The organism is Pseudomonas sp. GW821-FHT09H03 (assembly GCF_059415945.1).
Map to the genome: position 1 here is coordinate 247,950 of NZ_JBWKOF010000008.1, position 57,671 is coordinate 305,620.

Annotated in this window: 38 protein-coding genes (1 of these 38 only partly in view); 23 read left to right on the top strand and 15 right to left on the bottom strand. The window is 58.8% G+C overall.

The window, feature by feature from the left end; genetic code table 11:
- The first annotated feature begins 420 nt into the window (after positions 1 to 420).
- The 5 genes from AC07OG_RS14020 to guaA all read left to right on the top strand — a co-directional run bounded on the left by AC07OG_RS14020 (position 421) and on the right by guaA (position 6,289).
- On the top strand, positions 421 to 888 hold the full coding sequence (locus AC07OG_RS14020) for a VUT family protein (protein ID WP_060543145.1): 468 nt from the start codon (positions 421 to 423) through the stop codon (positions 886 to 888).
- A 99-nt stretch (positions 889 to 987) separates the two neighbouring features.
- Positions 988 to 2,169 carry a formate-dependent phosphoribosylglycinamide formyltransferase gene (purT, locus tag AC07OG_RS14025; protein ID WP_060543146.1) on the top strand — a complete coding sequence of 394 codons (1,182 nt, stop codon included), beginning with the start codon at positions 988 to 990 and terminating at the stop codon, positions 2,167 to 2,169.
- A gap of 194 nt (positions 2,170 to 2,363) precedes the next feature.
- On the top strand, positions 2,364 to 2,912 hold the full coding sequence (locus tag AC07OG_RS14030; RefSeq protein WP_060543147.1) for a hypothetical protein: 549 nt from the start codon (positions 2,364 to 2,366) through the stop codon (positions 2,910 to 2,912).
- 230 nt (positions 2,913 to 3,142) lie between these two features.
- Complete coding sequence (gene guaB / locus AC07OG_RS14035; protein WP_459733611.1) at positions 3,143 to 4,612, top strand: IMP dehydrogenase; 1,470 nt, start codon at positions 3,143 to 3,145, stop codon at positions 4,610 to 4,612.
- A gap of 99 nt (positions 4,613 to 4,711) precedes the next feature.
- Positions 4,712 to 6,289, top strand: coding sequence for a glutamine-hydrolyzing GMP synthase (gene guaA, locus AC07OG_RS14040; RefSeq protein WP_218424893.1), 1,578 nt, complete (start codon positions 4,712 to 4,714; stop codon positions 6,287 to 6,289).
- A gap of 260 nt (positions 6,290 to 6,549) precedes the next feature.
- On the opposite strand, the gene AC07OG_RS14045 is transcribed toward guaA, so the two are convergent.
- Positions 6,550 to 10,896 carry a membrane-targeted effector domain-containing toxin gene (locus tag AC07OG_RS14045; RefSeq protein ID WP_495067292.1) on the bottom strand — a complete coding sequence of 1,449 codons (4,347 nt, stop codon included), beginning with the start codon at positions 10,894 to 10,896 and terminating at the stop codon, positions 6,550 to 6,552.
- Positions 10,897 to 10,928: 32 nt separating this feature from the next.
- On the bottom strand, positions 10,929 to 13,943 hold the full coding sequence (locus AC07OG_RS14050) for a membrane-targeted effector domain-containing toxin (protein ID WP_495067293.1): 3,015 nt from the start codon (positions 13,941 to 13,943) through the stop codon (positions 10,929 to 10,931).
- Between the two features lie 209 nt (positions 13,944 to 14,152).
- Between AC07OG_RS14050 and AC07OG_RS14055 the strand changes: the two genes are divergently transcribed.
- Both AC07OG_RS14055 and tadA read left to right on the top strand, forming a co-directional pair.
- The gene (locus AC07OG_RS14055) at positions 14,153 to 15,529 is read left to right on the top strand and encodes a multicopper oxidase family protein (RefSeq protein ID WP_495067294.1); all 1,377 of its coding nucleotides are present in this window, start codon (positions 14,153 to 14,155) and stop codon (positions 15,527 to 15,529) included.
- On the top strand, positions 15,529 to 16,026 hold the full coding sequence (gene tadA / locus AC07OG_RS14060) for a tRNA adenosine(34) deaminase TadA (RefSeq protein WP_060543153.1): 498 nt from the start codon (positions 15,529 to 15,531) through the stop codon (positions 16,024 to 16,026). The genes AC07OG_RS14055 and tadA overlap by 1 nt, the downstream gene beginning before the upstream one ends.
- 131 nt (positions 16,027 to 16,157) lie before the next feature.
- Here the strand turns inward: tadA and cmoB are convergent, their stop codons facing one another.
- The 9 genes from cmoB to AC07OG_RS14105 form a co-directional block, all read right to left on the bottom strand.
- A complete protein-coding gene (cmoB, locus tag AC07OG_RS14065) occupies positions 16,158 to 17,114 on the bottom strand; it encodes a tRNA 5-methoxyuridine(34)/uridine 5-oxyacetic acid(34) synthase CmoB (protein ID WP_495067295.1) in 957 nt (318 codons plus the stop codon).
- Positions 17,111 to 17,890 carry a carboxy-S-adenosyl-L-methionine synthase CmoA gene (cmoA, locus tag AC07OG_RS14070; RefSeq protein ID WP_495067296.1) on the bottom strand — a complete coding sequence of 260 codons (780 nt, stop codon included), beginning with the start codon at positions 17,888 to 17,890 and terminating at the stop codon, positions 17,111 to 17,113. The genes cmoB and cmoA overlap by 4 nt, the downstream gene beginning before the upstream one ends.
- Before the next feature lie 113 nt (positions 17,891 to 18,003).
- Entirely contained in the window at positions 18,004 to 18,639 is a 636-nt protein-coding gene (locus tag AC07OG_RS14075) for a lysoplasmalogenase (RefSeq protein ID WP_218424884.1), read from the bottom strand.
- 2 nt (positions 18,640 to 18,641) lie between these two features.
- Positions 18,642 to 19,034 (bottom strand): protease inhibitor I42 family protein, encoded by a 393-nt coding sequence (locus tag AC07OG_RS14080; protein ID WP_218424883.1) that lies wholly within the window; start codon positions 19,032 to 19,034, stop codon positions 18,642 to 18,644.
- Between the two features lie 165 nt (positions 19,035 to 19,199).
- Positions 19,200 to 19,658: a hypothetical protein gene (locus tag AC07OG_RS14085; RefSeq protein ID WP_495067297.1), complete on the bottom strand. Its 459-nt coding sequence runs from the start codon at positions 19,656 to 19,658 to the stop codon at positions 19,200 to 19,202.
- Between the two features lie 337 nt (positions 19,659 to 19,995).
- Positions 19,996 to 20,463 carry a hypothetical protein gene (locus AC07OG_RS14090; protein ID WP_495067298.1) on the bottom strand — a complete coding sequence of 156 codons (468 nt, stop codon included), beginning with the start codon at positions 20,461 to 20,463 and terminating at the stop codon, positions 19,996 to 19,998.
- A gap of 383 nt (positions 20,464 to 20,846) precedes the next feature.
- Positions 20,847 to 23,264 carry an endopeptidase La gene (lon, locus tag AC07OG_RS14095; protein WP_495067299.1) on the bottom strand — a complete coding sequence of 806 codons (2,418 nt, stop codon included), beginning with the start codon at positions 23,262 to 23,264 and terminating at the stop codon, positions 20,847 to 20,849.
- 316 nt (positions 23,265 to 23,580) lie between these two features.
- Entirely contained in the window at positions 23,581 to 25,989 is a 2,409-nt protein-coding gene (locus AC07OG_RS14100) for a glucose/quinate/shikimate family membrane-bound PQQ-dependent dehydrogenase (protein ID WP_495067300.1), read from the bottom strand.
- 300 nt (positions 25,990 to 26,289) lie between these two features.
- Positions 26,290 to 27,672 carry a carbohydrate porin gene (locus tag AC07OG_RS14105; RefSeq protein ID WP_495067301.1) on the bottom strand — a complete coding sequence of 461 codons (1,383 nt, stop codon included), beginning with the start codon at positions 27,670 to 27,672 and terminating at the stop codon, positions 26,290 to 26,292.
- 286 nt (positions 27,673 to 27,958) lie between these two features.
- Here AC07OG_RS14105 and AC07OG_RS14110 point away from each other — a divergent pair, with 286 nt between their 5' ends.
- Complete coding sequence (locus tag AC07OG_RS14110) at positions 27,959 to 28,189, top strand: VF530 family protein (RefSeq protein ID WP_007903672.1); 231 nt, start codon at positions 27,959 to 27,961, stop codon at positions 28,187 to 28,189.
- A 2-nt stretch (positions 28,190 to 28,191) separates the two neighbouring features.
- On the top strand, positions 28,192 to 28,833 hold the full coding sequence (locus AC07OG_RS14115; RefSeq protein ID WP_495067302.1) for a Pr6Pr family membrane protein: 642 nt from the start codon (positions 28,192 to 28,194) through the stop codon (positions 28,831 to 28,833).
- A gap of 274 nt (positions 28,834 to 29,107) precedes the next feature.
- Here AC07OG_RS14115 and AC07OG_RS14120 read toward each other — a convergent pair whose 3' ends face one another.
- Positions 29,108 to 29,893 carry a siderophore-interacting protein gene (locus AC07OG_RS14120; protein ID WP_495067303.1) on the bottom strand — a complete coding sequence of 262 codons (786 nt, stop codon included), beginning with the start codon at positions 29,891 to 29,893 and terminating at the stop codon, positions 29,108 to 29,110.
- A complete protein-coding gene (locus AC07OG_RS14125; RefSeq protein WP_495067304.1) occupies positions 29,890 to 30,471 on the bottom strand; it encodes a PadR family transcriptional regulator in 582 nt (193 codons plus the stop codon). Before AC07OG_RS14125 ends, AC07OG_RS14120 begins: the two co-directional genes overlap by 4 nt.
- Before the next feature lie 519 nt (positions 30,472 to 30,990).
- On the opposite strand from AC07OG_RS14125, the gene AC07OG_RS14130 reads away from it, so the two are divergent.
- The 7 genes from AC07OG_RS14130 (at position 30,991) to AC07OG_RS14160 (ending at position 39,450) form a co-directional block, all read left to right on the top strand.
- Positions 30,991 to 31,476, top strand: coding sequence for a CS1 type fimbrial major subunit (locus tag AC07OG_RS14130; RefSeq protein WP_495067305.1), 486 nt, complete (start codon positions 30,991 to 30,993; stop codon positions 31,474 to 31,476).
- 107 nt (positions 31,477 to 31,583) lie between these two features.
- Positions 31,584 to 34,106 carry a TcfC E-set like domain-containing protein gene (locus AC07OG_RS14135; RefSeq protein ID WP_495067306.1) on the top strand — a complete coding sequence of 841 codons (2,523 nt, stop codon included), beginning with the start codon at positions 31,584 to 31,586 and terminating at the stop codon, positions 34,104 to 34,106.
- The gene (locus tag AC07OG_RS14140) at positions 34,106 to 35,362 is read left to right on the top strand and encodes a hypothetical protein (RefSeq protein ID WP_495067307.1); all 1,257 of its coding nucleotides are present in this window, start codon (positions 34,106 to 34,108) and stop codon (positions 35,360 to 35,362) included. The genes AC07OG_RS14135 and AC07OG_RS14140 overlap by 1 nt, the downstream gene beginning before the upstream one ends.
- A gap of 51 nt (positions 35,363 to 35,413) precedes the next feature.
- On the top strand, positions 35,414 to 36,154 hold the full coding sequence (locus tag AC07OG_RS14145) for a hypothetical protein (protein WP_060543168.1): 741 nt from the start codon (positions 35,414 to 35,416) through the stop codon (positions 36,152 to 36,154).
- 45 nt (positions 36,155 to 36,199) lie between these two features.
- Complete coding sequence (locus AC07OG_RS14150; RefSeq protein ID WP_495067308.1) at positions 36,200 to 36,685, top strand: CS1 type fimbrial major subunit; 486 nt, start codon at positions 36,200 to 36,202, stop codon at positions 36,683 to 36,685.
- Between the two features lie 27 nt (positions 36,686 to 36,712).
- Positions 36,713 to 37,975, top strand: coding sequence for a hypothetical protein (locus tag AC07OG_RS14155; RefSeq protein ID WP_495067309.1), 1,263 nt, complete (start codon positions 36,713 to 36,715; stop codon positions 37,973 to 37,975).
- Positions 37,976 to 38,145: 170 nt separating this feature from the next.
- Positions 38,146 to 39,450 (top strand): hypothetical protein, encoded by a 1,305-nt coding sequence (locus AC07OG_RS14160; RefSeq protein ID WP_495067310.1) that lies wholly within the window; start codon positions 38,146 to 38,148, stop codon positions 39,448 to 39,450.
- A gap of 58 nt (positions 39,451 to 39,508) precedes the next feature.
- Here AC07OG_RS14160 and AC07OG_RS14165 read toward each other — a convergent pair whose 3' ends face one another.
- Together AC07OG_RS14165 and AC07OG_RS14170 are read right to left on the bottom strand one after the other, a co-directional pair.
- Positions 39,509 to 44,557: an NEL-type E3 ubiquitin ligase domain-containing protein gene (locus AC07OG_RS14165; protein WP_495067311.1), complete on the bottom strand. Its 5,049-nt coding sequence runs from the start codon at positions 44,555 to 44,557 to the stop codon at positions 39,509 to 39,511.
- A 150-nt stretch (positions 44,558 to 44,707) separates the two neighbouring features.
- Positions 44,708 to 47,818, bottom strand: coding sequence for a transglycosylase domain-containing protein (locus AC07OG_RS14170; RefSeq protein ID WP_495067312.1), 3,111 nt, complete (start codon positions 47,816 to 47,818; stop codon positions 44,708 to 44,710).
- A gap of 894 nt (positions 47,819 to 48,712) precedes the next feature.
- Here AC07OG_RS14170 and AC07OG_RS14175 point away from each other — a divergent pair.
- The 7 genes from AC07OG_RS14175 to AC07OG_RS14205 all read left to right on the top strand — a co-directional run.
- Positions 48,713 to 50,128, top strand: a complete 1,416-nt coding sequence (locus tag AC07OG_RS14175) for an amino acid permease (protein ID WP_060543173.1) — start codon at positions 48,713 to 48,715, stop codon at positions 50,126 to 50,128.
- Positions 50,129 to 50,509: 381 nt separating this feature from the next.
- A complete protein-coding gene (locus AC07OG_RS14180; RefSeq protein ID WP_495067330.1) occupies positions 50,510 to 51,193 on the top strand; it encodes an HpcH/HpaI aldolase family protein in 684 nt (227 codons plus the stop codon).
- 21 nt (positions 51,194 to 51,214) lie between these two features.
- Positions 51,215 to 53,308 carry a TonB-dependent receptor family protein gene (locus tag AC07OG_RS14185; RefSeq protein ID WP_495067313.1) on the top strand — a complete coding sequence of 698 codons (2,094 nt, stop codon included), beginning with the start codon at positions 51,215 to 51,217 and terminating at the stop codon, positions 53,306 to 53,308.
- A 74-nt stretch (positions 53,309 to 53,382) separates the two neighbouring features.
- A complete protein-coding gene (locus AC07OG_RS14190; RefSeq protein WP_495067314.1) occupies positions 53,383 to 54,582 on the top strand; it encodes an ATP-grasp domain-containing protein in 1,200 nt (399 codons plus the stop codon).
- On the top strand, positions 54,579 to 56,360 hold the full coding sequence (locus tag AC07OG_RS14195) for an IucA/IucC family protein (protein ID WP_495067315.1): 1,782 nt from the start codon (positions 54,579 to 54,581) through the stop codon (positions 56,358 to 56,360). The genes AC07OG_RS14190 and AC07OG_RS14195 overlap by 4 nt, the downstream gene beginning before the upstream one ends.
- On the top strand, positions 56,345 to 57,487 hold the full coding sequence (locus AC07OG_RS14200; RefSeq protein ID WP_495067316.1) for an MFS transporter: 1,143 nt from the start codon (positions 56,345 to 56,347) through the stop codon (positions 57,485 to 57,487). The genes AC07OG_RS14195 and AC07OG_RS14200 overlap by 16 nt, the downstream gene beginning before the upstream one ends.
- Positions 57,484 to 57,671, top strand: partial view of an IucA/IucC family protein gene (locus AC07OG_RS14205; protein WP_495067317.1) — the 5' end (the start) only. It continues 1,585 nt past the right edge of the window; 188 of the gene's 1,773 nt are visible here — the first part of the coding sequence; the start codon lies at positions 57,484 to 57,486; its stop codon lies off the right edge, out of view. Before AC07OG_RS14200 ends, AC07OG_RS14205 begins: the two co-directional genes overlap by 4 nt.

The window sequence follows — 57,671 nt, forward strand, 5'->3', positions numbered from 1 at the left end:
GGGTTACGCCGACCTGAGATATTGAGTCGATCTCAGGTTTGAGAAGCACAAAAAGCCCCTCACCCTAACCCTCTCCCGGGGGGAGAGGGAACTGATCGAGTTGGATGCTGGGGTTACTCCGGCCTGAGATATTGAGTCGATCTCAGGTTGAGAAGCACAAAAAGCCCCTCACCCTAACCCTCTCCCGGGGGGAGAGGGAACTGATTAAGTTGGATGCTGGGGTTACGCCGACCTGAGATATCAAGCCAAACTCAGGTTGGAACAGCACGAAGATCGGCTCCCTTTCCCCCTCTCCCCCTTGGGGGAGAGGGCTGGGGTGAGGGGGTGGCTCTTGATCTTTGCAATGCATCGCACCACACCGGGTATTGGTCCACCCCCACCCCCTGAAGTACCCTGTGCGCCAAATTGACAGGTACCCCCATGCTCTTCCTGATCGCTTACATCGGCAGCGTCGTGCTGATCAACTATGCCTTTTCCACCGCCCCGCACCTGGACATCATCTGGTCGGCCTGGGGCGGCCTGGTATTCATCTTGCGCGACATGGTGCAAACCCGCTTCGGCCATGGCGCCCTGGTGGCGATGCTGGCGGCGCTGGTGCTGTCCTATATCACCTCCGATCCTTCTATCGCCCTGGCCAGCGCCACGGCGTTCGCGGTGTCCGAGTGCATCGACTGGCTGGTATTCAGCATCACCAAACGCCCACTGCACGACCGCCTGTGGATAAGTTCGGCCCTGAGCATCCCCATCGACACCTTCATTTTCTTCGGCATGATCGACGCGCTGACCCCCGGAGTGATCCTCACTGCCCTGGGGTCGAAGTTCGCCGGGGTCACGGCGGTGTGGCTGATCATGGCCTGGCGCCTGCGCAAACAGGCCATCGTCAGCTGAAGCCAAACCCCGCGGTTCATGTAAAATGCCGCGCTTTCTCCCATGGGAAGTGTGCCAGGCGCCGCGTCCCTCGATGATCCGCTTCTTGAGGACCTTCAGATGACCCGTATCGGAACTCCATTGTCGCCCACCGCGACCCGCGTATTGATGTGTGGCTGTGGCGAGTTGGGCAAGGAAGTGGTGATCGAGCTGCAACGCCTGGGCGTTGAAGTGATTGCCGTGGACCGTTACGCCAACGCGCCGGCCATGCAGGTTGCCCATCGCAGCCATGTGATCAACATGCTCGACGGCGCCGCCCTGCGTGCGGTCATCGAAGCCGAGAAGCCGCACTTCATCGTGCCGGAAATCGAAGCCATCGCCACCGCAACCCTGGTGGAGCTGGAGTCCGAAGGCTTCACCGTGATTCCGACCGCGCGTGCTGCGCAGTTGACCATGAACCGTGAAGGCATCCGTCGCCTGGCCGCCGAAGAGCTGGACCTGCCAACCTCGCCGTACCATTTTGCCGACACCTTCGAGGACTACAGCAAGGCCGTCGAAGACCTTGGTTTCCCGTGTGTGGTCAAACCGGTCATGAGCTCATCGGGCAAAGGCCAGAGCCTGTTGCGCAGCATTGATGACGTCAAGCAGGCCTGGGATTACGCCCAGGAAGGCGGTCGCGCCGGCAAAGGCCGGGTGATCGTTGAAGGTTTCATTGATTTCGACTACGAAATCACCCTGCTGACCGTGCGTCACGTCGGCGGCACCACATTCTGCGCGCCGGTCGGCCATCGTCAGGAGAAGGGCGATTACCAGGAGTCCTGGCAGCCGCAGGCCATGAGCCCGATTGCCCTGGCCGAATCCGAGCGCGTGGCCAAAGCGGTCACCGAGGCCCTGGGTGGTCGCGGTCTGTTTGGCGTCGAGTTGTTCATCAAAGGTGATCAGGTGTGGTTCAGTGAAGTCTCGCCGCGTCCACATGACACTGGTCTGGTCACCCTGATCTCCCAGGACCTGTCGCAGTTTGCCCTGCACGCACGGGCGATTCTGGGCTTGCCGATTCCCTTGATCCGTCAGTTCGCGCCATCGGCTTCGGCAGTGATCCTGGTGGAAGGGCAGTCGACCCAGACCGCATTCGCCAACCTGGGCGCCGCGTTGAGCGAGCCGGATACCGCGCTGCGACTGTTCGGCAAGCCTGAGGTCAATGGTCAGCGCCGCATGGGCGTTGCCCTGGCCCGCGACGAGTCGATCGAAGCCGCGCGCGCCAAGGCGACCCGTGCTGCGCAGGCGGTGGTTGTAGAGTTGTAAAAACCACTCTGGCGGGCCTATAACTTCTATGGGGTCGCCACAATTTACTGTAGGAGCGAGCCGGCTCGCGATGGACTCAAGAGCACCGCGGGGAACCAGCCCCCCGCGTTATCGTTAACGACCATCGCGAGCCTGCTCGCTCCTACAGGGGTTGTTGATCGACTACCCTTTATGAAAGCCCCAGGCCTGTACCCATGAATTCCCAAAGCATCATCGTCCCGAAAATCTCCACCCTGCCGGTGCACGAACCCCGGGCTCGGGCTGTGGTGCGCTGGCTGGTGCGCAAGAACATCATCGAGGAAGAACTGAGCACCTGTGGCCGCACCGGCAATCGCATGGCCCACGCCATCGGCGACGGTGCCCGCGCGGTGGTCCTGCGCCCGGAGGCGTTGCCGTTCGGCGAGCCGGTCAACGGCCTGGAGATCGTCACCAAGCGCTGCATTTATACGCCGGCCAAAGGTTTTCTTGAGGAAGCGGGCTGCGCCGAGTGCCGCAAGGAAATCGGCGAGGCACTGTTCGAAAGCCTGGAAGACTGGATGCCGGGCCGCACGGACAACTTCACCTGCCCCGAATGCGGGCATGAAGATGACATCAACGGCTTTCTGTTTTTGCAGGAATGCGGGTTCTCCAACCTCGGGTTCATTTTCAATAACTGGGCCGAGGCCGGGTTCAAACAGAGCTTTATCGACGAGTTTGCCGATTGGCTCGATCAGCCCGTCAGTTGGGTCAAAGTCGAACTCTGATGATCTTGTGGGAGCGAGCCTGCTCGCGATAGACGTGAACGATAACGCGTGTTGTCTGGAAACAAACGCCGCCTTCAGGTTCATCGCGAGCAGGCTCGCTCCTGCATGTTATTTGGCGTCAGATACCCCGTCGATCACTGCATCGATAATAGATAGAGTTTTACATTGAACCCGAGAGGGTGTCTGACTATAATGGCGCGCTTCCATTTTCCCGCTCGGGAGCCCCCGCGATGCTGCGTATCAGCCAAGAAGCTCTGACATTCGACGACATTCTCCTAGTGCCCGGTTATTCCGAGGTGCTTCCTAACGAAGTCAGTCTCAAGACCCGCCTTACCCGTGGCATCGAGCTGAATATCCCCCTGGTTTCCGCTGCCATGGACACCGTCACTGAAGCCCGTCTGGCAATTGCCATGGCTCAGGAAGGTGGTATCGGCATCATCCACAAGAACATGACCATCGAGCAGCAAGCTGCCGAAGTTCGCAAGGTCAAGCGTTACGAAGCCGGTGTAGTCAAGGATCCGATCACCATCGAGGCCGATGCCACGGTGCGTGAACTGTTCGAACTGACCCGCATGCACAACATCTCCGGCGTTCCGGTACTGCACAATGGCGACCTGGTCGGCATCGTCACTTCCCGTGACGTGCGTTTCGAGAACCGTCTGGAAGCCACCGTCCGTGAAGTGATGACGCCTAAAGAGCGTCTGGTCACGGTCAAGGAAGGCGCCGACAAGAACGACGTTCGTGAGCTGTTGCACAAGCACCGCATCGAACGCGTGCTGATCGTCGACGACAAATTCGCCCTCAAAGGCATGATGACCGTCAACGACATCGAAAAAGCCAAGGCTTACCCGCTGGCCAGCAAGGACGATCAAGGTCGTCTGCGCGTTGGCGCTGCCGTCGGCACCGGTAAAGACACCGGCGACCGCGTTGCCGCCCTGGTCGCTGCCGGCGTTGACGTGGTGGTGGTCGACACCGCTCACGGTCACTCCAAAGGCGTGATCGACCGCGTTCGCTGGGTCAAACAGAATTTCCCTGAAGTGCAGGTGATCGGCGGCAACATCGCCACCGGCGCTGCCGCCAAGGCCCTGGCCGAAGCTGGCGCCGACGCAGTCAAGGTCGGTATCGGCCCTGGCTCAATCTGCACCACCCGTATCGTCGCCGGTGTCGGCGTGCCGCAAATCAGTGCCATCGCCAACGTTGCCGCTGCCCTTGAAGGCACCGGCGTACCGTTGATCGCCGACGGCGGCATCCGTTTCTCCGGTGACCTGTCCAAGGCCATCGTCGCCGGTGCCTCCTGCGTGATGATGGGCTCGATGTTCGCCGGTACTGAAGAAGCACCGGGCGAGATCGAACTGTTCCAGGGTCGTTCGTACAAGGCTTATCGCGGCATGGGTTCGCTGGGCGCCATGTCCCAGGCTCAAGGCTCCTCCGACCGTTACTTCCAGGACTCCTCGGCCGGTGCCGAGAAGCTGGTTCCGGAAGGCATCGAAGGGCGTGTTCCGTACAAGGGCACCCTGAGCGCCATCATTCACCAACTGATGGGCGGCCTGCGTTCCTCGATGGGTTACACCGGCAGTGCCGACATCGAAGAAATGCGCACCAAGCCTGAGTTCGTGCGGATCACCGGCGCTGGCATGGCCGAGTCCCACGTTCACGACGTACAGATCACCAAAGAAGCGCCAAACTACCGCGTAGGTTGAGCCTTCAAGCAACAAGCTAAGCAACCGGGGCTGTTTTATTCAGCCCCGAGTTGTTTCTGAATCACGACTGTTTCTGAATGACTTAGACGAGACTGAATCATGGCCCTCGATATTCACGCTCACCGCATCCTGATCCTCGACTTCGGTTCCCAGTACACCCAACTGATCGCCCGCCGCGTGCGCGAAATCGGCGTGTACTGCGAACTGCATCCGTTCGACATGGATGAAGATGCGATCCGCGAATTCGCGCCTAAAGGCGTCATCCTCGCCGGCGGCCCGGAGTCGGTCCACGAAGCCGACAGCCCTCGCTGCCCGCAGGCCGTGTTCGACCTGGGCGTACCGGTCTTCGGTATCTGCTACGGCATGCAGACCATGGCCGAGCAACTGGGCGGCAAGGTTGAAGGTTCCGAGCTGCGTGAGTTCGGTTATGCCCGCGTAGACGTGGTCGGCAAGAGCCGCCTGCTCGACGGCATCGAAGACCACATCGACGCCGACGGCCTGTTCGGCCTCGACGTATGGATGAGCCACGGTGACAAGGTCACCAAGATGCCGGAAGACTTCCACATCCTGGCCAGCACCCCGAGCTGCCCGATTGCCGGCATGTTCAGTGACGAGCGTCGCTACTACGGCGTGCAGTTCCACCCGGAAGTGACCCACACCAAGCAGGGCGGTCGCATCCTGTCGCGCTTCATCCTCGACATCTGCGAGTGCGAAGCCCTGTGGACTCCGTCGAAGATCGCTGAAGACGCCATCGCCCAGGTTCGCGCCCAGGTCGGCACCGACAACGTCCTGCTCGGCCTGTCCGGCGGTGTGGACTCGTCCGTGGTTGCCGCGCTGCTGCACAAGGCCATTGGCGACCAGCTGACTTGCGTATTCGTCGACAACGGCCTGCTGCGCCTGCACGAAGGCGAGCAGGTTATGGCCATGTTCGCCGAGAACATGGGCGTCAAGGTGATCCGCGCCAACGCTGAGGACCAGTTCCTCAACAACCTGGCCGGCGAAGCCGACCCGGAGAAGAAGCGCAAGATCATCGGCCGCACCTTCATCGACGTATTCGATGCCCAGTCCAACAAACTGGACAACATCAAGTACCTGGCGCAAGGCACCATCTACCCGGACGTGATCGAGTCGGCTGGCGCGAAAAGCGGCAAGGCCCACGTGATCAAGTCGCACCACAACGTGGGCGGCCTGCCGGAAGAAATGAACCTCAAGCTGGTTGAACCCCTGCGCGAGCTGTTCAAGGACGAAGTCCGTCGTCTGGGCCTGGAACTGGGTCTGCCGTATGACATGGTCTACCGTCACCCGTTCCCGGGCCCGGGCCTGGGTGTGCGCATCCTCGGTGAAGTGAAGAAGGAATACGCCGACCTGCTGCGTCGCGCCGACCACATCTTCATCGAAGAACTGCGCAAGGCCGACTGGTACCACAAGGTCAGCCAGGCATTCGTAGTGTTCCAGCCGGTGAAATCGGTGGGCGTGGTTGGCGATGGCCGTCGTTACGCCTGGGTCGTGGCCCTGCGTGCCGTGGAAACCATCGACTTCATGACCGCGCGTTGGGCTCACCTGCCTTACGAACTGCTGGAAACCGTCAGCGGCCGAATCATCAATGAAATCGAAGGCATCTCCCGCGTGACTTATGACGTGTCGAGCAAGCCGCCGGCGACCATTGAGTGGGAGTGATCCTGCACCCATTCGGGTGACTTGAGCGCTGACACAAACAAGCCGTGTGAAATCTGATTTCACACGGCTTTTTTTTATGTTTTTGATGGCGTTTCGGAGCATACAGAAGTACGTCGGTATACGCGTTTCCCTGTAGGAGCGAGCCTGCTCGCGATGGTCGTTAACGATCACGCGGGGAGTCGGATTCCCCGTGGTGCTCTTGAGTCCATCGCGAGCCTGCTCGCTCCTACAGTTGTCGACCGCATTCTCCTGTTCCGCAATCAAAGCGGTTTTGACCAGCCGGCCAAGGTCAGCTTCATCTCTTTGAGTGCCTGCAGAAGTGCGGCCACGCTTTCAAAGCGTTTGCCATCGACCGAGGGCCACGAGGGGCGCTCAATGTAGTAACGGCCGGACTCTTTGATGATCGGTGTGGACGTAACGATGTTGTTGCGGCCGCGATGAACAATCTGGATGCCAGTGTTACCGGGTTCACGTTTCAGGGTGAACATGCCCGGACGAGACAGCAATGTGTCGATCTGCGCTTCAGTCTTCGGTAACCATGGAGTCTCGATCTGCAGACGTAGATCGCCTTTTACGAAACCTTCGGATTTACCCGGTTGATTGCGCAAGCTTCTACCCGGGTCGGGTTCAATACCGGTGGACAAACCTTCGGCCACATCTTCGATGCGCACCCCCAGGACACCTTCCAGTTCGCTGACCCCCGCGACGCCCTTAAAGGTATTGGAGTGAGCGTTGCCCATCAAAGCCACCCACTTGTGGGCGCCGCGCGCTGATTGATCGGCGCGGATGATGATTCGGGCATGGAAATTCATCATTTTAAGCCGTGCTGTCACATCACTCACCCCCATACCCGACACCCGATAGCTGGCCGCGCTATCGATGGCCTGGATGCGAATGCCATGTTTGTTGGCTTCGCGGACCACGGCGAGAAAGGTGTATCGCTCAAGAGGATCCGTCAGTTGGCCGGCGTCCAGTTCTGTCAGGTAAGTTTCCACGTCCCTGGGCATGACCGACGTTTCGGCGAAGGCATCCAGTCCTGTTTGATGGAAATCCGTAAGCAGATGTTCCATGTACAGGGTCTTCACATCCTGCTCGGCCAAAGCCTGCATGTTGTCGATCAGAAACTGCTTGCTGCCGATGTCGGCGTGACTTTCGCCGATGACCAGTCCCTCGCTTTCTTCGAAAACGGTGCGAATAAAATCACCTTGGGCGATGTGCGGATCCAGTGACGGGATATCAGGTCGCGGCGCAAGTTGAGGGTCTGCATAGAAGCGCGCAGCCTCTTCATACAGGCGCTTTCTGACGGCCTTGAAATGCTCGAAGGCCTCGGTTCGGGTCCTGGTCCCTATGCTGTCGATCAGCAGGTCGTCTTCGAGCCCGGCCGCTACATTTTTCAAATCGGCCCGCCATTGCAGAGCGACATCATAGGGGGAGGTCACCAGCGGTGTTTTTGCCGCAGGCAAGGCGGGATCCAGGGTCACGGGTACGTCGGGTGATGCGACAGTCTCACCGTCACCCAGCGCCTCGCCCGGTTTGGCCTGAGGATCGATGCGCACCCGGATTCGGGTCATGCCTTGCTCTTCCAGGGCATCGCTCAGTAGCTCGATATTGTCGAAGTGACGGCCACTCAACGACCATCGCGGATGGACGATGAACAGTCCGCCCCTGTCCTTTTGAATGTCGGTTGTCACCAGGGCGCCACTTTTGCTGCGGTGAGTCAGTTGGGGTTTACCGTCGACGTCCTGGACGGTGAACATGCCCGTATCGGGAAGGGCCTGCTCCATTGTGCGGGCGGTAGTGACGGGTGGCTGGCCGTGCAGGCGCAGACGCCAATCGCTTTTGACTTTGCCCAATGGACGATCAAACTCATCCAGCAGGCTTTTGCCGGGATCCTGTTCAAGGCTAATGGTTTTGCCGACGGGTACGTCTTCGATACGCAGCCCCGGTGTGCCTGTCAGCTCGCTGAGGCCGGCCACCTCATCGAACGTATTGACTCGCGTCTCGTCCACCAGCGCCACCCATTTGTGCGCACCTCTGGCTGTCTGATCAATGCTGATGATGGTGTCCGAAAAGTAGTTCTTCATTTTGTGGCTGCTGGTGAAGGTCGTGTGCTCCATTCGGGGAAATCTGGAGCTCGCCACGCAATCGATCGCCTGAACGCGGATATGGTTTTTCTGCGCGGTCCTGACCAATTGCTGGTAGCCGTAACGCCCTGCCAGATCGGTGCCCTTGTTCACATCGAGTTTGCCAAGGTAGCGTTCGAGCGGCTCTGGCATTTTGCCCGTGTCATGGAAGACGTCCAGATCGGCCTGATGGATGTCGGTCAGCAGCCGGTCGAGGTAAAGCGTCTTGACCTTCTGTTTGCCCAATATCTGCATGTTGTCGATCAGCAGTTGCTGGCCGCCAATGCTGCCGCTTTCCTGTCCGAGCACCAGGCCCGGTGCGTCCGCCAGCAGGCGCTTGACGATGTCTTTGCTCGCTGTGGAGGGTTTGATGGTTGCAATGGCAGGCCGGGGCGGTAAGGACGGGTCGGCATAGAAGGTGATGGCGTCATCGTACAGACCGCGACGCAAGTCCCTGAAAGCCTGAAACGATCGCTCGCTGGCGTCTGTGGCGTCCAGCGGGAAGGTTTCGCTTCGGCCCTCGGCTAGCGCTGTCATTGCCGCTTTTGATTGTTCCGGCAGTTCATAGGAGGTCGGCGCTATTTCGACCTTGGGCAGGGGTGAAGGGCTTTGTCCCCAAGGCTTGAGCCCGAAAATTTTGCCTCCGCCACTGAGTCCCGTCCCCGCCTCCGAGCGGGGAACAGGTTCCCATTGCAACGCTTCGTTCTGTCGCACTGGAACATTGCGATAAAACGAGTACGGATTGGCCGGATCGATAATCACCCAACGCTTCATTTGCCCGACATAACGCACCTGATAGAAGCCATCCTGGCCGGCGCGACGCATATAGATGTAGGTTTTGCCAGAGGGGGTCAGAATGATGTTGCGCATTTTCTGATCAACGAAGTCCTGGCGGGTCGCTTCGCTAATCTCTGTCTTGAAGGCATCGAGATAGTCTTGGGGTTCAGGCGGCAATATCCGTTGCGGGACGATCTCTTCAAGTTTGGGGATCGCGGCGCGGGCGATGGCGCTTTCGCTCAACTGTTCCTCGGGGGCGAAGAACGCATCAGCCTCGGCAATTTCCGGTAACCGCCCGCTGCCTTTGATGAACGTGGCGTTGAACAAGGTATCGATGGCCGCAAAAATGGCGCCGGTTACGCCGGCCTTACGCTCGCCGGGCGTTTTGCCGTTGATGGCCTGGTCGATGTTCAAGCCGACGTTGGCGATGCCCGCGCCGACCACTGCCAGGGCCACTGGCCAGCCGACGGCCGCCAGAGGGCCGAACATACGGCCAAAGGCATTGAGGTAGCCCACCCAGAGTTTTTTGCGCAGGTCACCGTTGGAATGCAGCATGTAGTTGCAGTCGCTGATCATGCGGGCATGCACCGCATCGCTCAGGAAAGTGAAGGCATCCTGGTTCACCGAGTCGCTGGCATGGTCGATCAGATGATGGTCATTGGAGTGCCAGGCGTTGAACAACAAGTCCAGTACATGGGTGAGTCCGACATTTTCGCTGTGGGGTTCGCGAAACAACCACACAACCAGGCTGGAAACCGGCTTGATCACGGGGTTTACGCTGGCTAGCCAGTCCAGCTTCGACAGCTGGCGCGTCGGCGCGTCTTGCGTGATGTCGTGGTCAGCCACTTGAAAGTGCGCCATGAAGCGCTGGCGATCAGAGGAGTCCTTGATCGCGGACAAGATCCACCAGTGCAGATCGCGCGGTGTTTGCAGGGCATGAAAGCCCCAGATCTCACCCGGGACGTACAGAATCTGGCGGCCGCTCTGATCAATGATGCAAAGGATGTCGGTGGCGACAAAGTCACCGACTTTCAACAGGGTCACGCGTAGTTCGTTGCTGACGGGTGCCTCTGACTCCAGCATCTGAAGGGTCACCGGCCAGCTCACATTACTGGCGACGGCCTTGATCACGGTTTTGAAGTTCTCGTCGGACAACCGGCCGCCTTCGCGGTCTTCCATGGCCTTGGCAAGAAATGTGCACTTGGCCAATGCCCGATAAGTCTTGCCGTATTTTTTCCAGAACGAGGCGATTTTGTTTTTATAGCGGTCGGCGAAATTGATCGCCCAAAAGTCCTTCAATACCTCGTTGCCATGCAGGCGCACTTCGTTGGTTTCGTTGTAATTGCCTGCATCTGCCCCGGCGCTGTAGAAGCCGCCATAAAGGTCCAGCAGATCGGCGTTGTCCTGGTCCTGGACATTGAAACGCTGGATGACCAACTGGGGCAGGGTCATGCTTTGCCAGGGCTTCTCGTAGAGGTGTTCCCAGCCGGTAATGGTTTTCGAACTGCTTTGGGCAAGGTGGAAACGATGGTAATAAACCTGCTCCGGCTCAAGGTGGGTGATGCCATGCTTGAGCAGAATGTCACTGGCGATGCCCCGGGCCATTTCGTACATATCGGGGCAGGCTTCAACCAGTGCGGGAACCAGCGATTTGATAGCCCGCAGGTCGCTTGCATCGGGCAGTACAGCGTTTTCAGTGGAGTTCACAGTGTCGTCCTTGAGCATTGTTGGAAACCCTTTCAAACGGGAACGCGGCTTTGCAGGCTCATGCCCATCTGGCTCAGTTGCTCTGCCAGTCGCGGCACGCTGGCGAACGCAATGTCGCTGACCATGGGCCATGCCGGCCGGTGAATGAAAAAACGCCCGTCAACCCGTTGTTGCACCGGCGTGCGAACGAGCATGCCCGCGTGACTGCGATGCACCAGCTGGTAATTTCCTGCCGTTTTTTCGAACAGGTACATGCCCCGACGATGCAACAGGTTTTCCAGCTCATGCGGGTGCCAGGTCAGCGGCGGGGCGTCCACTTTCAGGCACAGGTCAGCGAAGAGAGTGTCTTGGTCGCCGCGCATTTGACCACCATTGGGAAGCGGGCCTCGATTCACGTCGATACCCGAATCAATAGCGACGCCTGTCGCTTCACCGGGATTGACTTCCTCTATGCGCAAGCCAATGCCGCCCCTTAGTTCGCTGACGCCTGCGACGCCTCTGAAGGTGTTGGTGTTTTCGGCGCCGGTCAACACAATCCATTTACCGGGAATGTTGATGAGTTCGTCCGCGGTCATGATGGTTTGCGCCAGGTGATTGGCGATCATCTGCTCCTCAATCGGTGTCAAAGGAGTGTTCATTTTGTAGCTCGTCACACAATCCAGAGCCTGTACGCGCACGCCGTGCTGTCTGGCCACCTGAACCAGTTCCAACTCATTGAATCGACCGGTCGGGTCGGTGCCAAGGTTGGTCAGGTAGCGCCTCAGATCATTGGGCATTTCTCCGGTCTGGAAGTAACTATCGAGCTCGACCTGAGCGAAATCATTGAGCAGGCGACGCATGTAAATAGTCTTGGCGTGCCTGGCCAGTGCCGGCATGTTTTCAATCATCAAGCGCATGCTGGTGATGCGATCCAGGCTTTCACCCACGACCAGACCGGGGGATGCTTCAAAAATGCCATCGATCAGCTCGGTCATTGGCATGTCGGCCGTGACGGCGGGTATTGCCGGGCGTGGAGGCAAGTTGGCCCAGGGCAGATCGCTGAAAAATTTCCGCGCGGCAGTGAACAGAGTGGTGCGTTTACCGAGGAAATACTGTGCGTACGGATCCTGTATAGCGCCGCCGGGTGCTATCCGTACATGGGTCTCGCGCAGATTCAGCGCCCACTTTTTCAGCGATAGCTGCTGTGCTGGTTCGGCATCGTACACAGTGGTCACGTGACGCCAGGAACGCGATGTCGAGGGTTGTGGCTCGGGCAAGGGCGGCAGTGGCTCGCGCGCTTCCATCTCAATGTCGACCGCGCACTCTTTGCCGACGCACTGGCCACCGCCATTGAGCCTGAGTGAGCGCATCCGCTCCCACTGTCCTTCGGCATTCAGGCGAACCGGCAACGAGTGAACGAACTGGTTGGGTCTTTGCGGGTCAACGATCGCCCAGTAGCCACCGCCCCTGGAGTCTGCGAAGTAGCGTACGTAATAGGGATTGTCATTCAAGAGGATGGCGTAGGAGGGGTCAGTGTCGAGCCGGTAGATCCCGCGGAATTTTCCTGGTGTGCTCTCCGGAGTCAGGTCTTCGAGCAATTCATTGCATTGATATTTGGCGGGCACCTCAGGCGCGACAGCCGTTTCAGGCGGCACCGGCAAGGATGTTTCAATAGGCGGCGGCGCTGCTGTATCGATTGGCGCTGCCGACTGCTTCAGCTCGGCCATTTCAGCGGCCTCGGCTGCTTCAACCTCGGTACCCACCTCCAGCAGTGATCCGCTGCCTTTGAGGAATGGCACATTGAACAAAGCATCGATAGCACTGAGGATTGCGCCGATAATGCCTTCTTTGCGCTCGGCAGAGGTCTTGCCGTGAATGGCCTGGTCAATGTTCAGGCCTGTGTTGGCAATGCTGGCACCAATCACTGGCAGCGCCATCGGCCAACCGACAGCGGCCAACGGACCAAATACCCGTAGTCCGGCGCTCAGGTAGCCGATCCACAATTTCTTGCGTACATCGCTGTTGGAGGTCAGTGACAGGCTGGCTTCGGCGAACATGGCGTTCCTGGCCGAATCCTGCAGCCAGGTAAACGCATCACCACTGACCAGCTGGTTTTTCTGGTTGATCAGGTGATGCTCTGATTTGCCCCAGGTGTCCACCAATTGGGTCATGAGGTCGGTAATGTTTTCGGTTATCTCGTGACGATCGGCCAAGGCAAAGTGGCTCATGAACGCCTGGCGCGGTCCATCCTCGTTCATTTGCTCCAGCACCCACCAATGCATGGCCGCTTCGTTCTCCATCACCTCAAACACCTTCGCGCTACCGGGTAGATAAAGGATTTGCCGACCCTTGGCATCGACGATTCGCAACGCGTCGGTGGCCACATGACCGTCGACATCCAGGGCGCGCACATCGTGGTTCACCGGATGTGCCGATTGCAGCGCCTTCAGGCTGACGGGCCAGGTGACAGGGCCTATGACGGCGTCGACGACGCACTGGAAGTCATCGCCGGCCAGATGCTTTTGGGCGAGGGCCTGAATCGCGTTACTGAGAAAGTTGCACTTGGCCAGCGTGCGGAAATCGTCGCAGTGCCCGTCCCAGAAGGCGGTCAGTTTTTCGTGGTAAAGCGTGCTGAAGTCGATCTTCCAGAACGCCTTCAGCACCTCGTTGCCGTGCAGGCGCACTTCGTTGCTCTGGGTGAAATCCTTGGCGTTCGGCCCGGCCGTATAGAAACCACCGTAGAGGTCCAGCAGATCGGCATTGTCCTGGTCGGTGACGCGAAAGCGCTGGATCACCAACTGAGTCAGGGTCAGGGACTCGTAGGGCTTTTCATCGGTGTGCTCCCAGCCGGTGAACGACGTAGCGCTGCTCTGGGCAAGCTTGAATCGATGGAAGTAAACGAGGTCCGGATCGACATCCGCCAAGCCCTGGCTTTTCAGCAGGTTTTTGGCAATTTCATGGGCCGTGTCCTGCAGGCTCGGGCAGGAGAGTACGACGGTTGCGGCGATGGATTTGAGTGCCGCCTTGTCTGCGGCATTTGGCAGCGGGCGAGTTTCGGGGGAATTCATGCTCTGTTCATCCTTGAGAAACGGCCGTTGAAGATGGCTCATTCGCTCAAGGGAAATGCACTACATATGTATCGCGGATGAGCGGGTGGTTTCGAACAACCCTGCGGCCATCCGCCGCCCCGCCCTTACTGTTTCGCAATTGCAGGTGTATCGTATTCGCCTTTTATGGCCCCTTGGGCCTGCAGTCGATATGAGAGGTAGTTGAGTTAATGTCCTTTACCCGTCGCCAAATCCTCGGTGGCCTGGCCGGTCTTGTTGTCGTTGGCGTCGGTGCGGGGGGCGCGTCGCGGTACTGGCTGGGCAAGATGGCCGACGCCAACGCGGGTCACGACTATGAGCTGATCGCGGCACCGCTGGATGTCGAACTGGTGGCCGGGCACAAGACTCAGGCCTGGGCGTTCGGGCCGTCGGCGCCGGGCACCGAGTTGCGGGCGCGTCAGGGTGACTGGCTGCGGGTGCGTTTCATCAACCATCTGCCGGTAGCCACGACTATCCACTGGCATGGCATCCGCCTGCCGCTGGAGATGGATGGCGTGCCTTACGTCTCACAGCTTCCGGTATTGCCGGGTGAGTACTTCGACTACAAATTCCGTGTGCCGGACGCCGGCAGCTTCTGGTATCACCCGCACGTGAACAGCAGTGAAGAACTGGGGCGCGGGCTGGTCGGTCCGCTGATCGTCGAAGAGCGCGAGCCTACCGGTTTCAAGTACGAGAAAACGTTAAGCCTGAAGAGCTGGCACGTCGATGAAGAAGGCGCTTTTGTCGCGTTCAGCATTCCCCGCGAAGCGGCCCGTGGCGGTACGGCGGGGCGTCTATCGAGTATCAACGGCGTCCCGCAAGCGGTGATCGAGCTGCCAGCCGGGCAGATCACCCGGGTGCGGCTGCTCAACCTCGACAACACCCTGACTTATCGCCTGAACATCCCCGGTGTCGAAGCGCAGATCTACGCCCTGGATGGCAACCCCATCGAGCCGCGGCCACTGGGCAAGGAATACTGGCTCGGCCCGGGCATGCGTATTTGTCTGGCGATCAAGGCGCCGCCGGCCGGTGAAGAGCTGGCGTTGCGCAACGGGCCGGTGCGCCTGGGCACCTTCCGTTCGGTAGCCAATACTGATGCGCCAACCGAATGGCCGCCGGCGCTGCCGGCCAACCCGGTCGCCGAGCCGGACCTGGCCAATGCAGTGAAACTCAACTTCAATTTCGAGTGGGTCGGCTCGGTGTCGTTAAACGTCGACAACGGCAAGCCGCCAAGCCTGTGGCAGATCAACGGCAAGGCTTGGGACATCACCGACAAGACCTGCGCCGACCGCCCGATTGCCAAGCTGGAAAAGGGGAAAAGCTACATTTTCGAATTGAAGAACATGACTCAGTATCAGCATCCGATTCACCTGCACGGCATGAGCTTCAAGGTGCTTGCCTCGAACCGGCACAAGGTCATTCCGTACTTCACCGACACTTATCTGCTGGGCAAGAACGAACGTGCCCAGGTGGCGCTGGTGGCGGATAACCCGGGAGTGTGGATGTTCCACTGCCACGTGATCGACCACATGGAAACCGGCCTGATGGCCGCTATCGAGGTGGCGTGATGCGTCAGATTCGGCCCGCCGCCATCATCGACCGCAGCCGTGATCGCGACTTCATGCGTGAGGCCCTGGAACTGGCTGCCCAAGGCGCCGCCCTCGGTGAAGTGCCAGTGGGCGCGGTACTGGTGCAGGACGGTGAAGTCATTGGTCGAGGCTTCAATTGCCCGATCAGTGGCAGCGACCCGAGTGCACACGCCGAGATGGTCGCCATTCGCGCTGCCGCCCAGGCTGTGAGCAACTATCGCCTGCCAGGCAGCACGCTGTACGTGACCCTGGAGCCGTGCAGCATGTGCGCCGGGCTGATCGTGCATTCGCGGATTGCGCGGGTGGTGTACGGCGCGCTGGAGCCCAAGGCTGGGATTGTGCAGAGCCAGGGGCAGTTTTTTACCCAGGGTTTTTTGAATCACCGGGTGTTGTATGAAGGCGGGGTGTTGGCGGAGGAGTGTGGGGCGGTTTTGAGCGAGTTCTTCAAGGCCCGCAGAGCCAAATCTTCAGACTGAACACTGAACTGATGTGGGAGCGGGCTTGCTCGCGAAGAGGGTGTGTCAGTCGACATGGTTGTTGTCTGACACACCGCTTTCGCGAGCAAGCCCGCTCCCACATTTTGATCTCCATTGATCTGGAGAATGGGTTACTTGCGGGCCACGATGACCGCCCGCATCGGTGCCGGCAGCCCTTCAATGGTCTTGCTGTGATCTTCCGGATCAAGAAAGTCGCTCAGCGACTGGTACTTCATCCATTCTGTCCCGCGCTGTTCCTCGACCGTGGTCACGCTGACATCCACGCACTTCACATCGGTGAACCCGGCACGACGCAACCACAACTCCAGCGCCGGCACTGACGGCAGGAACCAAACGTTGCGCATCTGCGCGTAACGGTCTTCCGGCACCAGCACCTGATGTTTATCGCCTTCGACCACCAGCGTCTCCAGGACCAGCTCGCCACCCTTGACCAGGCAATCCTTCAGCGCCAGTAAGTGCTCGATCGGCGAGCGACGGTGGTAGAACACACCCATGGAAAACACCGTGTCGAAACCCTCAAGGTTCGGCGGCAGGTCTTCGAACGGGAAGGGCAGGTGCCAGGCATTCGGCTCGGACAGGTAACGCTGCACCGCCTGGAACTGGCAGAAGAACAGCCAGTTCGGATCGACGCCGATCACGCTGTCGGCGCCGGCGCCGAGCATGCGCCACATGTAATAGCCGTTGCCGCAGCCGACATCGAGAATGCGCTTGCCCTTCAAGTCGAGGTGCGGGGCGACCCTCGACCATTTCCAGTCCGAGCGCCATTCGGTGTCGACGTGCACGCCGAACAGGTCGAACGGCCCTTTGCGCCATGGCGACAGGCCCATCAGCGCGGTACGCATTTGCGCTCGGGTCTCGTCGCTGCAATCGGTGTCCAGCGTCAAGCCATTGAGCAGGTCGACTTCGCTCGGCTGAATCTTCGGCAGGGCGTCCAGCGCGCTCTGCCAGCGCTCCAGGTCGCCATGACCTTTTTCCATTTTCTTGTCGAGTTGTGCTTGCAGGGTGTTGGCCCATTCGGCCAGCGGCGTGCCTGCCAGACGGCGGGCGAGGGGGGACAGATCAATCATGGCAAGGCAATCAACGAGGCAAAGTTAAGACACTGGAACCACGGCACGACTTTCGAGAACCCGGCGGCCAGCAGGCGTTCGCGGTGTTCTTCGAGGCTGTCGGGCTTCATGACGTTTTCGATGGCGCTGCGCTTCTGGGCAATTTCCAGTTCGCTGTAGCCGTTGGCGCGTTTGAAGGCAATGTGCAGGTCAGTCAGCAGCGCGTGTTCCTGCTCGTCTTCGAAGCGCAGTTTTTCCGAGAGGATCAGCGCGCCGCCGGGCAACAGCGACTGGCGGATGCGCGACAGCAATGCAGTGCGCTGGTCGGGGGCGATGAATTGCAGGGTGAAGTTCAGCGCCACCACGGATGCCGGTTGAAACGCCAGGGCCAGAATGTCACCTTCGATGACCTCGACCGGCAGCAACTCCTGGAACATCGAGTCCTGGCCGTTGAGGTACTCGCGGCAGCGCTCGACCATGGCCACGGAGTTATCCACAGCGATGACGCGGCAACCGTCGGTGCGCACATGTCGGCGCAAGGCCTGGGTCACAGCGCCAAGGGACGAGCCGAGGTCATAGAGCACGCTATCCCGCTGGGCGAACTGCGCGGCGAGCACGCCGAGGTTTTCCACAATGGTCGGATAACCCGGCACCGAGCGCTTGATCATGTCCGGGAACACCCGCACCACGTCCTCGTTAAAGGCGAAGTCAGGCACCTGGGCCAAAGGCTGGGCGAAAAGGCGATCGGGTTCTTTGCTCACGGCGGTTCCAGCGGCGTAGGTGGAAAAGGCCGGCATTTTAGCCAACTTGGCGCGCGGATGCGCGGGTTGTCTGATAAACCGCCTGACTTACGCGCATGCAATGCCAAGAGGGCAATTGTGGCGATCCGACAAGCCCCTCACCACAGGGGTCAACGCGGTTTCTGAGAGAACGCCGAAGCAGTAATCCCCCATTGCCCCAGCCAGTAGCTGAGGATGATCACATAGGGCGCCGCATCAAACGGCACCACAAACCGGCTGATGCCAATCACGCTGTCCGAGAACACAAACGCCACCGCACCACCAGCCGCCAGCAACGCCGAGCGCTTGGGCACATCAGTGCCCAAGCGAGCCAACGCGCGCCAGAGCATCGCGCTGATGGCGAGGCCGTAGACGATCACCGGAATCAACAACGGCCCCAATCCATGGTTGATCAGAATCCCCAGCAGCACGGCACCCACACCGAGGGCGACAATCAGCGGCAGCACCGCCAGACGCCGGCAATCGCTCAAGTACGCTTTCAGATAAGCCAGGTGAGCGACCAGAAACGCCCCCAGACCGAACACGAACAAATCCCCCGGCCACGCCAGCAACACATCGCCGAGCAGGGAGAAGATCAGGCCGAGGCTGATCCAGCGTCGATAATCGCCGGGAGGTGCATCGTGCAGCCAGCCGAGCAAGGCCAGCACCGGCAAGGGTTTGACCAGCAGGCAGAGCAAATCGGCATGCACACTCAAGCCATAGAGAAAAGTCACCGCGCCCATCAGCGCCAGAATCAGCCAGCCCATGGTCAGTTCACCGAAATCGCGCAGTCGAAAACCTCTACCGGCAGCACTTCCGGTGCCCAGGGTTGCTGCGAGGTCAGGCGCAAGCGCCCGGTCCCGCTGGCGAACGCCTGGAAGCGCCAGGTCGATACACCGGCAGCACCGACGATGCCGGCATCTTCCGGATTGCGGTAAACCTCTGGCCCCAATGTGTGTAAGACGCCACCGGCGGAGTCCTGGATTGCCCAGCGGTAACCCGTGCTCGGGTTGCTTGGCAGGGTAAGGATCAGGGTCTGCCCGCTGGTGAGTTTCACCGGGCACCCGCTTTGTTTTTCGACCGTCACGTTTTGTTTCGGTTGAGAGGCACAAGCGGTCAGCAGGGCGAGACCTATGGGCAGCAGCAGACGGCGTGGGGACATCAAATCAGGCGCTCCGGAATTGGCGACGAACGGCGAGCATAACCGAAGATGAGACAAAGTGTGACAATCAACCAACATGGTTGCGAGCGAACTCACCCAGCGGGATGGCGATATTCCCATTGAAGTGGGTCTGCTCGCGAGGAAGAGAAGTGGACGTTAATGAACTTAATCTGCAAGAGAAAAACAGAATTCGCTTTCGCAGGTAAATTCTTGGCCCTGCCGGTCCTTGAACAGCGTAACGATTGTACCGGAGTACCGTTGTTTTTCAGTGTTCACCAACAATTCGATGTCGCCCTGCAAAGCCCAATGGCTGTTGTAGCTCGGGTAGTTCTCGGTATAAACGACCTCTATCAACTGGCCCGGAGTATTGATTGGGTGGGTGCCCGACTTAATGTCCTTCGGCATATAGATATCAAAGGCCCGGTCGAGCGGGGTACCTTCCTCACCTGCCTTGAAAATGGCGACGATTTCCCCGCCTCCGATGCTGGCGAAAAACTCTTCTGATTCGAAGTTTTCACGATTCTGCAGGGTGGCATTCAAGTGATTATTCAGGCAGCAACGGTGAAACTTGATGTCGTCGTTAATGTACTCATTAACAAGGCTTCGTCGGTATTTGATATCCATGGTTGGCTCTCCGGATTGTGTCACGTAAAAATGATTGAGCCGGGACTATATCGAGCGTGAGTGGCTGGAGGTACTGTCTGAATTGGCAGGGTTTCAAGTGACTTGCTAATCGGTGTGTCAGCGTCTCTGCCAGGACTGAGATATCGCGGCCGTCGAGCGGTGTAAATAACTAGCGAAATAAAAATATTTGAATGCGCAAAAGTAATAGCCTGCCAGACTTGACCGCTTGTATGGGGTATTTCAGTTGTATTTTTGGCTCTGAATAAGAAGGCCGTCGTACTGATGCGCCGACAGCCTGTCAGTGTGTGTTGGTTCCGCGCCTCTTGTGGCGCTTCTCTCACGAAGAAGTGCGCCAGCCACGATCAACATAACGGACAAAAGCGTAACCCCTGCCCGTAATTTCTCGAGTTTCTCCAGAACGGGTTTCCTTCGCCAGAACCTTGAAGGCCGTTATCGCGAATTCGTGCTTACCCGGTGATGTTTCCGTGTGGTCAAAAGAAACTGAACTCTCAAGGGTGGTGTACGAAAAGGTAAACTCGTTGCCTTCTTCGGTGACGTAGCGTTCCGAATAGCCGTCAAAACTCAAGTCGTTGTTTTCATATTTAAAATATAGACTCCTTGAGTTGGTGAGGCCGTTGTTGTCAGCTATCGCCATAAAGAAGTTGGGGAATACGCTCGGTGGGAAATTGATCTTGGTTGTGGTGATGGTTGGAAGGTTTTTTGAGATACCGTTGGTGGTGTCCTTAGTTTCAATTGTCATTACAGCATTCGCCAGTCTTACCGTAAGTCCGTTCGGGGTTGTCATGTGTATCTCCGTTTTGGTTTAAATCTGGTTTGGAGTATGGAGACTTAATAGGTGAGGCGACTACTGGTATATTTGACAGTTTTTTATATTGATATGGAATAGTTACTGGGTGCTCTTCTGTGAATGCTTATAAAGTTAGGAAGTGAGCAGTCGAGAATTCAGATGTGCAGAAGGAAGGCTGCTGGGCAGGGTGCAACTGCTATCGATAGTTAAAGAAGATGTGTAGGAGCGCACCCGCTCCGGGCGTCGTTGCGACGACGGATCTTTAGGCGGCATGCCAATCTGAAAAGAGCGCGTTATCGTTAACGCCTATTGCGAGCAGCTAGCTCCTGCACGTTCAGGAGCATGCTCCCCCTTTGCGAGGGAGCAATCAGATGGCGAAGTCAGAACAATATCTTCGCCACATCCGCAAAGCGCTTGGCGAAATGCACGGTTATCCCTTCTTTCAAATACTCGGGCAGTTCCTCAAAGTTACCTCGGTTCGCCTCCGGCAGAATCAACTCGAAAATCTTCTGTCGCCGCGCCGCAATCACCTTCTCGCGCACCCCGCCGATCGGCAGCACATGCCCGGTCAGTGTCAGTTCGCCGGTCATCGCCACGCCTTTTTTCGGCGGCTGGTTACGCGCCAGCGAGAGCAGGGCGCTGGCCATGGTTACGCCGGCGCTCGGGCCGTCTTTCGGGGTGGCGCCTTCCGGTACGTGCAGGTGCACGAAGGCTTCGTCGAAGAACTTCGGATCGCCGCCGAATGAGTTCAGGTTCGAACTGACGTAGCTGTAGGCGATTTCCGCCGACTCTTTCATCACATCACCCAATTGCCCGGTGAGCTTGAAGCCGCGGTTGAGGGTGTGGATGCGCGTGGCTTCGATCGGCAGGGTCGCGCCGCCCATGCTGGTCCAGGCAAGGCCTGTGATTACGCCGACACCCGACAGGACCTGCTCGTTGCGGAATACTGGTTTGCCGAGCGATGTTTCGAGGTCTTTGGGGCCGAGTTTGATCACCGCTTTCGGTTCGTCGAGCAGTTTCATCACCGCCTTGCGCACCAGTTTGCCGAGGTTTTTTTCCAGCTGGCGCACCCCGGCTTCACGGGCATAGCCGTCGATCAGGGCCTTGAGGGCGCTGTCGCTGATGCTCAGGCTGCCTTTGGACACGCCGGCTTTTTCCAGCTGCTTGGGCCACAGGTGACGCTTGGCGATGGCGACTTTTTCTTCGGTGATGTAACCGGACAGACGAATCACTTCCATACGGTCGAGCAGCGGGCCGGGGATCGAGTCCAGGGTGTTGGCGGTGCAGATGAACAAGACCTTCGACAGGTCCATCCGCAGGTCCAGATAGTGGTCGAGGAATTCGACGTTCTGTTCCGGGTCGAGGGTTTCGAGCAGTGCAGAGGCGGGGTCGCCCTGGTAGCTCTGGCCCATCTTGTCGATCTCGTCGAGCATGATCACCGGGTTCATCACTTCGACGTCTTTCAACGCCTGTACCAGCTTGCCCGGTTGCGCGCCGATGTAGGTACGACGGTGGCCCTTGATCTCGGCTTCGTCGCGCATGCCGCCGAGGCTGAAGCGATAGAACGGCCGGCCGAGGGATTCGGCGATGGATCTGCCGACGCTGGTTTTGCCCACGCCCGGCGGGCCTACCAGCAATACGATGGAGCCGCTGATTTCGCCTTTGTAAGCACCCACGGCGAGGAACTCGAGGATGCGGTCCTTGATGTCATCAAGGCCGGCGTGATGTTTGTCCAACACCTTGCGCGCGTGTTTGAGGTCGAGTTTGTCCTTGCCGTAAACACCCCATGGCACCGAAGTCGCCCAGTCAAGGTAGTTGCGGGTGACCGCATACTCGGGCGAACCGGTTTCGAGCACCGAAAGCTTGTTCATTTCTTCTTCGACGCGCTTCTGCGCCTGGGCGGGCAGGACCTTGCCGGTCAGCCGTTGTTCGAACTGTTCGAGGTCGGCGCTACGGTCGTCCTTGGTCAGCCCCAGCTCCTGCTGGATGACCTTGAGCTGTTCCTTGAGGAAAAACTCACGCTGATGTTCGCCGATCTTGCGGTTAACTTCGGCGGAGATTTCCTTTTGCAGGCGCGCGACTTCGACTTCCTTGCGCAGCATCGGCAGGACTTTTTCCATGCGCTTGAGCATCGGCACGCAGTCGAGCACTTCCTGCAGGTCGCTGCCGGTTGCAGACGTCAGGGCGGCGGCGAAGTCGGTCAGCGGCGATGGATCGTTGGGGCTGAAGCGGTTGAGGTAGTTCTTCAGCTCTTCGCTGTACAGCGGGTTGAGCGGCAGCAGTTCCTTGATCGCGTTGATCAGCGCCATGCCGTAGGCCTTGACCTCGTCGGTAGGCTCGGTGGGCTGGTGAGGGTATTCGACTTCCACCAGGTAGGGCGGGCGATGGTGCTTGAGCCAGGATTTCAGGCGCACACGGGTCAGGCCCTGGGCGACGAACTGCAACTTGCCGTTTTCGCGGCTGGCATGGTGCACCTTGACCAGGGTGCCGTAGAGCGGCAGGGCCGAGGTGTCGAAATGGCGCGGGTCTTCCAAGGGCGTGTCGACGTAGAACAGGGCCACGCAATGATGTTCGGACTTGGCCACCAGATCGAGGGTTTCAGCCCAGGGATCTTCGTTGACGATGACCGGCAGCACCTGGGCCGGAAAGAACGGCCGGTTGTGGATCGGGATGATGTAGACCTTGTCCGGCAGATTCTGGCCTGGCAGCGCGAGGCCTTTGCCGGTGGCGTGGTGCGTGGCGTTTTCCGGATCGGCGTACTCGGTAGGAGCTTCGGGGAATTCTTGCTGGTCGCTCATTTGGGCACCTGCGCAATGGGTATGAGTCTTAGATGGGGCAGGTTGGCGGTGGTTTCAACGGTCATTTTCTGCAAGCGGATGTTTCGACGGTGTGTTCAGCAAGGGGACAGGTTAGTTGAACCATAGGCGGTACAGGATCAAATGAGGGAACGAGCCTGCTCGCGATGATGGTATGACAGGTAGCCTTGTAGTGACTGGCGGACCGCCATCGCGAGCAGGCTCGCTCCCACAGGGTCCCGTGGTGTATCGAAATTTGCGGCCGCAAAAAAAGGCGACGCCTGTGGGGGCGTCGCCTTTGTTTTACTGCCGTTGAAACTTACTCGGACAGTTTGTAAGCAATCACATAATCACCCTGTTTGGTGCCCAGCGATCCGTGACCGCCGGCGACAACGAGCACGTACTGCTTGCCGTCCTTGCCGGTGTAGGTCATCGGTGTGGTTTGCGCGCCAGCTGGCAGGCGGCCTTCCCACAGTTGCTTGCCGTTTTTTACGTCGTAGGCACGCAGGTACTGGTCAAGGGTGCCGCTGAGGAACGCCACGCCACTGGCTGTGGTGAAGGTGCCGCCCAGGCTTGGTACGCCCATGCTCAGGGGAATCGGAACCGGCGAGCTGTCGCGTACGGTGCCGTTCTTGTGCTTCCACAGAACTTGCTGGGTAGTCAGGTCGACGGCGGCCACATAACCCCACGCCGGCGCTTGGCACGGCAGGCCCATAGGCGACAGCAGTGCTTCGAGAACTACACCGTATGGCGCGCCTTTGTTTGGCTGCACGCCTTCGGTCTCGCTTTTGCGCGGGCCCTGGGCGGCGATTTCGGCGGCCGGGATCATTTTCGATTTGAACGCCATGTAGCTTGGGTTCATGAAAGCAATCTGACGCACCGGGTCAACCGAGATGCCGCCCCAGTCGAACACACCGAAGTTGCCCGGATACACGATCGAACCCTGCAGCGACGGCGGGGTGAACGGGCCGTCGTAGCGCATGGATTTGAAATCGATTCGGCAGATCAACTGGTCGAACGGCGTGACGCCCCACATGTCGCGTTCCTGCAACGGTGGTGGCATCAGGTTGAGGTCGGATTTCGGTTGGGTCGGCGAGGTGCGATCACCTTCGACAGCGCCTTGCGGTACTGGCACTTCGTTGATCGGCACAATCGCCTTGCCGGTGCTGCGGTCCAGCACGTAGATGCTGCCTTGCTTGGTCGACGCCAGCACGGCCGGTTTCACGCCGTCGGCGGTTTTCAGGTCCATCAGGGTCGGCTGGCCGCCGACGTCCATGTCCCACAGGTCGTGGTGAGTAAACTGGAAGTGCCAGCGCACCTGGCCGGTGGCGATGTCGAGGGCGGTCAGGCCGGCGGCGTGCAATTCCGATTCAGGCGTACGATCGCCACCGAACTGGTCCGGGGTCTGGTTGCCCATCGGCAGGTAGAGCATGCCGAGTTTTTCGTCGACGGCGAACATGGACCACATGTTCGGCGAGTTGCGGGTGTAGATCTCGCCTTCGGCAATCGGCGTAGTGTCGTCCGGGTTGCCGCTGTCCCAGTTCCACACCAGTTTGCCGGTGTGTACGTCGAAGGCGCGGATCACGCCGCTCGGCTCGTCGGTGGAGACGTTATCGGTGACGTGGCCGCCAATCACTACCAGGTCTTTGGTGACCGCAGGTGGCGAGGTGGAATAGTAGCCGCCGGCGGTGAAGCCGCCGATGTTGGCGCGCAGGTCGACCTGGCCTTTGTCGCCGAAGTCTTCGCACATCTTGCCGGTGTCGGCGTTGAGGGCGATCAGGCGGGTGTCGGCGGTCGGCAGGAAAATACGCCGTGGGCAGGCGTTGGCCGGTGCCGCGCTGGCGCTGCCGGTCGGGCTCTGTTCGGAGGCGTAGACGGCGTCATCGTGGTACGTCACGCCACGGCAGGTCATGTGTGCCCAGCCCTTGAAGTTCGCCGCGTTCTGCGTCGAGAGCTTCGGATCGAAGCGCCAGATTTCCTTGCCGGTATCCGGGTCCAGGGCGATCACCTGGCTGTGTGGCGTGCACACATAGAGCATGCCGTTGACTTTCAGCGGGGTGTTTTCGGCGGTGGTTTCACCCGGGTCGTTCGGCCCCGGCAAGTCGCCGGTGCGGTAGGACCAGGCCTCTACCAGTTTGTGCGCGTTCTGCGGGGTGATCTGTGCCAGTGGCGAGTAGCGGTCGCCGTGGGCGCTGCGGCCGTAGGAGTTCCAGTCACCGTCGGGCATGGCCGGGGCGGTGTTGGTCATGCCCGGTACGCTGTCGCGGTCCAGTTGGCCTTTGATTTCGCCAGGATGGGTGAACTGGCTGGCCAGTGCGGCGGCACCGGCAATCACCACGGCCACGCTCAGGGCGCCAGTGCCGATCGGGGCCGCGCCTGCAACGAGCAGCGGACGACGCAACCATGGCAGCAGCATGACGATGCCGAGGGCAAACAGCAGGGCCAGACGAGGCACCAGTTGCCACCAGTCGAGGCCGACTTCCCACAGGGCCCAGACGGTGCTGGCGAACAGCACCAGTGCGTAGAGGCCCAGCGCAGCGCGGCGCGCGGCGATCAGCAGAACGCCGGTCAGGGCCAGGCCGATACCGGCCAGCAGGTAGTACAGCGAGCCGCCGAGCATGCTCAGCTTGATCCCCCCGGCCAGCATGGCCAGGCCCATTAGCAGAAGCAGTATGCCGAGCAGCGTCGGCAACAGACGGCTTCGACTCAAGGCACCATCAGTGCTCATAGTGTGATTCTCCGTGATGTTTCAAGTAGTCCCGTACAAGTTCACTGTAGATGACGATCTTGTGCGGGCATGGTTCAGACAAAACCCGTTTGGGTGATACCACCCTTGCAGGCGCTGCCTCTGTGGCGAGGGACTCTGTGGCGAGGGGGCTTGCCCCCGCTGGGTGGCGAAGCCGCCCCAAATCCATTCACTGCGGGTTGCCAAACAGTCCGCGATGTCTGATTTACGACTGCTTCGCAGTCGAACGGGGCGGTGCGGCGATCCGACGAGCCCCCTCGCCACAAAAGTCTTATGTGAGTTTTAGAACGACGACTGGACCTTGATCCCGCCAATCAGCGCGTCATCGACCTGGTCCACGCCACCGGGATGGCGGATGTATTGCAGGTTCGGGCGCACGGTCAGCCAGTTGGTGACGTGTACGCCGTAATAGAGTTCGGCGCTGTATTCGGTGTCCTGTGGTGGCAGGTAGGACGGGTCGTCGTAGTCGAAAACAACGCGGGCCTGGTTGCTCGCCTCGGCGTTCTTGCGGTAGGCCGGGTTGACGTGGACCCGGGCCATGGCGAAGCCAATGTCGTCCCTGGCGCGGGCATCCAACAGACCTTTGTAGACCACGCCCGCCTGAACGTAGTTGTCGATGGCGTTGGTCTTCTTGTCGTGCATCGTGCCGTTGGCGAACACGCTGAGGCCGCGCGAATGGTCGCTGGCAACGCTGGTCAGTTGCTGCTGCACGCCGAGCCACATGCCGTGCTTGCTCGACGCGCTGCGGTAGGCCTCGCCAGTCAGGGCGGCGGGCTGGCCATTGCTGTCCTTGTAGACATCCTTCGCGTCAGCGTTGCTGTAGTAGTAACCGGCGCGGTACTCGCCCGGCAGGCCATTGAGCTTGGGCGTCCACACCAGTTCCACCGGCAGGACCGCGCCCTGGGTGCCGCTGCCACTGAGCTTGAAGCCGTTGTCGCGATCGAGGTTCGAGGGGTTTTGCTCATACACGCCAACCTGCGCGTACAGCTCGGGTGTCAGGTGATATTTGACCCGCATCGCCCACTGGCTCACCGGCCAGTTGTACCAGATGTCGCCTGCCCAGTTGCCGACCTGAGAGCCGCAAAAAGCAAGGTTCTGGAAGTCGCAGGGGAAGTTGTTGAAGTCTTCACCTTCACCGAAACGACCGACCTTGATGTCCAGTTGCTCATCGAAAAATTTCTGCTGATACCACATCTGCGTCAGGCGCCAGGTCTGGCCACGGCCCCAGACTTCCTGGGCGGAGGTGAAGCCGCCAACCCGCGGATCGTTGATGCGGTCGTTGCTGATGTTGTTGCCGCTGCGCTCGGTGATGGTCAGCTGGAATTCGGCGTCGTTCCAGCCGAGGATTTTCTGCAGGTCCAGGTGTGTACCAAGGCCAAACTGGTCGCTGTAGCGGGCAGTGCGATCGTCGTCGTAGCCGCCGTGCAGATTGCTGCCCATTTCACCGGTGTAATCGACTTTGAAGTCGTAGCCTTTTTCCGCAAGCGCGGTGCGCGTGCCGTTCCAGTCACCGAGCATCCACGACGAATCGCTATCGAAAGCCGGGGTCGCCTGAACGCAGGTGACCAAGCCCAGTGCGGTGAATCCGCCGACGAGGTTCAGGGCTTTTCGGCTGGCAATAGTCGTAGAGACAGCGCTGTCTCGTGAGGTTTGAAAATAACGCATAGGGAAGAAATTCTTGATCTTTTTCTGGGGATGAACTGAAAACAACAGGAACGAAGCGGCTGGCGGAAGCGTTTCAGCAATGACGGCCGCAAGGATAATGTTCTGTTACAAATAGCGAAAGAGCTTTTACCGATATGCATTCTTTCGGGATTGGTAACAGTGAGCAGAAAAAGATCGCCCGGGTCACCTACATTTAAACGCAGAACACACAGAGCCCTTCCACCGGACCACCCCCTCGGCTAAGGTGCGCGGCTTCCAATTCCTACTTCGCTTGAAGGCCCCCGGCATGACCGAACAGAACAACAACCCGCTACACGGCGTGACGCTGGAGCAGATCCTCAACGCCCTGGTTGAACACTACGAATGGTCGGGGCTGGCCGAGCGCATCGATATCCGCTGCTTCAAGAGTGACCCGAGCATCAAGTCGAGCCTGACCTTCCTGCGCAAAACCCCGTGGGCGCGGGAGAAGGTCGAACGCTTGTACGTGAAGTTGATGCGCACCAAGCGTCCGCTCTGAACATGCTCAACCAGTCTGTGGCGCGGCGTCGCTTTGTTGCCGTGGCCAGCCTCCTCGGCTGGGCGGGATTGAGCATTCAGATGTACCTGATTTTCTATGCGCGCTGGAGTATCGAAGCCAGCCTGATCGGCGGCCTGGTGAGTTTTCTCAGCTACTTCACCGTGCTGAGCAATACCCTGGTGGCGACGGTACTGACCTGTGAACTGACGTCCCGTGAGTCGGCCGCGCGTCGCTGGTTTCTCCAGCCGTGGGTCAGTAGCGGCGTTACCGTGAGCATTGCCGTGGTCGCCCTCGGGTACAACCTGCTATTGCGCCATTTATGGCACCCCGAAGGCTGGCAATGGCTGGCCGATGAGCTCCTGCACGTGGTCATGCCGCTGCTGTTTCTGGGCTATTGGTGGTGCTGTGTCGGCAAAGGCACGTTGCGCTTGCGACACATCGGGTTGTGGGTGATTTATCCGCTGGTGTACTTCGGCTACTCGTTGTTGCGCGGGCATGTGCTGGCGGTGTACCCATATCCGTTCATCGATGTCGAGAAGCTGGGTTATCCACAGGTGTTCATCAATGCCGGCGGGTTGTTGGCGGGGTTCGTGGTGATTGCTTTGCTGGTGATTGGCCTGGATCGGTGGCAGCGTAATCCTTGAATCAACTGGCCTCCTGTGGGAGCCGATACGCCGAGGAACCTTGAGCGAGCATGCTCGCGATGGACGTGAACGATATCGCGGGCATCCTGAACGCCCGCGGCGCCCTCGGGTTTTTCGCGAGCATGCTCGCTCCTACAGGGTGGCGGCCAGACACTCATCACCCAAAGCCTACAAATCCTTGTAGGAGCAGGCTTGCAGGCGATGGCGTCCGAATGGGCGGTGCAAAATCAAGACCGTCATCGCTGGCAAGCGAGCACCTACAAAGGTTTTGTGTTTATTCGTCGCTGGTGTCGTCCAGGCGCCAGTAGCCAGCCGCTTTGACGAACTGCTCATCCAGCCCATGCTCATCCAGGAGCACGCGGCGGATCTGGCGTGAAACCTTGCTCTCGGTCGCGACCCAGGCGTACAGCTTGCCGCCGGGGACCTGAACCTGGCGCACCGTCCTCAGCAAATGGTCCTTGCCACCTTCGCGCAGCACCCAGATCACATTGACCTCGGCGGCGCTGTGCAGCTCTTGCTGCTCCTTGCCGTTTTCAACTTCAACAATCACCAGGGCACGCCGGTTGGCCGCCAGGCTTTCGAGGCGTCGGGCGATGGCGGGCAGGGCGGTTTCATCGCCGATCAGCAGATAGCTGTCGAACATGTCCGGCACGACCATCGACCCCCGTGGCCCACCGATGTGCAGGAACTGGCCGGGTTGGGCCTGTTCGGCCCAAGTGGAGGCGGGGCCGTCACCGTGCAGCACGAAGTCGATATCCAGTTCCAGCGTGTCGAGGTCATAACATCGCGGGGTGTAGTCGCGCATGGCCGGCATGGGGCCGTTGTCTTTGCCGGCACCCAGTACCAGGGTGTCGAGTGCCGCCTGTTGTGCTGCGTCCTGGGGGAACAGCAGCTTGACGTGGTCGTCCGTGCCGAGGCTGACGAAGCCCGCGAGCTCCGGTCCGCCGAGGGTGATCCTGCGCATCCGTGGGGTCAGGTCGACCACGCGCAGCACCTCCAGGCGCCGGCGTTTGATTTCGTGCATGACCCGGTGAATGGCTTGCGTATCGGCAACAGTCATTCGGCTTTCTCCTGGCTGGCTTGAACGGCAGGGCCGTCGACTATCGCTTTGGCGGTGTCGTTGAGCAGGTCGCGCACTCGCAGGATTTCTTCCGGGCTCCAGCGCCCATGGTGCATCTGCAAGGCGTGGCGCAGGTTGTGCACCGCCTCGTGAATTTCCGCCGGGCGATCGTGGCCGCGCAATGAGCGCTTGCTGACTTCGATGCGCATGCGCACGCCATCCAGGGCAATCGCCTGGTCGCTTAATGAGCGACTTCCGGCGTCGGTGATGGCATAGCGTTTTTTCCCGCCGTCGGCATCGCCCTGAATCATTTCGCTTTCTTCCAGAAAGGTCAGGGTCGGGTAGATCACCCCGGGGCTGGGGCTGTAGGCGCCGTCGAACATGCTTTCGATCTGGCGGATCAGGTCATAGCCGTGGCAGGGCTGTTCGGCGATCAGTGCTAGCAGCAGCAGTTTCAGGTCGCCGGGGGCAAACACCCGGGGGCCCCGTCCACCGCGTTCGCGGCCGGGCCCGGGGCGCTTTTCGAAGCCGTCGCGGCCATCGCCGTGTTCGCGGTGTTGAAAATGATGGTCTCTCATTTTGTGCCTTCTCTCGTCGTGTTTAGATACAACTTAAGATATATCTTAAGAGCTGATCAAGACATTTTTGACGACAGGTTCGCGTATCCCGATGAATGGTGGCTCGATGAAACGATCTATTGCACCAAGGAAATTTCATGCAACCCGGCGGATTTTTCGCACGAGGATCATTTTTGGAAGAATTAAAGCTATTACTCTAATAATAATTGAGTATATATTCTAAAAATAGATGTCGACCCAGCGTTAACTGGATCAAATGGCTGTAAGGTTTTATTCGAAAAACTGTCTGTAGGTCGTAACTTACAGTCACTGTTTTCTATTTTGATTTTTTGTATCTTTTTCTCTCAGGGCGTGAGGTTGTTTAACTACGCGTCCGTGGGAAGTTGCCTGCTTACTTTCAGGAAGAGGAAGTTGATGATGCCCCGGCGTTGAACGTTCAGTTGAAAGCGGCTTCCGACAGGGGCGCATCGTTCGAACGTTCAATGAACCGAAACCATCCAAGAAAACAGGTATTCAATGATGTTCAAGAAAATCGCAATCGCCGTCCCGATGACAGTCCTGGCTCTGAGCGCTTCCATGGCTTTCGCTGCCGAGCCGATTAATCAGGTCATTAACATCAAGGCGTTCGTTCCGACTTCAGTGTTCAATGTTGCACCGCAAAACGATGACTTCGGTCGCGACGAAACCATGAAGCTGCAAGGCAATGGTGATCTGACCAGTGTGCGCGGTATCTTCAACTTCAAACACACAGACCCTAAAGGTGCAATCAATGCTCTGATTGATGGCGATGCGGCGCTGTATAACGGCCGTGACAGCATTCCATTGAAAGTCAAGATTGGCACCGTTGAGTTGGGCACCACCAGTGCTGAAGTCGTCAACGAAACGGAGTCGGTAGCGGGCATTCAGCGGGAAATGGTCATCACGGCTGCCACGCCAACCGCCACTCAGACAGGTGACTACAGCACCAATTTTGCCGTTGTATTCGAACCTGTACTGAAGCCGTAATTGCACGCTGTTCTTGAATAAAGCTTTTTATTCAACGGTCTTGCCTGCTTGTCATCGATAGATGACAGGCAGGCGCCGACTTCTCATGTAAAACGAGTATTCAGATCATGTTCCCGATGACTCCCATCGCGGCAGCGCTTGCACTTTTTTTATGTGCCGGTGCCATCGCTGCACCCACTAACAACGCCAATACGCCACGCAGCTTACTTGCTCAGGCCAAAGGCTTGCCGGCGGAATTCGAAGAGCACTTCTTTGATGTGCCATTAGCGGTTCGGGTGGAGCGTGATCAACAGTTTGTCGGTGAGGCGATGATCGTTTTGACCAAGGATGATCGTGTCACTTTGCTGGAGTTCACCGACGTTGGTGACAGCCAGATTCCCGCCAGTGAGCGTGAAGTCTGGGCCACGTACCTGAAACAAGGCGTTGCCTTGGGCGCCTGTCAGGGCCGTTGCCCGGAGCAGATGCTGGCGGTGCATTACAACCTGCAGAATTCGCTGGTGTCGATCGCCACCGAAAATGCCGAGCGCGATGTCGAGGCCCCGCGCTACTACGAACTGCCCGAAGACGGTAGCACCGGCCTGATCGTGCGTAACCAGTTGAACCTCAACGGTGGCCAGGACCAGGACCTGGGCGGGCGTTACGGCCTGGAAGCCAGCGGCAGCCTGGACAACTGGACCCAGCGCGCGAACCTGCAACTGGCCCGGCTCGGGGGGCCTGACGACAAGCTCTACCACGCGGTTCATGAGCTTTATAGCCAGCGTGAGCTGCAGGGCAGTTTTTTGCGTCTGGGTTATTTCACACCCAACTCTGAAGGGCTGAGCCGTCAATTGCGTTCATTCGGTGCCAACCCCGACACAGCGGTGGGCCTGATGTACGGCAGTTCCGACAGCCTGGCCATCAATACGCCCAAACCCAGCGTTTACCCGATCTACGTTACCGCCAACCGCCAGGCGTCGGTGGAAATCTATCGCAATGGCGTGCTGGTCAACACCCAGGCCGTCAATGCCGGCCTGCAAACCCTTGATACGCGCAAGCTGCCGGGGGGTATCTACGAAGTCGAAGTGCGGCTGATCGAAGACGGCCAGATTACCTCGACCACCCAGGAACTGGTGTACAAGCCCAGCAACTGGCGCAACTCCGATGAGCGCTGGCGTTACAACCTGTTCGCCGGTCAGGAAAGCAAACTGCTGAGCAACTGGGATGAGCAATCCTATGGCGACATGACGGCGGGCGCAGCCATCAATTACCTGCTGCATCCACGGGTGATTGTGGGGCTGTCGGGGCGACAGTTGCAGGGAAAACAGCAATACGGATCGTCGATTGACTGGACCCTGGCCAACAACACCAGCCTGTACGGCAATGTTTATCAGACCCAGGACCACGGCACGGGAATGGATCTGCAGGCCAATTACAGCTATGGCTCCGGTAACCTGTTTGCCACGCACAATCGCAGTTGGCTGGACACCACCAACACCTATGAGACCTTGCCGGATGGCACTCGGGTGCGTCAGCGCAACGTATTTGTCGGGCAGACCAGTAACACCTCGCTGGCGATCAATCATCGGCTCAGCAGCAAGAATTCACTCAACGGGCGGGTGTCCTACAGCGAGGGCAATACCGAAGGGGTCGCTCTCGATCTGGGCTGGACACAACGCACCGTGCTGTTGGGCAGCGATGCCAACTGGCGCTTCTCAGTGTTCGACCGGCCGGGCAGTTACAGCAGCGGTGACGAACGCAATCGCGGGGTCGACCTGAGTATCAGCATTGCGCTGGGCGGGCCAGGTGAACAATGGTCGGGCAGCATCGGCACCCGCACGGCCCGGGAGGGCGGGCGCGACAACAATGGCTCGCTGTCCTACCGCAAGTCCCTGGAAAACCACGTGCTGCAAAGTGTCTCGGTGACGGCGCTGGCCGACACCTATGGCGTCGGGTTGTCCGGCCTCAGCAGTTTTCAGGCCGATGCTTTCAATGGTGATGCCTTCCTTCAGCGTTCTTCCTACAACGGCAACTACACCGGTGGCTTGAACCTCGACAGCACGGTGGCCGTGGGTGGCCAGCACATGGTCATGACCAGCCAGCAACACGCCGGTGGCGCCGGGATGATCATTGATGTGGAAACTGACATCGATGAAATCGCCCTGCGTGCCGACGACCTTAGTGGCGGCAGCGCGACCTTGCGCCCGGGTCGCAACTACGTGCCGTTGACGGCCTACAAAAACAGTTCGGTCAGCTTCGACTTCGAAGGCAATCACGTGCCGTCGGCGAGTATTCAACCGCCGCGTACCCGCTATCACCTGAACAAGGGCGGGGTGGACTACCGCAAGATCATCGTGAGCAAAACCCTGACCGTGCTCGGTCGTCTGCTCGACCCGCAAGGCAAGCCGCTCAAGGGTCACCACGTCATCAACCACGCCAGTCGCGGGGTGACGGAAGTGGACGGGTTTTTCTCCATGGAAATGAACGCTGGTTCACCGACCCTGGAAGTGCGTCGTGGTGATCAGTTGTTATGCCAGTTCCGGCTCGATACCGCCAATGCGCGCAGTGAAAGCAATGTGTTGATGATCGGGGATTTGCGTTGTTCTCCGGACACATTGGCCGATACAGCGAACAAGTCTGAGGCCGCCGGCTAATGGATGGCTGGAAGCAGATGATTAAATTTCAATTGATAGCCTTAATGGGGCTGTTGTCGGCGGCGTCGGCGATGGCGGAAGTTGTGCACATAACAGCGAAGTTTGCGCCGGATCCATCAAGGCCTCATGTTAATGTTTTCGAAAATACAACGCCGAATAGTGGTTACTGTGGGATTTATCCACAGACGTGTAATTCTCCGCATTATAAAATATTCAGCGTCGGAACAAATATTGAGTTTAATTCAGTCAGGTCTATCCCGGCAAAGCATACTAATCCGCGTGCCGGAGCCACATTCAAAGTTCCTGCCAGCTGGAAAATTGTTCCTGTTAAAGATGAGTTGGGTCGCGATGCCAGCGCAGTTGAATTAAGAGTTGCGGGTTTTGGTGGTACCTACAAACTGAGTAAACGAGTGCAGGAACTGATCGGGGAGGAAATCCCTCTATATCCAGCACTTAATAAGTTGTGGGAATTTGGTGACTGGGGTATTGCTCCAACCGGATGTAATGAAACTGCAGGTGGTGCTCACGTCACTGACACAGAGCATGATTTTTTTTGGCTTAGCCCGGTTGAAAGGTATTGCTCCAATCAAGCCAGGTTTGAAGTGCCGCAATTCGCCTATCGGGATTTTAGTTTTGCCTACCAGATTAAAACTCCTAACCCTTTGAAAATGGCACCCGGAATATACACCGGAAGTGCTGTTTACACGGTCGGCCCCCATCTTGATTTTGACTTTGGCGACAACATGCAGCCAACGGATAGCATTATCCAGATTGATTTCACTCTCACGGTCGATCATGTATTCAACATCGAGATTCCCCCGGGAGGAAATAAAGTGGTTTTGCTGCCGGAGGGGGGATGGCAGGCCTGGTTGAATCATGGTCGAAAACCCACACGTTTGTTTCGTGATCAAACCTTCAATGTCTGGACCTCCACACCCTTCAAAATGAAATTGGAATGCAGCGAGCCTTTGGGTGATACCTGTGCATTGCAAGATGGAAAGGGCGATACCGTTCCGCTGAATATAAACGTCAGCCTTCCCAATGGTCTTGTTGACGCAAGTGGCAGTTCAGTCACTCGCCGCCCGTTATTGTTAAGTGGCAGCGGTACAGAACGTTTCGAACCGAATATTTACGTCGATCGAAAACCTGGAACGCTGCACTTTGAAGTCACCAAAGAGGGCGTGGCCCAAATGTTGAAGTTTCCCGGTCACAGCTACTCCGGTGAAGTCACTGTTATTTGGGATTCGGAAGTCTGATCAGCGCACTGATCAGGTCTGTTCACCGTTTATTACCATGAGGTCAGGAAAATGAAAGCTCGATGGGCATTGTTGTTTGCAGGTTGGTTGCCGTTGCTGGCAAATGCCGCCCCCCAAATTAACGTCGGCACGGTTTACGACTACCTCGACGGCGACAAAAGTACCTACTTGAAACGGGTATTCAACGGCGGTGATGCCACCGCTTTCGTCAAGGTCAACATCCTGGAAATCATCTACGACGCCGATGGCACCATGCGGGAAATGCCGCTCGTCAATCAGGCCGAAATGAATGCCCGCGAGGGGCTGATGGCCAGTCCCGCGCGGTTGATCGTTCCGGCCAATGGCATGCAGGGCACGCGTCTGGTGTTCATGGGCGAGCGTGAGAAAGAGCGTTATTTCCGAGTGCGCTTCGTGCCCGTAGTGCCGGAACAGGAAGACGAGTTCGCCGTGTCCGCCGAGGAGCGCGATGAATACAAAAAGGGCTTGTCCGCCGGCGTCAACGTGCTGGCCGGGTACGGCACGGTGTTTTTCGTGCGCCCCACCGAGACTCGCTTCGACAGCGCAGTCAATGACGGCCCCGGCCAGTACCGCATCCACAACCAAGGCAACTCTGTGGTGGTGATCGATGAGTTCAGGGACTGCTCGGCCAAGAACGAAAACGAATGCCAGCCCACCACCAAACATCACATTTTGCCGGGCCGCACCTTCGAGTTCGACAAACAGAGCGGTCGTGAGTATCGCTTCACAATGATCGAAGGCAAGGCCACGAAAGTGGTGGAGCTCAAGGGCTGACACTCGCTGCGCAAGTGCCCTTATTGACTGTGTCAGGTGACAAAAATGTTCAAGGCAACTCTCGTAACCCTATCGCTGGCGCTGCTGTCGCTCAGCGGCACCGTGAATGCAATAACCGAACGGGAAACCTTCGAGGTGTCGGTGACCATCCCCACGGCGGAGTTCTACGTAATCCCGTCGGAACCTGACTGGATTCATCAGGAGCAGGTACTGCCCTTCAATTCGGTGTCGGGCCGCTTGACCCCGTTGCGCAAGAACTTCGACGTGAAAAATACCAACGGCGGTATTGCCGCCCGGCTCAGTGACGAGCCGTATCTGAGCAACGGCCGGGACAGCGACAACATTCCCCTGGTCGTGACGTTCAACAGCAAGCGCCTCACCGTGGATGCCGATGAAGTGGTGTCCGAACTCGATGGTCGACTCGGCAAGCGTGTGGGCCTGGAAGTGGCAGCAGCTGAAGTGCCGGAGGGTTACAAACCGGGCAGTTACTACGGCAGCGTGCACATGATTTTCGAAGCGCTGGCGCCTTGAGGCTGTAATCCAGATGGAATCAATAGCATGAGTATTTGGTACTCGATCGCAAAACCCCTGACCGGGTTGTCACTCGCCGCGTTAGGGTTGTGCGGTTCTTTGTCGGCGGGAGCGGCTTCGACTGAGATTACCGCAGTTTTCAAGCCCGACCCTGCCAACCCGATGCAAAACCGCTTCGTCAACACGACGCCCAACAGTCAGTTTTGCCATCATTTTGTGGTGCTGTGCAAGCCGAGAAACATGTTCAGCCTGATTGTTCAGGGCGTGCCTTATGAGCAGACGACTGGCGGGCCGGTAGAAGCCAATCATACGAATCCGCGCCTCGGTGCCTATCTAAAAGTACCGTCTGAGTGGCGGCAGATTTCGGTTGTGTCTGACACCCCCGGCAGTAAACCCGAAATTGTCGAAGTACGTATTGCCGGTATTGGCGGTCGACATGATCTGTATGCCAACGCGACGGATTTGACAGGCGGCATCGGTGATAGCGCCTTGTGGAGTATCGGTCGTTGGAGTAATGCGCCTTCACCCTGTATAGGCTCCGGTTTTATTACCGGGACGGATTACTTCGTCAACTTTATGTGGCTTGTTCCGGAAAATGCCGGCGCTTGCTTCACTCAGGCCAAGTTCGCTATTCCGAAGTTTCTCTATCGCTACATTGAGTTCGCTTATGAGCTGCGTACCCCGAATCCTCTGGGAATGAGTACAGGCACTTATCGAGGAAGCATTCCGTACACGATGGGGCCGAGCGGAGACTTCGACTTTGGCGATCTGGTACTGCCCAAGGACAATCTCTTGATGCTGAATTTCACCCTGGAAGTTCAGCATGAACTCAAGGTTGAAGTTCCGCCGGGTGGCAATCGCGTTGAGTTGGTTCCCCCGGGTGGCTGGCAAGCCTGGGTGAACAAGGGCCGTAAACCTGAGCGATTATTCCGTGATCAGACATTCAATATCTCGGCCAGCTCGCGCTTCAAGATGAGGCTGGAATGTGATTACAACCATGGCAACAACTGCGCGTTAGGTGGGGCCTCGGGTGTCGAGAGAGTCCAACTGAATGTCAGCGTCAGCCTGCCACGCGGTTTAATCGACGCGAGTGGCGGCCCTGTCGAACGCCGCCCATTGTTGCGCGATGGCAGCGGTACCGAGTTATTCCAGCCGTCTTTTTACGTGGAGCGAAAACCGGGAACGCTGCATTTCGAAGTTGATCCCCGCGACGTGGAGTGGATGCTCGATCCCTGGCAATCAAAAAAATATTCCGGAAATGTGACGGTGATTTGGGATTCGGAAGTTTAACCAGGCGCACGTTATTGCCTGTCGTTCAACGAGCTTCAGGACAATGAAAACCTTCAGTCGACGCCCATGCGCGCAGTGCTGATAATTGGGGGTTTGTGTTGCAGCCCGTCAATCCTGGCCCAATTCACCGATGCCGTGCAGAGAACCGGTTAATAAATGCCACACAATTTATGAGCGCCAAAAAAATGATGAATTTATTAACGGTCCATTTATTAACGGTCCATTTTTTAATGGTCCCATGGCGGCGCACGGCAAGAACGATTTTCATCGGTGTCTGCCTTAGCATTTCGTCGTTGCAGGCCGGGGCGGCGGTCAAACAGATCACTGCCACTTTCAGCCCTGATCCAAGCAACCCGCTGAGGAACGAATTCAGGAACACGACGCGCAATCAAGGGTTTTGCAATAACTATCCAGCCATCTGTGAGACGCACGGTATTTTCAGCCTGAGAATGTTCAATAGTTCTACTTTGAATGGCCCCATCGAGCCGAACCATTCAGATGTGCGAAAGGGCGCGATGTTAAAGACGCCAGCGGCTTGGCGCGTCCTGACCGTGAGGGAACGTAACACCGGCGAAGAGGTCGCGCTGGAAGTTCGCATTGCCGGGATGGGCGGTGTTTATGACGTAAGCGACGATGTGAGGGCCCTCACGGGCAGTGCGACTGTTACAGCAGGTCATTCGCTGTTGTGGGGAAGTCGTTGGAGTAGCGTGTCGCCTCCTTGTAGAAGCATAGGCAGGGAAAGCTACTACGGTGCTAGAGGCTTTGAATTTTTTTGGCTGACGCCTGAAGAAGCGGTGTGTGCCAAGCAAGCCAGGTTTCAGATCCCTGGTCTTGGCTACCGGTATCTGGACTTCACCTACGAACTACGCACGCCAAATCCACTGCAAATGTCCACGGGGATATACGAAGGAACGCAGGTATATTCGGTAGGCCCTGGTGGCGACTTCGATCTGGGGGACATCGTTGTACCCTCGGACGGAGTTCTTCAACTCGATTTCACCCTGAGCGTTGAACACACCCTCAAAGTCGATATTCCACCAGGAGGTAATCGGGTAGAACTGGTACCACAGGGCGGTTGGCAAGCGTGGTTGAATAACAGTCGCCAGCCGACCCGGCTGTTTCGCGACCAGACCTTCAACATCTCGGCCTCGTCACGTTTCAAGATGAAGCTGGAGTGCGGACTGGAAATGGGCGACACCTGCGGTCTGCGTAATGCCGACAATCATCAGGTGCCCATGCAGATCAGCGTGAGTTTACCCAACGGCTTGACCCGCGCTGACGGCTCACCCGTCAACCGCCAGCCATTGGTGCTGAGCGGTTCGGGCACCGAGTTGTTTCAACCGGGTTTCTATGTCGATCGCAAACCCGGCACCTTGCATTTCGAGGTGGGCGGGGACGATACCAAGGAGATGCTCAAACATGGCGGTAGCCAATATTCCGGCACTGCCACGGTAATCTGGGATTCGGAGGTGTGAGGTCACCGTCCTGAAGGCAAGGTATCCAGTTTCAGGACGATGACGGGGTCGCGGGTGGTTACGCCCCGACTCTTGCCAGCGCTTGACGGGTCAAGGTTCTGCTCAGGGCCTTCTCTTCATCCGCCATTTCGAGGGTCAGCGTTGCATAAGTCTCATCGGTCATCGGGTTACCGGTGAGGACCGTATCTTCGGGCACCGGCCATTGACCGGCGAGCTTGATCAAATTGGCCTTCAGCGGTGCTTGCTCCGCTTCGGGCAAGTTGCGCGCGTCTGCCCATGCCTGCTGTGCTTCACGCAGATCTTCGAGCAGGCCCACTTTCAGTTGGAACGCCTTGGTATTTTGATTGAGCTGGTGCGCAAAGGTCTCCTTCAGGTAATCGGTCCAGAACGGCTGGTCCAGCATCAAGTTCACCAGGCCATCAGCCCGTTCGTCTTTGATGATTTTGTCGTAGGCCTGGTCAATCATCTCATCGCTGACCCCGGCGATTTCCCGGTAACGCATCTTGTAGGATTGCCAAGGCAGATCCAGACGCGGGGCAAGCCCGGTTTCATAGGCCAGGTGCACTTCCACTTCATCAGGGTCGCCGCCGCGCGACTTGATATCCTCTCGCGCGATTTCGCTCACCTCGCCCAGGCGGGCAGCACCTTTTGCCACCTTGACCAGGGCAGTCTGCAGTTCTTCGGCCGAAGTCGAGTATGAGTACGCCTCCGAGACAAGTACCTTGATCCCCATGTTGTTGAACAGCTGGGCACCGGCATCCGCGCAATTGGTGGGGAACAGGGCCATCTCGAACATCTCGTCGCGCACTGTGTCGTCGAGGTAAGCGGCGTCGACCATGCGCCAGACCCTGTCGGTAAGCTGCTGGCGCGGCTCACCGTCTGCCAGATAGTCCGCCGAGGCCACAAGGCCCTCGATGACCGAGAAGAACCCGCTGGAGTTTTCCTCGCCGGCCAGATCGTGCCAGGCTTCTACCCGGTAGGCACCAAGACCTGCATGACCTGTTGCATGGTCTATATCTTTGGGGACTTTCCACTTGGTCAACTCAGCTTCGATTCGAGCGGAGGTGTAGAAGTCCGGATTGATGCCTACCGACTTTCGATAATCTCGAAAAGTGGCGCGTAGCTCGTCAGAGATGTTTTCGGTAAAGATGCGGGTTCGAGCGATGATGAACGCTTGCTCCGAACCCGGCTGCACCGTTGGAATCCGGGTTATGGGGTTATCCAGCATGTCCAGGAAAAAGCTCCTGGGCCGCCGCAAACTGAAGAGGCCCTCAGGCCAGCCGGTACTGCCCGTATTGTTCAGGCTCAGCACTTTCAATCGTGGCATGCGTGCGACATTCACCGAGGCTCCCAGCGGGTTTGCGTCCAGGCGCAAGGTTTCCAGGCGGGTCAGGTTGGCGAGGCGCTCGACGTCAGCGGCAGCAAGTCGAATTTTGTTGCCGGTAAGGCGCAGGGTTTCGAGCAAAGGCATCCTGCCGATGCCTTGCGGTAGCTGGGTCAATTTGCACTGTCGGGCGCTCAAATGGCGCACGTTCGGGAAGTCCTTCAGCAGTCCGCTGGATTCTGCGCCAAACGTGGCGTCATCCAGATTCAGCGTGGTGATCTGTTCGAAATATGGGCGCAAATTTGGCAGTTTTTTCCACCACAATTCGAGATCTTTCGAGAACCCCGGGTCTGTCGAGAGATCCAGTGTGTAGCCGCCCTCTGGATGCAAACTGCGCCTGCCAAAAGCTGTGCTTTTGCGTTCGAAGCATTTTATCAGTTGGTTCTTGATGTGCTCGCCACCCTCGCGGCTGAACTTCTGGCGACGGGATGGAGAGTCTGTGTGGGGCGACTGCCAGATCTCTAGCTGCTCGCGCAGATCATTCAGTTCCGTTTTCAAACGTTTGAGGGACTCGATTGCATCGCCCCTGGCGTTGAGTGACTGGACGAAGGCCTGAACCTCCCTATCGTTGAAATCGGGATAGAGATCCCTCACGCGTTCCTGCAATGTGACGCTTTTCTTTGACAGCGAGGGGCCGCGTAACAGCAGGAGGTCCTCGCGCTTGGCAAGCGGCGACGGTTGTCTTTGATCAAGCAGCGTGCGTCGTTCGCTGGCGGTTTCGGTTTTCACCATGACCCATTGCTTGAACAGGTTGGCTTCGCCGGTGTTGTAGCCCAACGCCCGTTGTTTTTCCTCGGGCAACGCCTGCAAAAGGGCTTGAAACAGGTCGGTGGCCTCGTGCAGTTTCGTGCCGGTGCTGTCGTGTACCTCGTAGCGGTTGTCCTTGTTCCTGACCAGAATGCGCACCGTTGCGGCATCCTCTGCCCCGGCGCTGTTGCGCAGCGTGCCGTCGAAGCTGTCGTCACGGATTTCAATGCGCAGTTCGCTCAGCGAGTCGCTGTGCACTCGCAAGGCACCGAGCGTCAGGCGTTCAGTATCGGCGTTGATCAGTGAGTCACGGTAAAAGCCCTCAGAGCCGCGGGCGGTCCGGGTTTCCAGTTGCAGTTCATAGGCCCTGCGCTTGAGGCGCAAAGGCAGGCGCCCTTGGTCGGTGATGATCTGCAATTCGCCCTGGGAAGCCTGGGCCAGCAAATTTTTGATGCCTTGTTGAGGAATGTCGGGATATTTGTCCCTGACCAGCTGCGTCATTTTTTCTGTGGCGTGTTCGCGGCTGGCGTAATCCTCGTTGAACAATTTCGTTCGATCGCTTTGCGCCACACTGGCGATCCGTTTGCGCAGTGCGCCGGTTCGCACCTCGAGGGAGGCCGGGAGTGAGTCGGCCGGAAGGTCGAGAATGATCGACGTGCCATTTTCATCGAGGGTTGCCATGACGGTTTTCAGCAGTTCGCCGTTGAGTAACTGCCGTTCCTGAAGCTGAACGACCAGCCGCTTGCCTGTGCCAGCTTTGGTGCCGGTGTACTCCCAGATGGTTTTGGACTCGCGGTCGATGATGCGCATCGAGGCTTTTTCGGGCCACATGCCATGGGCGGTGAGGACCTGCATTTGGGTGACGGAATCGGCCTTGCCATAAACAACCGGGTCGTCACTGTTCATTTGATCGATGAACGTTTGAATGTCCTGATCGATATCCAGGCGGGCGATCGTATCGGTCAGCAAGACGGGCGGATGCTGGTTTTCGACGTACATTGCACGCAACTCGCCAGGGTCCGTTGCGCTGATCTGGCGGGCGGTTTCGAGCTGCGCGTCGCTCAGACTCTCCACGGACGGGCCGATCCGGCGCAGCAAGGTGGCGTTGTCCCAGGTGCGCGGCTGTTCGGTTTCGAGCACATAAGCCCCTGCACCGTTCAGGTCAACGCGGGGCTGGTAAGCATCACCGCGTTTGGGATGCCGCAGGTACTGTTTGCCGGTTACGGAATCTTTCCCGACCTCGTATTGCTTGTCCGCCACCTGCAGAATCTGTTTGCCTTCGTGAGTGTACAGGCCGTTGGCATCAGGTTTTGCAGGCACCGGCAGATCGCTGTTCAGTCGCTCATAGGGCGCGAGGTCGGGGTTCCACAGGCGTGTCGTGCCCGTACCTGATGTAACGGGGAGCATACCGTCGACGAACGCAGACGCTTTTGCCACCAGGACTTGGCCGATAAAGGCGCCGGCACCGATGGCAGCCATCTGGGCCGCCTCGTTCAATACGCCGATCAGGTGTTCGGTGGCCTCCACCCAGTGCCCCTCGGCCAGATCGACCACCCCGTCGATGACTTCGGTGCTCACTTGATAAGCCGTGTAGGCCAGCATGAGTTCGCCGATGACCGGCACCAACGGTGTGACGACCATCAGCGCGGCGTTGAACAGATCCGACACGATCTTCAGAAAGTTGTCCCACCACGCTTTGCGCGCCTCGCTGTCGGCATCGGCGGTGGACACGGCAATGTCACGGGCGTCCCTGAGCACTTTGTCGATTTTGCGTAGATAAAGTTGCTCGGCGAGGTCGCCGGTGCGTGAAATCCGCCGGTATTGCAGGTCGGGTTGTTTGACCGGCGTTTCACGCCAGGTCGGGCGTTGGTCCAGCGGATCCTTTTTATGCCAGGTCAGGGTGTTGAGGTGCTCTTCGACTTTCGCGAAGAAATGCCCACGCAGGTTATGGTCGACGAACTGACTGAAAAACTGGCGGTAGCTCATCTGTGAAGAGGCAGACACCCTGTTTTCACGCAGCTGAGTGCTCAGTTCAGTGACGAAGTGAGCTGATGATTTGTATTCCTTCAACGGGTGATCGGGGTCATTGGGGACGTACACGATGATCGGGTAGAGGTCGGGAAGCAGCCTGTCGGCCGTGCCGAAAACCACGATGCCGGTCAGCGTCGTTTCCAACAAGGCCAGGGCGCCATGCCCGATGACCTTGCCGTTGCGCACCGTTTTTTCTGTTCCCGCCAGCATTTGTGTGACGACCCGGTGCGCATCCTGGTTGATGTCGCCCTTGATCAGCGCGAGGGCGGCAGCGGCGGTCAGCGCGGCCTTTTCGCAGGCGATAAGTGCTGCTTTGAGCGGTTCCCGAACAATGATGAGGGGTGACTTCAATTTGTCTTGCAGATGCTTACTGTATTGGCTACCGATATCCAGTTCCCGGCACAAATCCTGGAACTGCTGGATGCTCATCTTGTTTTTGATCGATTTGATCTCGAACTGCCCGTTGGCGTCAGGCTCAGTGATGAACGCGCAATCGTCTTCGAAGGTTTCACCGGCGGCGAAGTTATGCAGCGCGGCATCGAGCAGTGAAACGGTTCGGGTGGTGACGCCGCCGGATGTATCGATGACCCACCAGTCGCTGTTCCTCGCGATGTACAAGCGCAGGAAGGTGGTTCGCACGTCATCCTCGACGCCATATTTTTCCAGGAGCCTGGCCTGCAGAAGGGGGGCGGCAAATGCGTAGACGTCCTGCACGCTCGTGAAAAACTGATCCACGATGCTTTGCGTGATCCAGGCCTGTTTGTTGGCTTCTCGCAATTGGGCGTCGCGGGTGTGCCATTTTTCGAATTTCAGTTTGAGTCGGGTCAGGACTTCGGTTCTGTGCGGCGGCGCCGTCTGGAAGCAGTCGCTGATCCGGGTTTTGATGAGGTCGTAGTGTTTGCCTTTATCCAGATCAGTGGGTTGGGCGGGAAGTAATGCAGACATCGTGATCATCCTTGAGTCTCGATAAGAATGATCAGCCTATCTCCTCAGGCGCGGAATAAAAGCTTGAATTCCAGCGCTTTAATGGCCGCTTGTGCGGCCAAAGGATTGAAAAACAGCATCAGAAAAATACGTATATACCGCCACGGATGCTCATTGGCGCGCCACCTGGGTCGGCTGGCATCCGGTGTGGCTGTTCGGCTGCAGGTACGGCGTCAGAATCGGCGCCATGCCCTTGAGCACTTGCACCGGCAGCGCTGAGGTAAAGGTGAAGCTTTCGGCCGAGCGCCCCGGAACAAAGGCGGTCAGCGTGCCGAAATGGTTGTCGCCGATGTAGAACACAAACGTGGCCGTACGGTTGAGCGATTTGGAACTGAGGATTCGTCCGCCGGAACCGATGGCTTCGATGCGGTTGTCGCCGGTGCCGGTCTTGCCGCCCATGGCCAAAGGCGTGCCGTCGGGCAGTTTGAAACTGCCGGCCACGCGCTTGGCCGTACCGGCATCCACCACCTGCGAAAGAGCATCGCGCATGGCCTTCGCCACTTCGGACGGCATCACGCGTTTGCCGACCTGCGGGTCGTTGATCATTTTGGTTTCGTACGGTGTGTCGGCGGCGAAATGCAGGCTGTCGATACGCAGGGTCGGCATGCGTATGCCGTCGTTGAGGATGGTCCCGATCAGTTCGGCCAAGGCGGCAGGGCGGTCGCCGGAGCTGCCGATGGCGGTGGCCAGCGAGGGCACCAGGTGGTCGAACGGATAGCCGACATTTTGCCAGCGCTGATGGATGTCGAGGAATGCTTCGATCTCCAGCATGGTGCGGATGCGGCTGTCGCGGGCGCCTTTGTGCCGGCTTTTGAACAGCCAGCTGTAAACTTCCTGGCGTTCAAACTGGCTGGCCTTGACGATTTCGCTCCACTCAGCCTCTGGGTGGTGCAGCAGATAACCCATCAGCCACAGATCCAGGGGGTGAACCTTGGCGATGAAGCCCTGATCCGGCAGATCGTAAGCGCCGGGGCTGTAGGATTGATAGAGCCGTTGAAGGCGCTCATCGGTGAGTTTTTCGGTGAGCTTGGCACCCTTGAGGTGCGAGCGTACGAAGCCGTTGAAACTTTCCTGGGTGGCCTGTGGCAACAGGTAGCGATGCACCGCGGCCAGGCGGATCGGGGTCGGACGCATGGCGTCGAGGAAGGTGTCGAGCCGCGCCTGGGTATCCTTGTTTTTGTACTTTTTCCAGAACTTCAGCAGAAACGAAGTGCCTTCGCGGTCAGCGAACGAGGCCAGGTATTCCTGGCGCCTGGGGTCGTGATCGTCCTTGAGTAGTTCGGCGCTGTTGTTGGGGCCCGAATAGGTGGTGTAGCGCACCAGGTCGCGCATCAGGCGAATGAACGGCAGGTTGATCGATTCACGCAGGGCGTCGCGCAGGGTGGGAATGCGGGCGTTGTCTTCCTTGCGAAAGTTATTGAACGTGTGCAGGCCGCCACCGGTGAAGAACGCTTCGCCGGGGCTGGCAGAGTACTTGCGGTCCAGGGCCGCGCCGAGCAGGGTCGGCAGGCTGCGGTCCTTGTTCTCGATCATGTAGTCGACGACCCAGCGACTCAGGCGGTCCTGAACCGGCACCTCGACCTTCTTCAAATCAGCAATGGCCATTCCTGAATATTTGTCGTGCAGTTCGGCGATGATTTGCAGGTAGGTGGTCATCACGCGCATTTTTGCGGTGGAGCCCAGTTCCAGTTTGCTGCCTTCGTTGATGTCGAACGGTTGGTCGGTGCTGTCGGTCTGCACCCGTACGCGCGAGCCGTCCGGGGTCAGTTCGAACAGGGTGAAGCTGTAGCGCACCTGGGTGGTGGTGGTTGGTGTGAGCAAGCGTTCGCCCATCAAGCCGATCTGCGTGGCAAAGGCCGGGTCGGCAAGGTGTTTGAGGTATTCGGTGGTCTGGGTTTGCAATTCACCCTGCAGGGTGCTGGTGGCGGAGAGATCGAGACGGTCGAGGTCGTATAACGGTCGGTTGAGCATGCCGGCCAGGCGACTTCGCGCAACGCTGATGCCCTTGTTGGTCTCGATCGGTTGAATGGTCGGCTGGGTCGCCCAGTCGCGGTAAACCACCTTGCTGGCCAGGGCAGCGGCGGCGAACTGCGCATCAATCACGCCATTCTGCGCCAGCAGGCGAATGTGACTGTTGGTGAGGTCGGCCAGTTCATCGTGGCCCTTGGTCAGGTAATGGGAAGGGCGGCGCTGGGCGATCATCAATGACAGCATCTCGCGCAGGGCCAGGCCTTTGTCCGCCATGGTTTTCGGATCGGTCGCGGTACTGGCCAGCGCCTCGTTGGCCTGGTTGAAATCGGAGCCGTACCACACGCGCAAACCTTCGGCCATGCCGTGCACTTCACCGTGCCCCGGTACCGCCGACAATGGCACGCTGTTGAGGTAATCGCGCACGACGTTCTGCCGCGCTTCGAGGGTTTGCGGCCCGGCCTGATAGGCGCGCACGGTGGCGGAGATCATCTGGCGGATTTTCTCCGCGCCGCTGACCGTCAAGCCATCGGGCGAGTGCCGGTATTTTTCCAGCTGGGTGGCCAGGGTGCTGCCACCGGCAGACTGGCCGGGCACGTGCAGCAACTTGGCGACCTGGGACCAGGCGGCCATGCCGAAGCGTGGCCAGTCCACGGCAGGGTTGGCCTGCGGCTGTTTGGGGTCGAGCAGGAAGCGGTTCTCGATAAACAGCAGGCTGTTGACCACTACCGGAGGGATGGCGGTAAAGCTCGAATAGAGTTGTTGCGGATACTTGTACTGGTACAGCGGTGCCGCGCGGCAATCGGTGATCGACAACCCGGCCTGGATTTTCTCGGCATAGGGCACGAACAGGCCTTTGCCGCTGTAACTCATCAGGGACGGGGAAAAACGCGTTTGCGCTTCAACGACGAAATCGCGCTTGATCAGGCGTGGCAGGAATTCATCCAGTGAGCTGTAGCCCAGGCGCCGGTCGAACGGACCGTCTCCGGGGTAGCGAATGGAGTCGCTGGGGCCCGGTTGCATTTCATAACTCAGGGATGCGGCATATTTGCTGACTTCCTGGGCCTGGAACTTCGAAGTGCGCATCTCCCTGGCAGCCGCCAGCCCCACGGCAATCGCGATGATCAATAACAACAGCCAGAACGCCCCCCACCCGTGCCGGGAGCGACGGGGTTTTTCAGGTAATGGCGCTTCATCCACTCGTTCAGTCGGAACCACGGTTTTACTCGAATCGGTTTGCCACAAAGCGCCCATAGTCGACTGATCCATTCACGCAGATTGATCGGACTTGTTTGTAGCTTAGACGGTGGTTGGCGATGGGGAAAAAATTGTGAGCAGTAAAATAATGCACGGACCAGCATGGATTTGCGACCAAAAAGCTGTCTGATGATGAGGAGGGTACGCCTGGCGAGACGGGTTTTGTGGCAGTTGCTTGTGTGGCCAAGGGGCTTTTGTGGACAGAGGGCTTTTGTGGGCAGGGGGCTTTTGTGGACAAGGGGGCTTTTGTGGACAGGGGGCTTTTGTGGACAAGGGGGCTTTTGTGGACAGGGAGCTTTTGTGGACAAGGGGGCTTTTGTGGACAGGGAGCTTTTGTGGCGAGGGGGCTTGCCCCCGCTGGGCTGCGCAGCAGCCCTCAATAATCACCCTGTAATGTCAGATAAACCGCATCCGCCGCTTTCAGGGCTGCTACGCAGCCCAACGGGGGCAAGCCCCCTCGCCACAGGCAAGCCCCCTCGTCACAAAAGTCCTCTGGTCACACAAGCCTGTCGCCAGAGTGGAAGGCAGGTGGAAGCCTGAAAGCATTGAGCTAGAGCGTTCCAAGAGTAACCATGGTCTTTCTCAGGCGCATGACGATGCACCAATGCTGTGCAATACTCCGCGCCGTTTCAATCGCGAATAATCCTACATTAGTCAGGTAAATTACCTCCGTAATACCATCATTTCCCGGGACTTATGGCTAAATGTTGTTGTTTATAGAGTGAAAAACCCTGCTTTAAGCTTTTTATACTGCACGTCCCCTGATCGGGCAGGTTTTACCTGCTCGACGGTCCCGCCCACAACGCAGGCCCGGTGTCGCAGAAGCAATGGCTATCGTTCAGCGCTTCTTCACTCGGTGGTCAAATCAATAACAAAATGAGGTAGAACCCTATGGCAGTCGGCAATCACCTGCCCCATGACGGTACCGCTCAGGGCGGTCCGCTCAAACGCGAACTCGGTGAACGGCATATTCGCCTGATGGCCCTTGGCGCCTGTATCGGCGTCGGCCTGTTTCTCGGTTCGGCCAAAGCCATTGAAATGGCGGGTCCCGCCATCATGCTGTCCTACATCATCGGTGGTCTGGCGATCCTGGTGATCATGCGTGCCCTCGGTGAGATGGCCGTGCACAACCCGGTCGCCGGCTCGTTCAGCCGTTACGCCCAAGACTACCTTGGCCCGCTGGCAGGCTTTCTCACTGGCTGGAACTACTGGTTCCTGTGGGTGGTGACCTGTGTCGCGGAAATTACCGCCGTGGCGGTGTACATGGGCATCTGGTTCCCCGATGTACCGCGCTGGATCTGGGCGCTCGCGGCGCTGGTGAGCATGGGCTCGATCAACCTGATCGCGGTGAAGGCTTTCGGTGAGTTCGAGTTCTGGTTCGCCCTGATCAAGATCGTCACCATCGTGGCGATGGTGCTTGGCGGCATCGGCATTATCGCTTTCGGTTTCGGCAACGACGGCGTGGCACTGGGCATTTCCAACCTGTGGGCCCATGGCGGCTTCATGCCCAACGGCGTGCAAGGCGTGTTGATGTCGCTGCAGATGGTCATGTTCGCCTACCTGGGCGTGGAAATGATCGGCCTGACCGCCGGTGAAGCGAAGAACCCGCAGAAGACCATTCCCGACGCGATCGGCTCGGTGTTCTGGCGAATTCTGCTGTTCTACGTCGGCGCGCTGTTCGTGATCCTGTCGATCTACCCGTGGAATGAAATCGGCACCCAAGGCAGCCCGTTCGTGATGACCTTCGAGCGTCTGGGCATCAAGACCGCTGCCGGTATCATCAACTTCGTGGTGATTACTGCTGCGCTGTCCTCCTGCAACGGCGGCATTTTCAGCACCGGGCGCATGCTCTACAGCCTGGCGCAGAACGGCCAGGCCCCGGCCGGTTTCGCCAAGACTTCGAGCAACGGCGTGCCGCGTCGTGCGTTGCTGCTGTCGATGGGTGTATTGCTGCTAGGGGTGCTGCTCAATTACCTGGCACCGGAAAGAGTCTTCGTCTGGGTCACCGCCATTGCCACGTTTGGCGCGATCTGGACCTGGGTGATGATCCTGCTGTCCCAGCTCAAGTTCCGCAAAGGCTTGAGCGCCAGCGAGCGTGCCGGCCTGAAGTACAAGATGTGGCTGTATCCGGTCAGCTCGTACGTGGCATTGGCGTTTCTGGTGCTGGTAGTCGGCCTGATGGCCTACTTCCCGGATACCCGCGTGGCGCTGTATGTCGGCCCGGCATTCCTGGTGCTGCTGACCGTGCTGTTCTACGTGTTCAAGTTGCAGCCGCGCAACGTTGCACAGGCTGCTGTAAGTTCGTAATAGGTCGTTTCATGGACGTTCTGCGCCACGCTTCGTGGCGCAGAACGGCATGGAGTTCATAACCAGACCACCACACTCCACAGCTTCCGCTCGGGAGCTCACGCACCTTTTCCCTGCATAAAAAAATATATCCCGGCCCATGATTGGCGATGCCCAGGCGGGCATGGACTTGCGTCGATTTTCGCCCCGCAGATGTGGCGATTCGACATCGCATGAAATTGATTTTAATTGTAAAACTGATTTACTTACTAATGTAAATGATTACTATTGGCAACAATTCGACCTAAAGGACTTGTGTCAGTGTTGCGAATTTCTCCAGTCTTTTCCCGGCTGCAAGAAGGGAAAACCGTCTTCGGCCTGCTCAACTCCGTCCCTTCTCCAATGCTCTGCGAAATGATTGCATTCGCGGGCTACGATTTCGTGATTCTTGATGTGGAGCACTTGCTGCGCTCCGAAGAAGACCTCATGCACTGTGTCCGCGCTTGTGAAGCCGCGGGTATTTCGCCCTGGCTGCGCATCCCGCAAGTGGACGAGAAACTGATCGGGCGGGCTCTGGACGCCGGTATCGAGGCGATTGTGCTGTCACGCACCGAAAGTGCTGCGCAAGTTCAGCGCGCCATCGAAGCGGCGCGTTTTCCACCCCTGGGTAAACGCGGCATAACCGGCGGACGCATTACCGGATTCGGTCGCCTGCCGTTACCCGAATACATCGAATTGGCCAATCGCCAGACGCCGATCATTCCCATGATCGAAAGTCGCGCCGGCGTCGACGCGCTGCGCGAGATCCTGCAACTGCCAGGGGTGGGCATGATCATGGAAGGCGCACTGGATCTGTCGCTCGATCTGGGTCTGGGACCAGACCCGCTCCATCCTCAGGTCTGGCAAATGCTGCAAGACATGGCCGATGCCTGCCAGGGCGCCGCCATTCCATTTTGCGCAAATCCGCGCACGGCTGAACAGAACGCGCTGTGGCGTGCTCGCGGTATCAAAAGCTTTCTCGCAGGTGAAGACCGGGGGGTGCTGCACAAGGCATTGAAAGCCCACCTGCATTCTTTCCAACAGTAAAGATGAGCCAACGAAGTTCTGATGAAAAAAACAAAATCGCTTCACTTATCACTCAGCCTGATCAGCCTGGGTATTTGCCATGGTGCCATGGCTGCCGATCAATCCATCGAGCCTGCCGGTAGCCTGGATCTGGCACCTACGGTTATTTCCGGTGACGTTCTTGGCTCGGCCAGCGATCAGGAGGTGCGTACCTACGCCGGCAGCCGCAGCGTGGTCGACTCCAGCGAACTGAGCAAGGCGAGCGTGCGCGGCGTGGACGACGCGCTGCAACGGGTACCGGGCATCAAGATCTTTGACGAAACCGGCACCGGCGCCTTGCCTCAGATTTCGGTACGCGGGCTGTACGAGAGTCGCAGCGGCCGGATCCAGGCGTTGTCCGATGGCATTCCCCTGGCACTGGCGCCCTACGGCCAGACGGGGCTGTCGCTGTTTCCAGTGACCATGGCCATGGTCGATCGTATTGACGTCGTGCGTGGGGGCGCAGCGGTGCAATACGGTCCGAACAACGTCGGCGGGGTGATCAACTTCATCAGCAAGCCGATTCCGCGAGAGTGGGAAACCACGCTGCAGGAGAAGCTGACCTTCAACGCCGGCGGGCGCCAGTTGTGGGACACCTACCTGGGCACTGGTGGCTACCTGACCGACAACTTCGGCCTGCAGCTGGACGTCAACACCCTGGGAGGCGAGTACGGTCGCGAGCACTCCGACACGGATGTGCAGAACTACCGTCTGCGTGGCCAGTGGAACATCGACGACGATCGCGACCTGAGTTTCGGTATCCAGCGCTACAAGGCCGACATGGAACTGGCCGGCGCGCTCAGCGTGGAGGATTACAAGGATGATCCACGGCAATCGACGCGTCCCCTGGACAGATTCGAAGGCGACACCAATCGCGTCTGGGGTACGTATACCCAGCGCCTGGGCGGCATGGGGCCGTTTGACTCGGTGGAAGTCAGCTGGACCAACTTCGCCCACGACAGCTACCGTAACTTCGTGGTCGGCCTGCCGTTCACCCCGGACGGCACGGCGGTGACCAAGCAGGACGGCCCACGCGACTTTAAAGTCTGGGGTACGGAGCCGCGCATCAGTGGCACCATCGACGGCGACACGGTCGGCCAGACCTGGTTGCTGGGCGCTCGTTATGTGAAGGAAGACATCGACTACAAGGTCAATCGCCAGAGCCTCGCTACCGGCGTGACGGCGCCGTTCCGCGACTGGACGTTCGACGATGACGCCCGTGCGTTCTACCTCAGCAACGCCATCGGCCTGCTTGATCGTCGCCTGACCATCACCCCGGGTGTGCGCTACGAAAACGCGCGCATGGACTACAGCGACGGCATCACCGGTTTCTCCCGCGAGAACAAATCCGAGGAATGGCTGCCAGGCCTGACGGTCGGTTATCAAGCGAGCGACGCCTGGTTTGTCTACGCCAATGCCCAGAAGTCCCTGCGTCCGCCGCAAGTCACGCAGATCGTCAAGGAAGGCGATGTCGGTGCCGAACTGGCGTGGAACTACGAGACCGGCGTGCGCTATACCCCGTGGGACGGCTTTCGCGCCGACTTCGGTGTGTACCGCATCGATTTCGACGACCAGATCGCCTACAACTCCACGACCGACCGTTTCCAGAACCTGGGCAGCACCCGTCACCAGGGTATCGAGACCGAAGTTTTCTGGACACCGGATGCCATGCGTGACCTGGACCTGCATGCCAGCTATGCCTACCTCGATGCCAAGCAACGCAACGGCCAGTTCAAGGACAACGAAGTACCGTTCGCTTCGCGCAATCAGTTCACGGTTGACGGTCGCTACCGTTTCGCCGAGCACTGGACCTACAGCCTCGACGGCCTGTACGTCAGCAGTGCCTACACCGATGCCGCCAACTCAGGCGATGAAGACGCCACAGCCAGCGTCGGCAAGCTGCCGGCCTACTGGCTCTGGAACACTGCTATCGAGCGTGAGTTCAAGCTGGCCGACAAGAGCCTGCTGACCGCGTCGGCAGGCATCAGCAACCTGTTCAACCGCGAGTACTACTACCGCGGTATCGACACCAGTCCCTGGGGTCGTCAACCCGCGCCGCAGCGCTCGCTGACTCTCGGCGTCAACTACCGCTTCTAAACCGCGCAGCCGCGCCCCGTAAACCAGTTGCCCGATCCCGCGGGACGGGCAACTGCTGCCTCCAGGAACCTGCCATGCAACGACCATTCGTCATCCTTGCTCATGTCGCCCACCCTGCAATTCTGGAGGGCTTCGTGCCTGCCGCGCACAAACGCGGATTGCCGATCGTGGTCATTACCGACCACGCTCAGGAGCACAGACGCCTGCTCGCCACTTCGGCTATTTCGCCGCAACAACTGCAGGTGATCGAGTGCGATGTGTTCAATCCGCTCGCAGTCATCGAGATGATCAATGGTCAAGGCCTGCGTCCTGCCGCCGTGTTCTCCAACAGCGATCACCTGCAGACCGCAACAGCCATGGTTGCCGAGGCCTTCGAATGCCCCGGCAAGGACTGGCGGCTGTGCTACGCGGCGAAGAACAAGGCGGCCATGCGCGAACGCATGCAGCGCCTGGGTCTGCCCGGGCCATGGTTCCAGGTGCTCACATCGAACGCCGCAGTGCCGAGCGATGCACCGTGGCCGGTGGTCGCCAAGCCCCGCGAAGGCGTCGCCAGCCTCGACGTCAGACTGTGTCACAACGCCGCTGAATTGAGCGCTTACTGCGAGAGCTTCTGGCTGCAGCAACCGGATCGGGCATTGCTGCTGGAGGCGTACATGGAAGGCCCGTTGTTCACCCTCGAAACCCTGGGCGACGGGCGCAATCTGCAAGCTATCGGCGGCTTCGACGTCAGCCTTTCTGCACCACCGCATTTCGTCGAGCTGGCGGCGCGCTGGAATGGTCCGCTGTGCAGTTCCCAGCGTGCCGCCGCGCTGGCTCAAGTCGCAGCGTTCGGGGTCAATTTCGGGGTCTGTCACAGCGAGTTCATTCTGACCGCGCAAGGTCCGGTGCTGGTCGAGATCAATTATCGCAGCATCGGCGATGGCCGCGAGTTCCTGCTTGATCGGCTGCTGCCACAGGGCTGGTTCGACCGCATCGTCGCTCTGCATCTGGGTGACCGCCTGATCGAGGCGCAGCCGGCGCAAGCCGCAGCCACCGTTCATTACTTGGTTGCCGATCGTTCGGGGCGCCTGGATCAGGCCAGTGCCAGCTTCAACGTTGAGCGGGAAGGCCATTGGTGCGATTACCGGGCGCTGCACACTACCGGCGACACCGTGACCATCAGCCATTCCAACAAGGATTATGTCGGTGTCCTGCGACTGATCGCGCCGGATGAAACGAGCCTGGACGCGCAATTGAACTCGATGCTCGGCGACCTGAAGTGGGTGGTCGCATGAGCCTGCGACCGGAGGACGCGGATCAGGCGTTCATGACCCAACGTATTATCGATTGCTGCCTGCGCGAGGACATCCGTGAGATCGTCAGCGCAGGGCGGATCGGCACGTTGCCAGCAGCCCTTGGCCAGCTCTTGCCACAACAGTGCGACGCAAGCTGGCTGTGCATCACCCACCTGGGCGCCGATGAACTCTGGCTGCCTGTGGTCAAGGCCTATCCATTGCAGGACTGGGTGGGTACGGGCGACGCCTGGATCAAGGTGTCGGCAGACAACCCCGGCGAGGTTCAACACGGCTACCGGCTGTGGCTGAGCCACCTGAGCCACGGACTGGACGAAGAAAGCCTGACGCTGTTTGCCGCGTACTTGAAGGAGGCCGATTGCGCGACCGAACACCGGGCGCTGTGCAATCAGGCGTATCGCCAATATGCGCCGGCGCTGAACGACGTGACTGGCCTGCCGGACTGGTCGCAGCGGTTACTGAAAATCGATCAACTGGCGAGTTACCTCGATCACCCGTTCTATCCAACGGCGCGGGCCAAAAGTGGCTTCGATGCCGCCGCGCTCAAAGGCTACGCGCCGGAGTTTGCACCGCGCTTCGAGCTCAACTGGCTGGCGATTCCCAACCACGCCCTGACCCTGACCAGCCCGCAACCGCCTCACTGGCCGGACTTCGAGGAAGTCGGCCTGTCACCGACCTTGCACAACACCCATTCGTTATTGCCGGTACACCCGCTGACCTGGAGCGAACTTGAGCAATACGGCCTGCCTGAAGGAACCCTCAAGGCGCCACGTTCGGCCATGCCGGTCGAGCCCACGCTGTCGGTGCGCACGGTGGTCTGTATCGATCAACCGCAGTGGCATATCAAGCTGCCGTTGTTGGTCAGCACGCTCGGCGCGCGCAATTTGCGCCTGATCAAACCGAGCACGCTGTACGACGGTCACTGGTTCCAGACCACACTGCTGGCCTTGACCGAGCGCGATCCGGCACTGGCCTCACGTTTCTTGCACGTCGACGAAAAGCATGGAGGGCATGCCGCCGAGAGTCGGCACCTGGCCTATATCGTGCGCCGTTATCCGGTGGGCCTGGACAAGGTCACCCTGGTACCTGTCGCGGCATTGGCCAGCCCGCTTGCCGATGGAAGCCTGTTCCTCGAACAACTGGTCGAGCGCTTCTACGCAGGTTCCTGGCAACACTGGTTGGGCGAATACCTCGATCTGTTGCTGCAGGTCCATCTGCGTCTGTGGTTGCGCTATGGCATTGCACTGGAAGCCAACCAGCAGAACGCCGTATTGATGTTCGAACAAGGCCAGCCCTTGCGCCTGCTGATGAAGGACAACGACGCCGCGCGGCTGTGGCCTCGGCGCTTCGCGGCGGCCTGCCCGGATCTCGCTGACCTGCCGGCAGCGTTGCAGGATGAACGCATTCGCGTCGACAGCACCCAGCCGTTGGCCGAAATGTTCTGCACCATCACCTTGCAGCTCAATATCGTGGCGATCCTGGAAGCCATCGCCACCGCGGGGCTGGCAACACGTTGCAGTCTGTACGGCATGCTGCGCCAGAGATTGATGAACTGCCTGCATCAACTCGAAGCCGAAGGCATCGATTGCCATGACGCGCACCGATGGCTGTTGGACAAGCCGAAACTGCCGGTCAAATATTTGCTCAGCGCTGGCAGCCTGTTCAGCAAGGCGCATTCCGGTGCCAGCGATATCAACAAGTTCTATGGCTACAGTGCGGCAAACTTTCTGCTGGAGGATGTGCCATGCAACGGCGCCTGATCACCAGCGTCCTGTTGGGGCATTACTTGTCCGCCTTCACTGCGCTCGGTATTCCGTTGTACCTGCCGCGCATCCTCGCCGATCTCGCGCCTGACACACCTGGCTGGGCCATTGGTGTGCTGTTCGTCCTGCCGACACTCTGCACCGCACTGGCGGCGCCGATGTGGGGGCGCTGGGCCGACCGAAACGGATGTCGGCTGTCGTTGCTGCGTGCCCACGCCGGGTTGTTCGCCGGCTTTCTGCTGGCCGGCTTCAGCCCGAATCTGCCGGTGTTCGTCCTGGCGTTGATCATCCAGGGCACCTTCGGCGGGGCGATGGCGGCGTCCAACGCCTACCTGTCGACCCAGTTCAAGCAGGGCGATCTGTCCCGGGCCCTGAACTGGACGCAGTATTCGGCGCGCCTGGCGATGATCAGCGGCCCGATCCTGTTGGGACTGATGACCTCGCAAGGCCTGGGATTGAGTCTGTATCGCTATCTGGCCTGGCTGCCATTGCTGGCTTTCGTGCTCATCCTGCCGTTGCCCAACGACGCCCCCCAAAATGCCTTGGGCAGCAAGGTCGCCAAGGCCTTGGGTGAGCTGCCACCAGACCTGCCGCGGCTGCTGGCCGTGCAGTTCCTGTTCAGCTTCGCGATGGTCGTCACCTTTCCCTATTTCGTGCCGTTCGGCGAACAGTTGGGCATTGGCAGCGATGCCTTGATTGGCGTGCTCTACAGCCTGCCGCATGTGGTTTATCTGCTGGCGTTGCCCTGGGTCCAGAAGCATCAGGGCAACCTGCTGCTGCCGGGGCTGGCGCTGTTGGCCATCAGTAACGCGCTGCAATTCTGGAGCGTGCAGGCCGAACCGCTGTTTGCGCTGCGTCTGCTCAGCGGCGCCGGCATTTTGCTCAGTTTTGTCGGCCTGCACCGATGCCTGAGCCAGCGCAGCCGCGCAGGCAGCGCCGGCCGCCTGTTCGGCTGGTTCGACTCCAGCGGCAAATGGGCCGGCACCGCTGCCGGTGTCACCGCCGCCCTGGTCAGTCAGGCCTGTGGCGTCGCGTCACCCTTTCTCGTTGCGTGTCTGGCGGCCATCGCGGCCATGGTGCTCGCATACCCTCTACTGAAAACTTCCCGGGAGATTCCAGCATGACGCTCGCTAAAACTGCATCGCTCGTCGCCGTATCCCTGAATGACCATGCCCTGGATGGCGAAGCCCAGCGCCATGCCATCGAGTGCCTGCTCAATTGCTATCTGCGCGAATACGCATTGCCGCGCAACGAAGCCATCTTGAACTATCAGGCGCAGGATCTGCCGATGAGCCTGCGCCAGGTCAA

Excerpts from the sequence above, each read along its gene's own strand:
- AC07OG_RS14020 (WP_060543145.1), top strand. The coding sequence starts at position 421 with ATGCTCTTCCTGATCGCTTACATCGGCAGCGTCGTGCTGATCAACTAT.
- purT (WP_060543146.1), top strand. The coding sequence starts at position 988 with ATGACCCGTATCGGAACTCCATTGTCGCCCACCGCGACCCGCGTATTG.
- AC07OG_RS14030 (WP_060543147.1), top strand. The coding sequence starts at position 2,364 with ATGAATTCCCAAAGCATCATCGTCCCGAAAATCTCCACCCTGCCGGTG.
- guaB (WP_459733611.1), top strand. The coding sequence starts at position 3,143 with ATGCTGCGTATCAGCCAAGAAGCTCTGACATTCGACGACATTCTCCTA.
- guaA (WP_218424893.1), top strand. The coding sequence starts at position 4,712 with ATGGCCCTCGATATTCACGCTCACCGCATCCTGATCCTCGACTTCGGT.
- AC07OG_RS14050 (WP_495067293.1), bottom strand. The coding sequence starts at position 13,943 with ATGAATTCCCCCGAAACTCGCCCGCTGCCAAATGCCGCAGACAAGGCG.
- AC07OG_RS14055 (WP_495067294.1), top strand. The coding sequence starts at position 14,153 with ATGTCCTTTACCCGTCGCCAAATCCTCGGTGGCCTGGCCGGTCTTGTT.
- tadA (WP_060543153.1), top strand. The coding sequence starts at position 15,529 with ATGCGTCAGATTCGGCCCGCCGCCATCATCGACCGCAGCCGTGATCGC.
- cmoB (WP_495067295.1), bottom strand. The coding sequence starts at position 17,114 with ATGATTGATCTGTCCCCCCTCGCCCGCCGTCTGGCAGGCACGCCGCTG.
- cmoA (WP_495067296.1), bottom strand. The coding sequence starts at position 17,890 with ATGCCGGCCTTTTCCACCTACGCCGCTGGAACCGCCGTGAGCAAAGAA.
- AC07OG_RS14075 (WP_218424884.1), bottom strand. The coding sequence starts at position 18,639 with ATGGGCTGGCTGATTCTGGCGCTGATGGGCGCGGTGACTTTTCTCTAT.
- AC07OG_RS14080 (WP_218424883.1), bottom strand. The coding sequence starts at position 19,034 with ATGTCCCCACGCCGTCTGCTGCTGCCCATAGGTCTCGCCCTGCTGACC.
- AC07OG_RS14085 (WP_495067297.1), bottom strand. The coding sequence starts at position 19,658 with ATGGATATCAAATACCGACGAAGCCTTGTTAATGAGTACATTAACGAC.
- AC07OG_RS14090 (WP_495067298.1), bottom strand. The coding sequence starts at position 20,463 with ATGACAACCCCGAACGGACTTACGGTAAGACTGGCGAATGCTGTAATG.
- lon (WP_495067299.1), bottom strand. The coding sequence starts at position 23,264 with ATGAGCGACCAGCAAGAATTCCCCGAAGCTCCTACCGAGTACGCCGAT.
- AC07OG_RS14100 (WP_495067300.1), bottom strand. The coding sequence starts at position 25,989 with ATGAGCACTGATGGTGCCTTGAGTCGAAGCCGTCTGTTGCCGACGCTG.
- AC07OG_RS14105 (WP_495067301.1), bottom strand. The coding sequence starts at position 27,672 with ATGCGTTATTTTCAAACCTCACGAGACAGCGCTGTCTCTACGACTATT.
- AC07OG_RS14110 (WP_007903672.1), top strand. The coding sequence starts at position 27,959 with ATGACCGAACAGAACAACAACCCGCTACACGGCGTGACGCTGGAGCAG.
- AC07OG_RS14115 (WP_495067302.1), top strand. The coding sequence starts at position 28,192 with ATGCTCAACCAGTCTGTGGCGCGGCGTCGCTTTGTTGCCGTGGCCAGC.
- AC07OG_RS14120 (WP_495067303.1), bottom strand. The coding sequence starts at position 29,893 with ATGACTGTTGCCGATACGCAAGCCATTCACCGGGTCATGCACGAAATC.
- AC07OG_RS14125 (WP_495067304.1), bottom strand. The coding sequence starts at position 30,471 with ATGAGAGACCATCATTTTCAACACCGCGAACACGGCGATGGCCGCGAC.
- AC07OG_RS14130 (WP_495067305.1), top strand. The coding sequence starts at position 30,991 with ATGTTCAAGAAAATCGCAATCGCCGTCCCGATGACAGTCCTGGCTCTG.
- AC07OG_RS14135 (WP_495067306.1), top strand. The coding sequence starts at position 31,584 with ATGTTCCCGATGACTCCCATCGCGGCAGCGCTTGCACTTTTTTTATGT.
- AC07OG_RS14140 (WP_495067307.1), top strand. The coding sequence starts at position 34,106 with ATGGATGGCTGGAAGCAGATGATTAAATTTCAATTGATAGCCTTAATG.
- AC07OG_RS14145 (WP_060543168.1), top strand. The coding sequence starts at position 35,414 with ATGAAAGCTCGATGGGCATTGTTGTTTGCAGGTTGGTTGCCGTTGCTG.
- AC07OG_RS14150 (WP_495067308.1), top strand. The coding sequence starts at position 36,200 with ATGTTCAAGGCAACTCTCGTAACCCTATCGCTGGCGCTGCTGTCGCTC.
- AC07OG_RS14155 (WP_495067309.1), top strand. The coding sequence starts at position 36,713 with ATGAGTATTTGGTACTCGATCGCAAAACCCCTGACCGGGTTGTCACTC.
- AC07OG_RS14160 (WP_495067310.1), top strand. The coding sequence starts at position 38,146 with ATGAGCGCCAAAAAAATGATGAATTTATTAACGGTCCATTTATTAACG.
- AC07OG_RS14165 (WP_495067311.1), bottom strand. The coding sequence starts at position 44,557 with ATGTCTGCATTACTTCCCGCCCAACCCACTGATCTGGATAAAGGCAAA.
- AC07OG_RS14170 (WP_495067312.1), bottom strand. The coding sequence starts at position 47,818 with ATGGGCGCTTTGTGGCAAACCGATTCGAGTAAAACCGTGGTTCCGACT.
- AC07OG_RS14175 (WP_060543173.1), top strand. The coding sequence starts at position 48,713 with ATGGCAGTCGGCAATCACCTGCCCCATGACGGTACCGCTCAGGGCGGT.
- AC07OG_RS14180 (WP_495067330.1), top strand. The coding sequence starts at position 50,510 with ATGCTCTGCGAAATGATTGCATTCGCGGGCTACGATTTCGTGATTCTT.
- AC07OG_RS14185 (WP_495067313.1), top strand. The coding sequence starts at position 51,215 with ATGAAAAAAACAAAATCGCTTCACTTATCACTCAGCCTGATCAGCCTG.
- AC07OG_RS14190 (WP_495067314.1), top strand. The coding sequence starts at position 53,383 with ATGCAACGACCATTCGTCATCCTTGCTCATGTCGCCCACCCTGCAATT.
- AC07OG_RS14195 (WP_495067315.1), top strand. The coding sequence starts at position 54,579 with ATGAGCCTGCGACCGGAGGACGCGGATCAGGCGTTCATGACCCAACGT.
- AC07OG_RS14200 (WP_495067316.1), top strand. The coding sequence starts at position 56,345 with ATGCAACGGCGCCTGATCACCAGCGTCCTGTTGGGGCATTACTTGTCC.